Raw genomic sequence first — 52,115 nt, forward strand, 5'->3', positions numbered from 1 at the left:
GACACCTTCGAACGCATGGCTTTTCGCTTCAACGAGATCAGCACGTCCGCCATGGCGGCGTTCGCCGAGGACTATCGCGTGGTGCCGACATCGCGGGGGTGCCACCTGACCTGGATCATGGCGCTGCAGCCCGCGAACCTCGCCGGACGGGCCGGACTGACGCTGGGCGCGCCGGTGATGAACCGGATGTGCCAGCGCTTCCTGAACGAGCTGCGGCGCTACACCGACGAGCGGTTCGCCCGTCAGTAGATGCGGGCCCATGCGCTGCGGCGCACTCGATCCGGGTCTTCCTCGACCGCGTCCCGTCGCGTGGCGATCAGGCGGGTCCGACGATGCTCGACGTCGTAGAGAGGCCAGTTCGCCTCGTCGTGGACGCGATCGCTGCAGGCGAAGTCCAGCCAGGTGCGTTGCATGCGGACGCCCACCGACGGCGGGAAGCGCCGCCCGAGCGGATGCAGCTTGCGTCCGATGAAGGACGCGTAGCTGTGCTGTACGTGCACGATCTCGCTGCCGTGAGTGGCGCCGAGGCCGAGCAGGCGCAGGCTCAGCCCTGCGTGGTCGAACCGGTACATCCGGGCCGGCGCGCGTGAGCTGTAGGCGTCTGCGAATGCCCAGGCGGGCCCGCCGAACATCACGTCGGAGCCGATGGCGATGAGGGCGCTGCGCCGCGGATAGCGCGGATATGCTTGCAGCACAGAATTTTTGACGTCGGGGCCGACCCGGTCGAAGTAGGCGTGCACCGACTCCTTCGTGGTGGGCAGCATCGGCGGCCGGGTCCAGGCGAACATCGTGGCCTCGTGGCTGTTGGTGCCGATGATCAGCGGTACGCGGGCGATCTCGCCGGCGCGGGCCGCGTCAATCGGATGGCGGGGCAGCAGCTCGGTGCCGTGCGTGAGCCCGTAGGCCAACATGGGCGTCTGCGCCGCGCTCGCCAGCTGCACCTGACCGGCGGCGCGGCGCAGCTGCCGCTGCGGCAGTTCGGCCACCTCGGCCGCCGGCACACCGAGGTGGCCGAGGAAATCGCGGGCCCGCTCCGCACGTAACGCCCGGTCGGCGATCAGCGGCAAGGCGGGGCTCTGCGCGATCGCGCGGTGGAACAACCCGCTCGCCTGCGGACAGGCGAGCAGTGCCAGCACCGACGTCGCTCCGGCCGACTCCCCGAACACCGTGACGCGATCCGGATCTCCTCCGAACGACGCGATGTGCTCGCGCACCCAGCGCAGCGCAGCGAGTTGATCGCGCAGTGCCAGGTTGTCGTCGAAACCCGGACCCAGATCCCCGAGCTCGAGACCACCGAACACGCCGATCCGGTAGGTCACGTTGACGACGACGACGTTGCCGTTGGCCGCCAGGCGCGACCCGTTGTAGAGCTGGAACTGCCCGGCGCCGTAGACGAATGCCCCGCCGGGAATCCACACCATCACCGGCAGCGCGGCGGTGGTGTCCGGCGACCAGACCGTCACCGTCAGGCAGGCCTCGTCGCGGACCTTGGGATCGTCGCGGCCGCCCCCGACGAACGACGTGGTCTGCGGCGGCAGCGGCCCATGCTCGAGAGCATCGCGCACCCCGTCCCACGGCATCGGTGGCGCCGGAGCCAGGAACCGCCGCGGCCCGATCGGCTGCTGCGCGTACGGCACGCCGCGCCACACCCCGATGCCGCCCTCGATGTCGCCGCGCAGCTCACCCAGCGAGGTACGCACGACGGTGGATGGTCCGGCGACGACTGCCACAACGCGAATCGTAGTGTGCGATTCTTGACGGGCCCGGCATCCGGGCCCGGCGGCGAAGCGAGGTGGGGCCATGACCTTCAACGAGGGCATGCAGATCGATACCAGCACCACGTCGACCAGCGGGGGTGGTCGCGGTCCCGGCCGGGGTATCGCCGTCGGCGGCGGCCTGGGCGGCCTGCTGATCGTCGTCGTGGCGCTGTTCCTCGGGGTCGATCCCAGCTCGGTGGTACCGCAGCAGCAGGCCGGCCCGCAGACCGCCGACACCCCGGGCTTCGACACGAGCCAGTGCAAGACCGGCGCCGACGCGAACGCGATCGTGCAGTGCCGGGTGATCGCCACCGGCAACTCCGTCGACGGTGTGTGGGCCCAGCTGATGCCGGGCTACACCCGTCCGAAAGTGCGCCTGTTCACCGGACAGGTCGACACGGGGTGCGGTCCGGCCACCAGCGACGTGGGGCCGTTCTACTGCCCGGTGGATCAGACCGCGTACTTCGACACCGACTTCTTCGACGTGCTGACCACCCAATTCGGTTCCAGCGGAGGGCCGCTGGCCCAGGAGTACGTCGTCGCCCACGAATTCGGCCACCACGTCCAGAATCTCGAGGGCGTGCTGGGCCGGGCCCAGCAGGACCCGCAGGGCGCCACCGGCGCCGGGGTGCGCACCGAGTTGCAGGCCGACTGCTACGCGGGCGTCTGGGCGCACTTCGCGGCGATCACCAAGCAGGAGGGCACCGGGGTGCCGTTCTTGGAGCCGTTGAGCGACAAGGACATCGCCGATGCCCTCTCCGCGGCGGCATCCGTCGGTGACGACCGGATCCAGGAGTCCGCGACCGGGCGCGTCAACCCCGAATCCTGGACCCACGGCTCCTCCGAGCAGCGGCAGAAGTGGTTCACCACCGGCTACCAGACCGGTGACCCCGCCCAGTGCGACACGTTCGCGGCCCGCGACCTTGGGTAGGGCAGCCACGGCCGTCGACGCCGTCGCCGAACGCTATCTGGACACCTGGGCGCAATTGGACCCCTGCGGTGCAACGGAGGTCGGCATCGCCGGCTTCGACGACCAGGTCACCGACTACTCCCCCGACGGCTGCGCGGCCCGCGCCGACGCCGCGCGCGCCGGGCTGCGTGAGCTGGCCGGTACCGCACCGGCTGACGACGCCGACGTGGTGACCGCCGCCGCACTGACCGAACGCCTCACCGTGCTGGTCGACCTGCACGACGCGGGTCTCGATGTCGGCGAACTCAACGTGATCGCCTCACCGCTGCAGACGATGCGCGACGTGTTCGACCTGATGCCGACCGACACCGCCGACGACTGGGCCACGATCGCCCGGCGCCTGGCGCGGGTGCCCGAGCGCGTGTCGGGATACGCCGACGCGCTGCGCGCGGCGGTGTCGACGGGCCGCGCACCCGCGGCGCGCCAGATCCGCCGCGGCATCGCCCAGTCCGGCCAGATCCAGCGCCTCTACCTGGACATGGTCGCCGACGCGGTGCCCGACGATCTGACGCTGCACGCCGAGTTGCGCCGCTGCGCCGAGGACGCCGCCAACGCCTACGCCGCGCTGGTCGGAGTGTTCCGCGAGGAGATCGGCCCCCACGCCCGCGAGGTCGACGCCTGCGGTCGCGACGACTACGCGATGCTGTCCCGCTCGTTCCTCGGCGCCTCCGTGGACCTCGACGAGGCCTACGCCTGGGGCCTGGACCAGTTGAGCTCGATTGTCGCCGAACAGGATTCGATCGCCAACCGGCTGTATCCGGGGGCGAGCGCGAGCGAGGCGCTGCGGCGGCTCGATGACGAGGAACGGTATCTGGTGCACGGCACCGAGGCGCTGGCGCAGTGGATGCAGGACCTGTCCGACCGAGCCGTCGACGCACTGGCGGACACGCATTTCGAGATCGCGCCGCCGCTGCGCCGGCTGGAGTGCCGTATCGCGCCGACGAACACCGGCGGCATCTACTACACCGGCCCCTCCGAGGACCTGACCCGCCCGGGCCGGATGTGGTGGTCGGTGCCCGCCGGCGTGCGCACGTTCCACACCTGGCAGGAGATGACCACCGTTTTCCACGAGGGGGTTCCCGGTCATCATCTGCAGATCGGGCGCGCCGTCGTGTTGGCCGACGAACTCAACCGGTGGCGCCGGCTCGGCTGTTGGGTCTCCGGGCACGGCGAAGGCTGGGCGCTGTACGCCGAACGGTTGATGGCCGAACTGGGGTGGCTCGACGACGCAGGCAACCGGATGGGCATGCTCGACGCGCAACGCTTCCGAGCCGCGCGTGTGGTGATCGACATCGGTGTGCACTGCGGGCTGACCGCGCCGGACGGCGGCACCTGGGATGCCGCCCGGGCGTGGACGTTCCTGCAGTCCCACAGCGCGATGGCCGAGGAGAACCTGCGCTTCGAACTGGACCGCTACCTGGGGTGGCCGGGTCAGGCGCCGTCGTACGCGATCGGTCAGCGGATCTGGCAGGAACTGCGGGACACGGTGACGGAAAAGGGCGTGCCGCTCAAGGAGTTTCACCGGCGAGCGTTGGACCTGGGCGGGCTGCCGCTCGACGTCCTGCGCTCAGCGCTCCTCGACTGAGGATCAGAACAACGCCGGCTGGGCCGGGAGTGCCGGCGCTGGCGCGGGTCGGCGCGGGCCGGTTTGCCGAAACGAACGGCCCGGCCCCAAACCGTATTTCGCGACCAGCGGGGCGGCGCGCTGCGCGAGCATCGCCCGATAGTCGGCCGGCAGATAGGCGCCGCGCCGGTACAGCTGCCGATACTCGCCGACCAGATCCGGGTAGGTGGCCGCCAGCCAGTCCATGAACCAGCCGCGGGTGCTGCCGCGCAGATGCAGACCGAAGACCGTCACGCTCGTCGCACCCGCCGCCGCAATCCGGCCGAGCAGGTCGTCGAGATGAGCCACCGAATCGGTCAGCCGCGGCAGCACCGGGGCCACCATCACATGGCAGGGAAGGCCCGCCTCTCGAATCGCCGAGATCAACCCGAGCCGCGCCTGCGGCGTCGGCGTCCCGGGCTCGATCGCGCTGTGCAGCACCGGATCTCCGACCGCGAGGGACACCGCGACACTGACGTCGACGCGCCGCATCGCGTCGGTGAGCAGCGGCAGATCGCGGCGCAGCAGCGTGCCCTTGGTGAGGATGGAGAACGGGGTGCCCGAGTCGGTGAGCGCGCCGATGATGCCCGGCATCAGCGCATACCGCCCCTCCGCCCGCTGGTAGGGATCGGTGTTGGTGCCCAGCGCGACGGTCTCGTGCGTCCACGAGGGGCGGCGCAGTTCGCGCCGCAACACCTCGGCCACGTTGGTCTTGACGACGACCTGGGAGTCGAAGTCCTGGCCGCTGTCGAAATCCAGGTACTCGTGCGTCGGGCGTGCGAAGCAGTACCGGCAGGCATGCGAGCAGCCGCGGTAGCCGTTGACGGTGTATTGGAACGGCAGCATCGAGGCCGCGGGCACCTTGTTCAGCGCCGACTTGCACAGTACCTCGTGAAACGTGATGCCCTGGAACTCCGGTGTCCGCACGCTGCGGACCAGACCGAGCCGCTGCAGACCGGGAAGAGCTCCGTCGTCGACATCGATGCTCTGACCGGACCACCGCATACCACCATGCGAACACATGTTCGAACCAGTGTCAAGCAAGTAGCGTGGTTGGCACCATGTCGACTGACGGCTACAACACCGAACTCGCCTCCGAACAGCGCTATGTCGCCACGCTCTACGACCGCCTCGATGCCGAACGCATCCGGGTCAGGGACCGCTACCGCGGCGCCCTGCGGGGCACCGGCGGCACCCTCGTCGAACGCGATGCCGAGGTGCGCGCACTGGCGCGACAGATGGCCCGGCTCAACGTCGCCGACAGCGGCCTGTGCTTCGGCCGGCTCGACAGCATCGACGGGGAGACGATCTACGTCGGACGCATCGGCATCCTCGACGAGGCGGATGACTTCACCTCGCTGCTCGTCGACTGGCGGGCGCCGGCCGCCCGCGCGTTCTACGTCGCCACCGGTGCGTCGCCGGAGAACATGCGGCGTCGCCGCCAGTTCCACACCATGGGCCGCCGTGTGCTCGACTTCACCGACGAGATCCTCGGCCGCCCTGACGCCGCAGAAGATCTCGACGGCCGGGGCACCGGCGACGCGGCGCTCCTCGCCGCGGTCAACGCGCCGCGCGGTGAGGGCATGCGCGACATCGTCGCCACCATCCAGGCCGAGCAGGACGAGATCATCCGTCTCGACCACGCCGGGGTGCTGGTCATCGAAGGCGGCCCGGGCACCGGCAAGACCGTCGTCGCGCTGCACCGGGTGGCCTACCTGCTCTACACCCAGCGCAAACGCATGGAGAGCCACGGCGTTCTCGTCGTCGGCCCCAACGCGGCGTTCCTGGACCACGTCGGGCGTGTGCTGCCGTCCCTGGGTGAGACCAATGTCGTGTTCATGACCACCGGCGACCTGTATCCGGGACTGGGGGTCGCCGCCCGGGACACCCCCGATGTCACCCGGGTGAAGGGCGCCCTCGACATGCTGAAGGTGCTCACGGCGGCCGTCGCCGACCGGCAGCGCGTTCCGGCCGAGCCGATCCCGATCGACTTGGCCGATGTCTCCGTGCGCATCGACCCGGACATCGCGCAGTGGGCCGTCGACGAGGCCCGCGCCAGCGGAAAAACCCACAACGACGCCAGGGCGGTGTTCGCCGACGTGCTGACGTGGGCGCTGACCGAACGCGCGATCGCCAAGATCGGCAAGGGTTGGTTGACCCGAGAGGACCGCAACGCGTGGGAGCACCTGCGCTCGGAACTGGTCGAGGAACTCGACGATCACGCCGGCTTCGCCGCGGCGCTCGACCGGCTGTGGCCGATGCTGACACCCGAAATGCTTCTGGCCGAGCTGTATTCGTCCCCTGAGCGGCTGAGTGCTGCCGGCGCTGACCCGATCCTGCTGCGCACCGATGGGCAGGCGTGGACGGTGTCCGACGTGCCGCTGCTCGATGAACTGGTCGACCTGCTGGGTCGCGACAAGAAGGCCGAGGCGGCCGCGGAGAAGGATCGCCGCGAGGAAGCCGCCTACGCCGCCGGGGTGCTGGACCTGATGATCGGCCGCGAGGACCTCATGGACGACGAGGACCAGCTGCTGGCTTCCGACGTGATCGCGGCCGAAGAGCTCGCCGAGCGCTTCGAACAACGCGACACCCGCGACCTCGCCGAACGTGCTGCCGCAGATCGGGATTGGACGTACGGGCACGTCGTGGTCGACGAAGCCCAAGAGCTCTCCGCGATGGAGTGGCGGGTGCTGATGCGGCGTTGCCCGCGCCGGTCGTTCACGATCGTCGGGGATCTGGCCCAGCGCCGCTCCGCCGCCGGCGTGACGTCCTGGCAGTCGATGCTCGAGCCGTATGTCAACCAGCGGTGGCTGTACCGCCCGCTGCTGACGAACTACCGCACCCCGAGCGAGATCATGGCCGTCGCCGCCGCGGTGCTCGCCGAGTTCGCCCCGGATGTGACACCGCCCGAATCGGTCCGCTCGTGCGGGGTGGCGCCGTGGTCACGCCGCGTCACCGAGGACCAACTGACTTCTGCCATCGAAGAATTCGTGCGCACCGAGGCGGCAATGGAAGGCACCAGCGTGGTCATCGGTCCGCCCGGCACCCCGGGCGCGGTCGCACCCGCGGACACCAAGGGGCTGGAGTACGACGCGGTGCTCGTCGTCTCCCCGGAGACGATCATGGCCGACGGCCCGCGCGGGGCCGCTGACCTGTACGTGGCACTGACCCGCGCCACCCAGCGGCTCGGCGTGCTACACAGCGGAGCTCTGCCCGAGGCGCTGCGCGGACTGACCGAGCAGCGAACGGGTTAGCTCACCACTGGGCGCCCTGGCACAGCGGGCTGTAGGGGTGATCGCCCTGGATCACGATCTGCCCGTCGACGGCGACCTCGCAGTGCGCATTAGGCGCCGCCTGCCCGCCCTTGGTGGTGCTGCTCGCCCACACGTACGCCCACTGCGGATCGCTCAGCGTGGTCTCGAACGTCCACGGCTGTCCGGGTGCGATGGTGACGGAATCGCGCTTGATGTAGGCGTAGGCGTCGGCGTTGTAGGCCGCCTTGTCCGTCGGCTGGTTCACCAGATACGTCACGTCGAACTGGTACGGGCCGGCGGTGCTGATCGTGTAACGCACCTGATGACCGGCCGGCTGCGCACTGGCGACACCGGGACTCACCGCGGTGGACCCGAGCACGGACGCGGCCGCGACCATCAGGGACACCCCAACCTTGGCTGTAGCTGTTCGCATGTCGATCACATCGCCCGACGGTACCCAACCGTTACCGGCCTTCGCTCGGTGTGGCCCCATAGCCGGTGAACGGCAAACCAACTCCCGCGCCAGCCAACAGGTTAACCGTGCCGTCACACACAGACATTTGACAGAAACACGGGCGCTCTAACGTCCGGAATCGACACCGACCCGTGTCGACAATCCCGCGTTCACCCGTCGCCCACCCATGGCGACACTGCATGTTCTGCGCAGGTGAACCCGGGTAAACACTGTCGACCATCAGAAAGGCCCTCTATGGAGCATCCTCGGCGCCACCCGTCCCGGCGCACCGCGCTCGCCGCGGGGAGCATCGTCGCGGCGGTCAGCTTGCTGGTAGCAGGCTGTGGAAGCAAGGCGAGTGAGTCAGATTCAGCAAATGCGGCGTCGTGCGTGGACACCTCCGGGTCCACCATCAAGGTCGGATCGCTGAACTCACTGTCGGGCACGATGGCGATTTCCGAGGTCACGGTCCGTGACTCCATCAAGCTGGCCGTCGACGAGATCAACGCCGCCGGCGGGGTGATGGGCAAGCAGATCCAGCTCGTCGGCGAGGACGGCGCGTCCGAACCCACCGTGTTCGCCGAGAAGGCCGAAAAGCTCATCAGCAGCGACTGCGTGGCCGCGGTGTTCGGCGGGTGGACCTCCTCCAGCCGCAAGGCCATGCTGCCCGTCTTCGAGTCCAACAACTCGCTGCTCTACTACCCGGTGCAGTACGAGGGCCTGGAATCGTCGCCGAACATCTTCTACACCGGCGCCACCACCAACCAGCAGATCGTGCCTGCGCTGGACTACCTCAAGGAGAAGGGCGTCAAGTCGCTCTACCTGGTGGGCAGCGACTACGTGTTCCCCCAGACGGCCAACCGCATCATCAAGGCCTACGCGGGCGCCAACGGCATCGAGATCAAGGGCGAGGACTACACGCCGCTGGGTTCGACGGACTTCTCGACCATCGTCAACAAGGTCCGCACCGCTGACGCCGACGCCGTGTTCAACACCCTCAACGGCGATTCGAACGTCGCGTTCTTCCGCGAGTACAAGAACGTCGGCCTGACCCCGCAGCAGATGCCGGTCGTGTCGGTGTCCATCGCCGAGGAAGAGGTCGGCGGCATCGGCGTGCAGAACATCACGGGGCAGCTGACGGCCTGGAACTACTACCAGACCATCGACACCCCGGTGAACAAGAAGTTCGTCGACGCCTACAAGAAGGCCTACGGCGCGAACAAGCCGACGTCGGACCCGATGGAAGCCGCCTACACCTCGGTGTACCTGTGGAAGAACACCGTCGAGAAGGCGAAGTCGTTCGAGACCAAGGCGATTCAGGACAACGCCGGCGGCGTCACGTTCGACGCGCCCGAAGGCCTCGTGACGATCGACGGCGAGAACCACCACATCACCAAAACCGCCCGCATCGGCGAGATCCGGCCCGACGGACTCATCTACACCGTGTGGCAGTCCCCCGGCCCGATCGAGCCCGATCCGTTCCTGAAGTCCTACCCGTGGGCCGCCGGCCTCTCCGGCTGACCCGATGGATGTCCTGATCGGACAGCTGGCAACAGGATTGAGCCTCGGCTCGATCCTGTTGCTGGCCGCTCTGGGTCTGTCGCTGACGTTCGGCCAGATGGGCGTCATCAACATGGCGCACGGCGAGTTCATCATGGCCGGCTGCTACACCGCCTACGTGGTGCAGCAGGTGATCTCCAGTGCCGGTGTATCCCTGATCATTTCGCTGGTCATCGGGTTCTTCATCGGCGGTGCGATGGGCGTGGCGCTCGAGGTGGGACTGATCCAACGGATGTACGACCGGCCGCTGGACACCCTGTTGGTCACGTTCGGTGTCGGCCTGATCCTGCAGCAGGTGGCGCGCGACATCTTCGGCGCCCCCGCCGTCAACGTCGTCGCACCGGAATGGCTCTCGGGCGGCGTGGAGATCCTCGGCGCCGTGGTGCCAAAGACCCGCATCTTCATCCTGGTACTGGCCGTGGTGTGCGTCGCGGTGCTGGCCACAGTGCTCAAGGTCAGCCCCATGGGCCGGCGCATCCGCGCGGTCGTGCAGAACCGCGACCTCGCCGAGACCAGCGGCATCTCGTCCCGACGCACCGACATCACCACGTTCTTCATCGGCTCGGGCCTGGCTGCCGTGGCCGGTGTGGCGCTGACGCTCATCGGCTCCACCAGTCCGACGATCGGCCAGAGTTATCTGATCGACGCGTTCCTCGTGGTGGTGGTCGGCGGGCTCGGACAGATCAAGGGCACCGTGATCGCGGCGCTTGCGCTGGGCTTCTTGAACTCGTTCATCGAATACAACACGACCGCGTCTCTGGCCAAGGTCGTCGTGTTCGTGATCATCGTGATCTTCCTGCAGGTGCGTCCACAGGGGTTGTTCACCGTCCGGACAAGGAGTTTGGTGTGAGAACCCTCATCGGCCGCTGGCAGACGTGGGCCGGCTTCGGGATCGCCGCGCTGGTCCTGTTCGTCATCGCCCCCGCGCTGCTGTCGGACTTTCGGCTCAGCCTGCTCGGCAAGTTCCTGTGCTTCGCGATCGTCGCCGCCGGTATCGGACTGGCGTGGGGTCGCGGCGGCATGCTGGTGCTGGGCCAGGGCGTGTTCTTCGGGCTCGGCGGCTACCTGATGGCGATGCACCTCAAGATCGCCGACGCGCAGCTGCGCGGCGACGAGGTGCCCGACTTCATGCAGATCCAAGGCATCCGTGAATTGCCGTCGTACTGGCAGCCGTTCGCCTCACCCGCGGTCACGCTCGTGGCCATCGTCCTGCTTCCCACGGCGATCGCCGCCGCACTGGGCTTCGGTGTGTTCAAGCGCAGGGTCAAGGGCGCCTACTTCGCGATCCTGTCGCAGGCGCTGGCGGCTGCACTCGCCATCTTGCTGGTCGGCCAGACAGGCCTCGGCGGGTCCAACGGGCTCAACAGGTTTCGCACGTTCTTCGGGTTCACACTCAACGATCCGGTGAACCGCCGGATGCTGTACTTCATCGCCGCCGCGGTGCTGCTGCTCGTCGTCGCCGTCGTGCGCCAGCTCATGCAGAGCCGCTACGGCGAGCTGCTCGTGGCGGTGCGTGACGGCGAGGAGCGTGTGCGGTTCCTCGGTTACGACCCGGCCAACATCAAGGTGGTCGCCTACACCGTCGCCGCACTGTTCGCGAGCATCGCCGGTGCGCTGTTCGCGCCCATCGTCGGGTTCATCGCGCCGTCTCAGGTCGGCATCCTGCCCTCGATCGCGTTCCTGATCGGCGTCGCGATCGGCGGCCGCACCACATTGCTCGGCCCGGTGCTCGGGGCCATCGGCGTGGCGTGGGCGCAAACCCTGTTCTCCGAACGGTTCCCGTCGGAATGGACGTACGCCCAGGGCCTGCTGTTCATCGTCGTCGTCGGATTCTTCCCCGCGGGCCTCGCTGGCCTCGGTGTGGTGCTGCGCCGGCGGCGGAAGAAGGCCGCCGCGCCGGCCGAGGACACCGCTCCCGACGAGGAGAAAGTGGGGGTGAGTTCATGACCGAGGTCGATGCCGCGACGGCGGGCAAGGAGCCCGTCGAGGGCGGCAACGCCGGGATGGGCACGCAGTACCTCGAAGTGCGCGGCTTGACAGTCGATTTCGACGGCTTCAAGGCCGTCAGCGACGTCGACCTGACGCTGTTCCAGGGCGATCTGCGCTTCCTGATCGGGCCCAACGGCGCCGGCAAGACGACCGTGATCGACGCGATCACCGGGCTGGTGTCGGCGACCGGTTCGGTGAACAAGTCCGGGGTGGAGCTGCTCGGCAAGAAGGTGCACCAGATCGCCCGCAGCGGAGTGGGACGCACGTTCCAGACCGCGAGCGTCTTCGAACAGCTCACGGTTCTGCAGAACCTCGACATCGCCGCCGGCGCGGGGCGTTCGGCGTGGGCACTGCTGCGGCGACGCTCCGGCGTGCTGCCGATCATCGAGCAGACCCTGCACACCATCGGCCTGACCGAGCTCGCCGAGCGGCCCGCGGGTGTGCTGGCCCACGGGCAGAAGCAGTGGCTGGAGATCGGCATGCTGCTGGTGCAGAACTCCGACGTGCTGCTGCTCGACGAACCGGTGGCGGGAATGAGCACCGAGGAACGTGAAGAGACCGGAAACCTGTTGCGGCGCATCGGGGCCGAGCGCACGGTCGTCGTCGTCGAACACGACATGGACTTCATGCGGGCGTTCGCCACCTCGGTGACGGTGCTGGCGCGGGGACAGGTCATCGCCGAAGGCTCGGTGGCGGAGGTGCAGGCCGATCCCAAGGTCCAGGAGGTCTACCTCGGCACCGCTGCCGCAGGCGCGGAAGGAATCTCGTGACACTCGAACTCGTCGACGTCCGCACCGGCTACGGCCGCAGCACCGTGATCCACGGGGTGAGCCTGGAGGTGCCCTCCGATGGCGTCGCCGCCGTCATGGGGCACAACGGCGCCGGCAAGACCACGCTGCTGCGCGCGGCCGTCGGCCTGCTCAAATGCTCGGGCGGCACAGTGCGTTTCGACGGGGAGGACATCACCAAGCTGCGGCCCAGCGCCCGCGTGGCACGGGGATTGGCCTATGTGCCACAGGGGCAGCAGTCGTTCGGTCAGCTGACCACTGCGGAGAATCTTCAGGTGGTGGCCGACGGGCGCAAGAACGGCAAGGCGCTGATCGACGAGCAACTCGACCTGTTTCCTGCGCTCAAGGAGCTGCTGACCCGGCGCGCGGGCCTGCTCTCCGGCGGCCAGCGTCAACAGCTCGCGATCGCCCGCGCGCTGATCACGTCGCCGAAGTGCCTGATCCTCGACGAGCCCACCGAGGGCATCCAGCCGTCGGTGGTCGCCGAGATCGAGGCGGCCATCACCGCACTGACCGCGCGCGGGGATCTGGGCGTGCTGCTGGTCGAGCAGCACATCGGGTTCGCGCTCGAATCCTCTCAGCGCTACTACATCATCGAGGCCGGCCGGATCACCTCGAGCGGCACGGGCGGCTCGGCCTCCGAAGCCGACGTGCGCGCCGCAATGGCCATCTGACTTCTCCCTCGAGCGGGGAGAGTCAGGCCAGTTGCGACAGCACGTGGGCGACCACGTCCTCGACGGCGACGTCGACCTGCTCGCCCGTCGTCAACGCCTTCACCCCGACCGTGCCCGCCTCCAGGTCGCGGTCCCCCGCGACCAGCGCGATCGAGGCGCCCGACCGGTCAGCACCCTTCATCGCGCCCTTGAGGCTGCGATCCCCGTAAGCCACGTCGACCCGCACGCCCGCGGCACGCAGCTGCGCCGCCAGCACCGCGAGCCGCACCTTGGCGTCGACACCCATCGGCACCGCGTACACGTCGACACGCGCGGTCTCGCCGGCCGTCTTGCCCTCGGCACGCAACGCCAGCAGTGTGCGGTCCACACCCAACCCGAAGCCGATGCCCGACAGGTCACGGCCACCCAGCTGGCCCATCAACCCGTCGTAGCGGCCGCCGCCGCCGATCCCGGACTGCGCACCCAGGCCGTCGTGGACGAACTCGAACGTCGTCTTCGTGTAGTAATCCAGCCCGCGCACCATCCGCGGATTGATCACGTACGGCACCCCCAGCGCGTCCAGGTGCGCCAGCACCGTGTCGAAATGCGCCTTGGCCACCTCGGAGAGGTGATCGAGCATCAACGGCGCGTCGGCAGTCATCTCCTTGACGTGCGGGCGCTTGTCGTCGAGCACACGCAACGGGTTGATCTCCGCCCGGCGGCGCGTCTCCTCGTCGAGGTCCAGGCCGAACAGGAACTGCTGCAACAACTCTCGATACTGCGGTCGACAGGTGTCGTCACCGAGAGAGGTGATCTCGAGCCGGAAGCCGTCGAGCCCCAGCGAACGGAACCCCGCGTCGGCCACCGCGATCACCTCTGCGTCGAGCGCCGGATCGTCGACGCCGATCGCCTCCACCCCGACCTGCTGCAGCTGCCGGTAGCGGCCGGCCTGCGGCCGCTCGTACCGGAAGAACGGGCCCGAGTAGCACAGCTTCACCGGCAGCTGGCCCCGGTCGAGGCCGTGCTCGATCACCGCGCGCATGACGCCCGCCGTCCCCTCAGGACGCAGCGTCACCGAGCGCTCCCCGCGGTCGGCGAAGGTGTACATCTCTTTGGAGACGACGTCGGTGGACTCCCCCACGCCGCGGGCGAACAACGCCGTGTCCTCGAAGATCGGCAACTCGATGTCGCCGTACCCGGCGCGGCGAGCGGCACCGAGCAGCGCGGCGCGCACCGCGACGAACTCCGCGGAATCGGGTGGGAAGTAATCGGGGACGCCCTTGGGCGCCTTGAAATCGGTCACGTCGTCAAACCTTCGAGGAACGGGTTGGTGCGGCGCTCGGCGCCGATGGTGCTGCGCTCGCCGTGCCCTGGTAATACCAGCGTGTCGTCGTCGAGCACCAACAGTTTTGTCACGATCGAGGTCAGCAGATCACGACCGCTGCCACCGGGCAGATCGGTGCGGCCCACCGACTGTTTGAACAGGGTGTCGCCGGTGAAGGCCAGCTCACTGTGCGACGGGTCCTCGACGCGGAAGACCACCGAACCCTGGGTGTGGCCCGGGGTGTGGTCGACGACCACTGTGATTCCGCCGAGGTCGAGCTTGTCGCCGTCACGGTCGAGTTCGACGACCTGGCGCGGCTCGCGGAACAGCGGCGCGACCGCGAGTGACGCCAGCCCGACGACGAAGCCCTGCCCGAGCGCCTTCACGGGGTCTTTCAGCATGTACCGGTCGGCCGGGTGGATGTAGGTGGGGCAGCCGTAGGTGTCGGCGACCTTCTGCGCCGACCACATGTGGTCGATGTGCCCGTGGGTGAGGAGCACCGCCGCCGGAGTGAGGCGGTTCTCGTCGAGGATGCGCTGCAACGGCCCCATCGCGCGTTGGCCGGGGTCGACGACGATCGCATCGGCGTCCTGTTTGGGCGCCAGCACGTAGCAGTTGCACGCCAGGACCCCGGCGGGGAATCCGGTGATCAACACGCCGTCCAGCTTCCCATGCCGAGCCCGACGCGCAGTTCACGAGGGGTCACAGGAGCTGTCTCAGCTCGTCCTGGCACACTCGGTGCCGACCTGATCGACCCCGAGGAGGACCCGGCCCGTGCCGACGAACGAACAACGGCGAGCCGCCGCCAAGCGCAAGCTCGAGCGCCAACTCGAACGGCGTGCCGAGCGGGACCGCAAACGCCGCCTGTACACGATCATCGGGTCGGCCGCAGCGGCGGTCGTCGTGATCGCCGCCGTCGTGGCGACCATCGTGCTGACCAACCGCGACAGCGGCACCCCGACCGCCGCCCCGGCCAGCACGTCGACCTCTGAGGCGGCCTCGCCGCTCGACGCCCCGGAGCCGGGCAAGCCGGGCGCGCTGCCCCCGTTCGCCGCGCCCGAGGGACTGGGCAGCAACTGCCAGTACCCGAAGTCCCCCGAGCCCGCGAGCAAGCCCGTCGAGGCGCCCCGCTCGGGCAAGGTGCCGACGGACCCCGCCCAGGTCAGCGCCAGCATGGAGACCAACCAGGGCAACCTCGGCCTGCAGCTCGACAACGCGAAGTCGCCGTGCACGGTGAACAGCTTCGCCAGCCTGGCCAACAAGGGCTTCTTCGACAACACCCCCTGCCACCGGCTGACCACCAGCGAGGGTCTGGCTGTGCTGCAGTGCGGCGATCCGACCGGCCAGGGCACCGGCGGGCCGGGCTACCAGTTCGCCAACGAGTATCCGACCGACCAGTACCAGCCTGACGATCCGAAGCTGCAGCAGCCGGTGATCTACCCGCGCGGCACGCTCGCGATGGCCAACGCCGGACCGGGCACCAACGGCAGCCAGTTCTTCCTGGTCTACAAGGATTCGACGCTGCCGCCGAACTACACCGTGTTCGGCACCATCGACCAGACCGGTCTGGCGACGCTGGACAAGATCGCCGCGGCCGGCACCAAAGAGGGCGGCGAGGACGGCGCACCCAAGCTCGACGTCACGATCAAGAAGCTCCAGCTGGACTGAGACTCAGGCAGCTGAGGTGACGCGGTAGACGTCGTAGACGCCCTCCACGTTGCGGACCACATTGAGCACGTGGCCCAGATGCTTGGGGTCACCCATCTCGAAGGTGAACCGGCTGATCGCTACCCGGTCGTTGGACGTCGTCACCGACGCCGAGAGGATGTTCACCTTCTCGTCGGCGAGCACCCGCGTGACGTCGGACAGCAGCCGGTGCCGATCGAGCGCCTCGACCTGGATGGCGACCAGGAACACCGACGACGGCGACGGCGCCCACTGCACGTCGATGATCCGTTCGGACTGCTGCTCCAGCGACGAGGCGTTCGTGCAGTCGGTGCGGTGCACGCTCACCCCGCCGCCACGGGTGACGAACCCCATGATGATGTCGCCCGGCACCGGCGTGCAGCACTTGGCGAGCTTGCACAACACCCCGGGCGCGCCCGGAACCGCCACGCCGACGTCGTCGCTGGTGCGCTGCCGCACCGGCATGGTCGCCGGTGTCGAGCGCTCGGCCAGCTCGTCGGCCGCCTCGTCGTCGCCGCCGATCTGGGCGACCAACCGCTGCACGACGTGGCGGGCCGACACGTGGCCCTCACCGACCGCGGTGTAGAGCGCGGAGACGTCGAGGTAGCGCAGCTCACGAGCAAGCGCCGCCATGGTCTCGGCATTCATCAAGCGCTGCAACGGAAGTCCGCCGCGGCGCACCTCGCGCGCGATCGCGTCCTTGCCTGATTCCAGCGCCTCTTCACGACGCTCCTTGGCGAACCACTGCCGGATCTTGGCCTTGGCGCGCGGCGACACGACGAACGTCTGCCAGTCCCGCGACGGCCCGGCGTTGGCAGCCTTGGACGTGAAGACCTCGACCACTTCCCCGTTCTCGAGCTTGCGCTCCAGCGCAACGAGCCGACCGTTGACCCGGGCACCGATGCAGCGGTGCCCCACCTCGGTGTGCACGGCGTAGGCGAAGTCGACGGGCGTGGACCCGGTGGGCAGCGTGATGACGTCGCCCTTCGGGGTGAACACGAAGATCTCCTGCACCGCGAGGTCGTAACGCAGCGACTCCAGGAACTCGCCGGGGTCGGCGGCTTCCCGCTGCCAGTCGAGCAGCTGCCGCATCCACGCCATGTCGTCGAGCTCGGTGGCGGTGTGGCTGGGCGGAACTCCGTTGCGCCCCTTGGCTTCCTTGTAGCGCCAGTGCGCGGCGATGCCGTACTCGGCGGTCTTGTGCATGTCGGTGGTGCGGATCTGCACCTCCAGCGGCTTGCCCTCCGGACCGACGACCGTGGTGTGCAACGACTGGTACACCCCGAAGCGAGGCTGGGCGATGTAATCCTTGAACCGGCCCGCGATCGGCTGCCACAGCGAGTGCACCACACCGACGGCGGCGTAGCAGTCGCGCAGCTCGTCGCACAGAATCCGCACGCCGACCAGGTCGTGGATGTCGTCGAAGTCGCGACCCTTGACGATCATCTTCTGATAGATCGACCAGTAGTGCTTGGGCCTGCCCTCGACGACGGCGTTGATCTTCGACGCGTTCAGCGTGTTGGTGATCTCGGCACGCACCTTGGCCAGGTAGGTGTCGCGCGACGGCGCCCGATCGGCGACCAGCCGCACGATCTCCTCGTACTTCTTGGGGTGCAGGATCGCGAACGACAGGTCCTCGAGCTCCCACTTTACCGTCGCCATACCGAGCCGATGAGCAAGGGGCGCAATGACTTCCAGTGTTTCGCGAGCCTTGCGGGCCTGCTTCTCGGGCGGCAGGAAGCGCATCGTGCGCATGTTGTGCAGCCGGTCGGCGACCTTGATCACCAGCACGCGAGGATCGCGCGCCATCGCGATGATCATCTTGCGGATCGTCTCGCCCTCGGCCGCGGTGCCCAGCGCCACCTTGTCCAGCTTGGTCACGCCGTCGACGAGGTGGCCGACCTCCGGACCGAACTCGGCGGTCAACGCCTCCAGGGTGTAGCCGGTGTCCTCGACGGTGTCATGCAGCAGCGCCGCGATCAACGTGGTGGTGTCCATGCCGAGCTCGGCCAGGATGTTGGCCACCGCCAGCGGATGGGTGATGTAGGGGTCACCCGACTTGCGCAGCTGGTCGGCGTGCCGCTGCTCGGCGACCTCGTAGGCCTTCTGCAACAGGGTCAGGTCGGCTTTGGGGTAGATCTCCCGGTGCACCGACACCAGCGGTTCCAGCACCGGGTTGACGGCGCTGCGCTGGGAGGTCATCCGGCGGGCGAGGCGGGCCCGCACCCGCCGCGACGCGCTGGTCGCCTTGGCCGCTTCGGTCCGGGGCAGCTCCATCGGCTGGGTCTCGGGCCCGGCCGGTGGAGGCGGGGGCGTCTGCACGGCCTGGTTCGCGCGCGGATCTGCCTGGATCTCGTTGGCCATGCTCACCTCCGCTTATTGCTGCTCTTCGCAGGATATCCGGTCACACGGTGTGCAAGGCCGTGACCGGCAAGGGTTCGAGCACCGACCGGCCGCCCAAGGCCGACAGTTCGAGCATCACGATGGCGCCGCTGACCGTTGCCCCCGCTGCGGTGAGTAACTGATGGGTGGCCGCCAGTGTTCCCCCGGTCGCCAGCACGTCGTCGATCACCACGATGGTGCGGCCGGCCAACTCGACGCCGTCGGCGGGCACCTCCAGCGTGGCGGTGCCGTATTCGAGGGTGTAGGTCTCACTGATCACCGGCGGCGGCAGCTTGCCGCCCTTGCGGACCGCGAGCACGCCGATGCCGAGCGAGATCGCCACGGCGCCGCCGAGCAGGAATCCGCGGGCGTCGACTCCGGCCACGAGGTCGGCGCCGCGGGCGATGTCGGCCATCGCGGCGCTCACCTCGGCCAGACCCCTGGCATCGGCCAGCACCGGCGTCAGATCCTTGAACAGCACACCCGGCTCGGGAAAGTCGGGCACCTCGCGCAGCAGCGAGGAGATCACCTGGCCGACGTCACGCGTCTGACTCACTGGCTCAGCTTCCATCGGTCCATGTTCCATCCCGCGCCCCAGCGCGTCGGATTGGCGCTCACCGCGTACATCTTCGTCGACGCGAGCAGCGTGCGCTGCTGACGGTACAGCGGCAGGGTTGGCATGTCGCCCCACAGGATCGGACCGGCCTCGGCGAGCAACCGGGCGATCTCCTTGGGGTCCGAGGTCACCGCCAACGTCGAGATGATGCCGTCGATGCGTTCGTTGGCATACCGAGGGAGATTGTTGCCGTCCCCGCTGTGCAGGGTATAGGCGTCCATCGCCGAGGAGCCTGTCGATCCGCTGCCCGTTGCCCCGCCGGTGCTGGCGATCAACACGTCGATGCTGTTGTCGCGCAAAGACTGTGGGCCCACGTTCTCCCCCGCGGCGTCCTGCACCGTGATGCCCGCAGGCGCGCACGCTTTCGCCATCGCGCCGACGGCGGCGGCTAGCCGGGCGTTGGGCGACTGGTACCCGATGCGCACCGTCAGCGGCTGGTTGCCCAGCGAGGCGCGCGCGGCGTCGGGGTTGGCGACCGCGAAGTCGTTGACCTGGGGCGTGGCTTCCGCACCGGAGTAGGCGTCCTCGGCCGCGGCGTTGAGCCGCGAGTTGGCCGGCGGCACCGACGCATTGCGGGCGATGACGTCGCGCGGCGTGCACTGGGCGACGGCGCGGCGCGCAGGCACCGCGGCCAGAGGCCCCTGCGGGGCGAAGATCAGCTGCTCGACGCCCGCCGATGCCGAATCGGAACGGGTGTAGTCGTCGGGCAGGTTCAGGCTGCCCGCCGACCCGGCCGCGATGTCGACGACGTCGAAGGCGCCCTCGTTGACTCGGTCCTGCAGATCCGAGCGGCGCGGCCACACAGTGACCTTGACGGTGACGGGCTTGGTGCCCCACCACTTGTCGTTGGCCACCAGCACCACCGCGCCATCGCCGGTGACGGAGTCGATGCGGTACGGCCCCGACGACGGGAATCGCTTGAGGTCCAGATCCGGGGTCAGGTTCCAGGTCGTGTTCCACGCCTGGGCGATCCGCTCGACCGCGGGTCCGTCGCTGCCGAGCAGGGCCTTGGTCACGCCGCCGTCGCCGAGCCCGAGTTCGTCGGCGATGACGTGCGAGGGCATCATCGACGTCGCCGCGAACAGCTGCCCGTAGTCGGTGAACGCCCGATCCTGGGCGAAGCTGACACGGGCCTTCTTCTGGCCCGGAGTGCAGTCGATGGTCGCGATGTCGGTGTAGCCGGCCCTGCTGGCGGCATCGAAGGTCGGGAAGCGGCCCGACTGCGCCGCCCACGCCAGCACCATGTCGTCGCAGGTGATCGGCTTGCCGTCGGAGTAGACGGCCGCCGGCGTGATCTCGTAGTCCAGGACCAGCGGGCTGCGCCCCACGACCGCGATGGTGCCGAAGTCGTGGTCGCCGACGATCTGGCCGTCGGGACCGTGGTAGTTGAACCCGGTCAGCACCCGCGCGAACGCCTGCGAGCCGCCTGAGGCGGCGCCGGCCACGGTGTTGGTGTTGTACGTCGAGAGCGTGCCGTCGATCGCGTAGTCGATCGCGTCCGCGGCGCCCGACGAGCACGCCGAGAGACCGAACGTCCCCACCACGGCGAAGACCGCCGCTATGACACTGACACGGCACGCACGGGTGCGGTGGGCCATCGGACCTACCGCTCCCTAGCGCTTTCCGGTGCTTCGCTTACCCGACGGCCGGCCCGTCCGGCTCGAGGTCGGCCGGATCGGTCGAGCCCCAGGGGCGGGCTTGTCCGGCGGCGGTCCGGCCGGCGTGGTGACGACCCGCGCGGGCTCGGGTTCCGATGCCGCTGGTGCGTCGGCCTCGTCGTCGAACACCCCGTCCCCGGCACCAGCCTTGGCAGCGACGGTCTTGCGGCGGTTGAGCACCCGGCGCGTGTGCTTGCTGACGAGGTCGGTGCGCTCACGCAGGCTGACCAGCAGGGGCGTGGCGAAGAAGATCGACGAGTAGGTACCCACGATCACGCCGACGAGCTGGACCAGCGCCAGGTCCATCAGCGTGCCGACGCCCAGCAGCCACACCGCGATCACCATCAGCGCGATGATCGGCAGCACCGAGATCAAGCTCGTGTTGATCGATCGCATGAACGTCTGGTTGACGGCGAGGTTCGCCTGTTCGGCAAACGTCCGGCGGGTGGTGTGTTCGAAGCCCTCGGTGTTCTCCTCGACCTTGTCGAACACGATGACCGTGTCGTAGAGCGAGAAGCCGAGGATGGTCAGCAGACCGATCACGGTGGCAGGCGTGACCTCGAACCCGACGAGCGCGTACACCCCTGCCGTGACCACGAGGTCGAACACCAGCGTCAGCAACGCGGCGACGGCCATGTATCTCTCGTAGCGCACAGTGATGTAGATGGCCGCCAACACCAGGAACACCACGAGCGCGATCAGAGCCTTCTGCGTGATCTGACCGCCCCACGTCTCCGACACCGCCGAGTCGCTGATCACCTGCTTGCTCGGCTGGCCGTCGGCACCCTTGGGCTGGAATTCGTCGAAGAGTGCAGTGCGCAGTGCCTCGGTCTCGTCATTGCTCAGCGTTTCCGAGCGGATCTGGAACGTCGCCGACCCACCGCTACCGACGACGACCACCGACTCCGGCGGCTTGCCGATGGCGTTGTTGAACACCGTCTCGACTTGCGCTGAGGTGGCCTGCCCCTCTCCGCGCGGGAACGACACCTTGGTGCCGCCCTCGAAGTCGATGCCGAAAGTGAAGCCGCGCAACACGATCGCGCCGAGGGCGATCGCGACGATGATCCCGCTGACCGCGTACCACAGCTTGCGGCGCCCGATGACCTCGAAAGCGCCGGTGCCGGTGTAGAGGCGGACGAAGAAGCCGTGCTTGGGCGCGTCGGCGCCACTGGCTTCGAGGTCGGGCGCCTCCACCGCGGTCGACTCGACGGCGCCGTCGCGCCGATGTGAACTACTGCGTGCCATGCGTTATCCCCGTCCCGCCGCGTGTGCGGCCGCTCGGCGTTCGCGCGCGATCTGCTGGACGGCGCCGAGGCCGTTCAGCGACGGCTTGGCCATGGTCGGTGACTTGGACGCGAAGTACAGCAGCGGCCAGGTCACCAGGAACACGACGACCACGTCGAGGATGGTGGTCAGGCCCAGCGTGAACGCGAAGCCCTTCACCTGGCCGACCGCGAGGAAGTACAGCACCGCCGCGGCCAGGAACGTCACCGCGTTGCCCGACATGATCGTCTTGCGGGCACGCGTCCAGCCTCGTGGCACCGCCGACCGGAACGATCTGCCCTCGCGGATCTCGTCCTTGATGCGTTCGAAGAACACCACGAACGAGTCGGCCGTGGTGCCGATACCGATGATCAGACCGGCGATACCCGCCAGGTCGAGCGTGTAGTTGATGTAGCGCCCGAGCAGCACCAGGATCGCGAACACCATCGCGCCCGAGGCCACCAGTGACAGCGCCACCAGCAGGCCGAGCACCCGGTAGTAGAGCAGCGAGTACAGCAGCACCGCCACCAGCCCCACCGCGCCGGCGATCAGACCGGCGCGCAGCGACGACAAGCCCAGCGTGGCCGATACCGTTTCCGCCTCCGAGGACTCGAACGACAGCGGCAGCGAGCCGTACTTCAGCACGTTGGCGAGTTCGCGTGCCGAGTCGGCGGTGAACTGGCCGGTGATCTGGGTGCGTCCGCCGGGGATCGCCTCGTTGATGACGGGCGCGCTGACGACCTTGGAGTCCAGCACGAACGCCGTCTGCGTACCGACGTTGGCCGCGGTGAAGTCCGCCCACGTCTTGGCGGCATCGCTCTTGAACTCGACGTCGACGACGTACTCGCCGCGCTGCTGGTCCAAGCCGGAGGTGGCGTTGGCGATGCCCTCACCGCTGATGATCGACTTGTCCAGCAGGTAGACCTCTTTGCCGTCCTGCGAGCAGGTCACCAGCGGCAGGTTCGGGTCGTCGTTGCCGGCCAGCACGTCGTCGTCACCGCAGCGGGTGGCCTGGAACTGCAGGGCGAGGATCTGGATGGCCTGCTCGGAACTCTGCCGCAGCCGCTTCTCGTCCTGGATGCGCTGCGCCAGCGGCACGTTCTTGCCACCCGGCGCGGGCGGTGCCCCCGGTGCGGGCGACGTCGTCGGCCCCGGAGGTGCCGGATTCGGCGCGGGAGCCGGGCTCGGGCTGGGCGCGGGCTGCTGCGGGAACGGACGCGGCTGAGGTGCCGGCGCGGGCGCCTGCGGCTCCAACGGCGGCAGCCCGGGGATGTCGGCGTCGGGGCCACCGGGAGGCCCGCCTGCACCTGGCGGCAGGCCGGGCACGGCCGCACCCGGCGGCAGACCCGGAACAGCGCCGGGGGGCGCACCCGGTGCGCCGGCAGGAGCACCGCCCGGCCCCGCCTGCTCGGGCGGCCCCTGACCGGCGGCCGGGATCGCGTGGATCACGGGACGGATGTAGAGCCGTGCCGTCTGGCCCAGATTGCGCGCTTCGCTGGTGTCGTTACCCGGAACGGTGATCACGAGGTTCTGGCCGTCGATGATCACCTCGGACCCGGACACGCCCAGACCGTCGACGCGGGCACTGATGATCTGCTGCGCCTGGTTGAGCGCATCACGTGAGGGCGGTGAGCCGTCCGGGGTGCGGGCGGTCAGCGTCACGCGGGTGCCGCCCTGCAGGTCGATACCGAGCTTGGGCTCGGCCTTCTTGTCACCGGTGAGGAACACCAACAGGTAGGCACCGATCAGCAATGCCAGGAACAGGGCCAGGTAGCGGGCAGCATGCACCGGCGTCGAAGACGATGCCACGTCTCTACAGTCTCCTCGGGGTCAGGTCGTCAGGTACCGCGACGGCGCGGTGACCCGCAAAGGGTACGTGCCGCGGCTGATACGTCAGCTGTCAGTCTTCGTGTTGGGCCGGTCGCTCAGCTCGGTCGCCCCGGAGGCCGGCTCGACCGGGAAGTCCTCGTCGTCGTCCTCGAGCTCGTCGGCGTCCTCGGTGACGCGGTCGCGCACGGCGAGCTTCATCCAGGTGGTCACCACGCCCGGCGCGATCTCCAGGTCCACTTCGTCGTCGGAGATACCGGTGATCCGCCCGCGCAGGCCTGAGGTGGTGTGCACCTCGTCGCCGACGGTCAGCGAGTTGTGCAGGTCGATCGTGGCCTGCATGGCCTTCTTCTGACGCCGCGACGCGAAGTACATGAAGGCGCCCATGATGATGAGCAGGGGCAGGAAGACGAACAGGTCCATGGCAGCAGTGTCTCTTCTGTTTCGTTGCGGTCTGTTTCTCGGCGGCCCCTCCGAACCCGTCGGAGGGCCGCATTCATGAAGGAATTCGTTGACCAGTGTGCCATTGCGGCCGCCACGCCCGCCTTCCCCCGCCGAACGGCGGCTCGGACCGACGGATTTCGTCGTCGCGATCGACCTCTGCCACCGAACCCGGCGTATCGACCCCTGGTTCTCGACGGATCGGTAGGGGGACCGACTAGGCTCGGAAGGTCAGCGGCCCATCGTCACAGGAGGTCCTTGAGTTGAGCGTTCTCGAACAGAGCCGCCACCTCGCCACCGCTATCCCCGGCCCGCGCTCGCAGGAGCTGATCGCGCGCAAGACGGCGGCGGTGGCCAGCGGCATCGGCAACACCATGCCCGTCTACGCAGTTCGCGCCTTCGGCGGAATCGTCGAAGACGTCGACGGGAACCGCCTCATCGACATGGGCTCGGGCATCGCCGTCACCACCGTGGGCAATGCGTCGCCGCGGGTGGTCGACGCCGTACGCGACCAGGCCGCCCAGTTCACGCACACCTGTTTCATGGTGACCCCGTACGAGGGGTACGTGGCCGTCGCCGAGGCGCTGAACCGCCTCACCCCCGGGGATGGCGACAAGCGCTCGGCGCTGTTCAACTCCGGCTCCGAAGCCGTCGAGAACGCCGTCAAGATCGCCCGCACCTACACGGGCAGGCAGGCGGTCGTAGCGTTCGACCACGCCTACCACGGCCGGACCAACCTCACGATGGCGCTGACCGCCAAGTCGATGCCCTACAAGCACGGTTTCGGTCCGTTCGCCCCGGAGATCTACCGGGCGCCGCTGTCCTATCCGTTCCGCGACGCGGAGTTCGGCAAGGAGCTGGCCACCGACGGTGAGCTCGCCGCCCGGCGGGCCATCACGATGATGGACAAGCAGGTCGGCGCCGCCAACCTGGCCGCGGTGATCATCGAGCCGATCCAGGGCGAGGGCGGATTCATCGTGCCCGCCGAGGGCTTCCTGCCCACGCTGCTGCAGTGGTGCCGCGACAACGGTGTGGTGTTCATCGCCGACGAGGTGCAGACCGGCTTCGCGCGCACTGGCGCGATGTTCGCCTGCGAGCACGAGGGCATCGTGCCCGACCTGATCGTGACGGCCAAGGGCATCGCCGGTGGCATGCCGCTCTCGGCGGTGACGGGTCGCACCGAGATCATGGATGCTCCCCACGTCGGGGGCCTGGGCGGTACCTACGGTGGCAACCCGGTGGCATGCGCGGCCGCGTTGGCCACGATCGCGACGATCGAGGACGACGGGCTCGTGGGGCGCGCCAAGGAGATCGAATCGTTGATGAAGGACCGGCTCGGCCGTCTGCAGGCCGAGGACGACCGCATCGGCGACGTCCGCGGGCGCGGCGCCATGATCGCGGTCGAACTGGTCAAGGCCGGCACACTCGAGCCGGACGCAGAGCTGACCAAGAAGCTCAGCACGGCTGCCCACCAGGCCGGCGTGATCGTGCTGACGTGCGGCACCTTCGGCAACGTGCTGCGCTTCCTGCCGCCGCTGACGATCAGTGACGAGTTGCTCAACGAGGCCCTCGACGTCCTCGAGTTGCTGCTGCGCGACATGTGACCGGCCTCACTGGCTAACAGTCGGACCGCGCGAAACTGTGATCCGGACCACGGAATCAGCTGCAGCAGAGCCGTTTTGCGGTCCGCGGCAGCGATTCACAGCAACCTGACAGCCGCAAAAGGTCCTTTGTCGGAATACGCTTAGTTTTACTAACGTAGTTTTCTGGTGGACGCGCGAATGCGCCCCCACCGACAACGTGTTCTCAAAGGATTACTGATGCCGACTGATACCCGTGAAGAACGACTCGCCCGCCGCATCGACGACCTGCTGGCCACCGATCCCGAGTTCGCCGCGGCCGTGCCCGATGACACGATCGCCGAAAACCTCGATCACCCGGAGCTGCGTCTACCGGACATCATCGCCACCGCGCTCGACGGCTACGCCGAGCGCCCCGCTCTCGGCCAGCGCGCCGTCGACCTGGTCACCGACCCGCAGACCGGACGCACCGAGGCCAAGCTCCTCCCCCACTTCGACACCATCACCTACGCCGAACTGTCCACCCGCATCCACCAGCTGCTCGCCGCACTGACCGATGTGAATCCCGGCGACCGCGTCGCCGTCCTCGGCTTCACCAGCGTCGACTACGCCGTGATCGACACGACGCTCGCGCTGGCCGGCGCGGTGTCGGTGCCACTGCAGACCAGCGCACCCGAGGCGACCTTGCGGCCAATCGTCGCCGAGACCGAGCCCGTGGTGTTCGCCGCGTCCGTCGACCATCTCGCTGACGCCGTCGACCTCGTCCGCGACGCCGAGTCGGTGGGCCGCCTCATCGTGTTCGATCACCGCGCCGAGGTCGACGATCACCGCGACGCCGTCGCCGACGCACGTGCCCGCCTCGCTGACGCCGGCCGCTCCGTCGAGGTCGTCACGCTCGCCGAGGTGCTGGCCCACGGCGCGACTTTGCCTGCGGCACAGCCATTCACCTCACCCGAGAAGGATCCGCTTCTCCTGCTGATCTACACCTCCGGCAGCACCGGTGCCCCCAAGGGCGCGATGTACCCGGAGCGGTTGGTCGCCAACGCGTGGCGCCGGTCCGGTCGCTCGACGTGGGGCGGCGAGCAGTCGACGCCGTCGATCACGCTGAACTTCATGCCGATGAGCCACATGATGGGCCGCGGTCTGCTCTACGGCACGCTCGGCGCCGGCGGTACCGCGTATTTCGCTGCGCGCAGTGATCTCTCGACGTTCCTGGAAGACCTCGCACTGGTTCGCCCGACCCAGCTGACCTTCGTTCCGCGCATCTGGGACACCATCGCCGCCGAGGTCGCCAAGGAAGTGGACCGCCGACCCGACGGCCTCGACGACGTCTACGCCGATCTGCGCCAGAGCCTCATCGGCGGCCGCTACGTGATGGCGATGACCGGCTCGGCGCCGCTGTCACCCGAGATGCGGACCTTCGTCGAAGACCTCCTCGACCTGCACCTGACCGACGGCTACGGCTCGACCGAGGCCGGAGCGGTGTTCGTCGACGGACAGATCCAGCGTCCGCCGGTGACCGACTACAAGCTCGTCGACGTCCCGGACCTCGGCTATTTCACCACCGACCGTCCGCACCCGCGCGGCGAATTGCTGGTCAAGTCCGAGACCCTGTTCCCCGGCTACTACAAGCGGCCCGAGGTCACCGCCGAGATGTTCGACCCCGACGGCTACTACCGCACCGGCGACGTGGTCGCCGAGACCGGCCCTGATCAGGTCGTCTACCTCGACCGTCGCAACAACGTGCAGAAGCTCTCCCAGGGTGAGTTCGTCGCCGTCTCGAAGCTCGAAGCGGTGTTCGGCGACAGCCCGCGAATCCGTCAGATCTACGTGTACGGCAACAGTGCCCGGTCCTACCTGCTGGCCGTGGTCGTGCCGACCGAAGACGTGCTGGCCCGCGACGACGCGAAAGCCCTGATCGCCGAGTCGCTGCAGGACGTCGCCCGCGCGGCCGATCTGCAGTCCTACGAGATCCCCCGCGACTTCCTGATCGAGGAGACCCCGTTCACGCTGGAGAACGGTCTGCTCACCGGCATCCGCAAGCTGGCCCGGCCGAGGCTCAAGGAGCGCTACGGCGACCAACTCGAAGCCCTGTACGCCGAATTGGCCGAGGGGCAGGCCGACGAGATGCGCACGCTGCGCGCCGAGGGCGCGAACCGGCCGGTGCTCGAGACAGTCGGCCGCGCGGCGGCCGCCCTGCTCGGCACCGCGGCCACCGATGTGCAGCCCGACGCCCACTTCACCGATCTCGGTGGAGATTCGTTGTCGGCGTTGACATTCGGCAACCTGCTGCGTGACATCTTCGACGTCGAGGTGCCGGTCGGTGTGATCGTCAGCCCTGCCACCGATCTCGCCTCGCTGGCGGCCTACATCGAGACGCAGCGTCAGCCCGGCGCGAAGCGGCCCACCTTCACCGGCGTGCACGGCGCGGGTGCCACCGAAGCCCGCGCCAGCGATCTGACGCTCGACAAGTTCATCGACGCCGAAACCCTCTCTGCGGCAACCTCGTTGCCCGGACCGAGCGCCGAGGTTCGCACGGTGCTGCTGACCGGCGCCACCGGATTCCTGGGCCGCTACCTGGCCCTGGACTGGCTGGAGCGGATGGACCTCGTCGACGGAAAGGTGATCTGCCTGGTCCGCGCCAAGGACGACGACGCCGCGCGGGCCCGCCTCGACGCGACGTTCGACAGCGGCGATCAGCAGCTGTTGGAGCACTACCGCTCCCTGGCCGCCGACCATCTCGAGGTGCTGGCCGGCGACAAGGGTGAAGCCGATCTGGGCCTCGACCCGCAGGTGTGGCAGCGCCTCGCCGACACCGTCGACCTGATCGTCGACCCGGCCGCGCTGGTCAACCACGTCCTGCCCTACAGCGAGCTGTTCGGCCCCAACGCTGTCGGCACCGTCGAACTGATCCGTCTCGCCCTGACCACCCGCCAGAAGCCGTTCGCCTACGTCTCGACGATCGGGGTGGGCGCCGGGATCGAGCCGGGCAGGTTCATCGAGGACGGCGACATCCGTGAGATCAGCGCGGTGCGCAAGGTCGACGACAGCTACGCCAACGGCTACTCGAACAGCAAGTGGGCCGGCGAGGTTCTGCTGCGCGAGGCTCACGACCTGTGCGGATTGCCGGTCTCGGTGTTCCGCTGCGACATGATCCTGGCCGACACCACCTACGCCGGTCAGCTGAACCTGCCGGACATGTTCACCCGGTTGATGTTCAGCCTCGTCGCCACGGGCGTGGCTCCGGAGTCGTTCTACCAGCTCGACGCCGACGGTCAGCGGCCGCGCGCCCACTACGACGGGCTGCCGGTCGAGTTCATCGCCGAAGCGATTTCCACGCTGGGTGCCGCGGTGGCTCGCGAGTCGGAGAGCGGGTTCGAGACCTACCATGTGATGAACCCGTACGACGACGGCATCGGCCTCGACGAGTTCGTCGACTGGTTGATCGAGGCGGGCTACCCGGTGCGCCGGGTGGGTGACTACGCCACCTGGCTCGCCCGGTTCACCTCGGCGATCAACGCCCTGCCCGAGCGCAAGCGTCAGGCGTCGCTACTGCCGCTGCTGCACAACTACCAGCGGCCGGAGACCCCGATCCCGGGCTCCATCGCACCCACCGACCGGTTCCGGACGGCGGTGCAGGAGGCCAAGATCGGGCCCGACAAGGACATCCCCCACGTCACCCGAGAGGTGATCGTCAAGTACGTCACCGATCTGGAGCTGTTGGGACTGCTCTGAGTCAGTGGTGCACCAGGTTGCGGTCGCGCCGTCCGCCGAAGAGGCGGCCGCGCAGACCGCGCCGCGGTGCCCGCTCCTGTGGATCGACCACCTCGGTGGGCTGCGCGCCCACCGGGGTGGCTGCCGTCCGGTCCGTGACAGGCATCGGGCCGGTGTGGGCGGGAGCGTCGACAGCAACGGGGCGGCTGGCGTACTCGACGTCGCGGACGCTACGTACCGACACCCGGCCCAGAGCCAGCGCGCCGAGGAAGATGATCACCGCGCCGAGGCCGTAGAAGTAGCTGAGGTCGAGCCAGACCCGCTTGGTTTCGGTGTCGGCGACCGGTGCGCCGGCATCGCCGAGGCCGAGCGGGCCGGCCAGGGCCCGGCCGATCACGAACCATGCGCCCCCGGCCACACTCAGCCAGCTGCCGAGCACGGCGGTGGCACGGTTTCGCGAGGTCAGCAGTACCAGACCGCCGAGCACCGTGATCAGTCCGGGAAGCACCTCGAGCCAGCCTCGGCCCGTGGTCCAGGTCCATGCTTGATCCGGGGTGAAGGCGAAGTCGAAGTTCGGCCCGATGAACGGGACGAGGGCGCCCCACAGGCCGAGCAGAACGAGCAGGAGACCGCTGGCGGCGCCGCGGCTGCGTGGAATGGTCATGCGACCGCCGCGTGGTCGATCTGGGCGCTGAGTTCCGATCATGATGCCTCCTTGTGACGTGCCCGACGTGCGCACAGGAGTACCCCCGCCCCACCGGCGGTAACCGAGGCGGGAATCGATCGTTACAGGGTTGAGGCCAGCAACAGGAGCACGATCGCGACCAGCGGCAAGGTCCCCTGCATCACCGCGGCGCGGGCCTTCTCCCGCGCGGAGGCGACCAGGACGACCGCCGCGGCGAGCATCGACCCCAGCCCGGCATAGAGCAGCGCCGCACCGACGGCGTCGGCGCCCGTCGCCGTAGCCATAGCCGTAGCCACGATGCCCGCCACCGTGACGATCGCCAGGAACAGGTTGTAGAAGCCCTGATTCAGCGCGAGCAGGCGCGTGGTCTGCGCCTCCTCCTCGCTCATCCCGAACACCGCCCGGGTGCGCGCCGAGGTCCACGTCACCGACTCCATCACGAAGATGTAGACATGCAGGATCGCGGCGAGCGCCGCGACGACGAGCGCTGCGGCGGTCACTCGAACAACCCCGCCTGGCCGAGCGCACCGGCCCCGCTGGGCGGTGTCATCCCCAGGTGGGTCCACGCCAATCGCGTGGCGACGCGACCTCGCGGAGTGCGCGCGATCATGCCCGCCCGCACCAGAAATGGCTCACACACTTCTTCCACAGTCGTAGCTTCCTCCCCCACCGCCACCGCGAGAGTCGACACGCCGACCGGCCCACCCCCGAAGCTTCGGGTCAGCGCGGAGAGCACGGCGCGGTCGAGCCGATCCAGCCCGAGCTCGTCGACGTCGTAGACCTCGAGGGCGTACTTGGCAATGTCGCGGGTGATGACGCCGTCGGCGCGGACCTCGGCGTAGTCGCGAACACGACGCAGCAGCCGGTTGGCGATGCGCGGCGTACCGCGGGAACGGCGCGCGATCTCGGCGCCGGCATCGGCTCCCAGCTCGATGCCGAGGATGCCGGCCGAGCGGGCCAGCACCCGTTCGAGTTCCGCTGGCTCGTAGAAGTCCATGTGGGCGGTGAAGCCGAACCGATCACGCAGCGGCCCGGTCAGCGCACCGGAACGGGTGGTGGCGCCGACGAGGGTGAAGGGTGCCACCTCCAACGGAATCGACGTCGCGCCAGGCCCTTTGCCGACGACGACGTCGACGCGGAAGTCCTCCATCGCGAGGTAGAGCATCTCTTCGGCGGGGCGGGCGATGCGGTGGATCTCGTCGATGAAGAGCACGTCGTGCTCGACGAGATTGGACAGCATCGCCGCCAGGTCACCGGCGCGCTCCAACGCCGGACCCGATGTGAGGCGCAACGACGAGCCCAACTCGGCCGCGATGATCATCGCCAGCGATGTCTTCCCCAGCCCCGGCGGCCCGGACAGCAGGATGTGGTCGGGCGTCCCGCCGCGATTCTTCGCGCCCTCCAGAACCAGCTGCAGCTGCTCACGCACCCGGGGCTGGCCGATGAACTCGCCGAGCGACCGCGGCCGCAGGCTCGCATCGATGTCTCCCTCGCCGACCGTCAGTGCCGGGGAGACCTCCCGCTCGTCGGCGTCGTCGGGCGACCCGTCCTGATCTCCAGCGAACCGACCCATCACTTCTTCCCGAGCATCGACAGGGCTGCTCGCAGCGCACCGGAGGTGGTGGCCTCGGGGTCGTTGGCGAGCACTTTGTCGGTGGCCTCCTCGGCCTGCTTCTGCGCGAAGCCGAGACCGACGAGCGCCTCGACGACCGGTCCGCGGATACCGTGTCCGCCCGCAGCGGTGAGCCCGGACGAGGTGGACGCGCCGACTTTGTCGCGTAGCGTGAGCACCAGCAGCTCGGCAGTCTTCTTGCCCACCTTGGGGATTCGCACCAGCGCGGTGAGGTCACCGTCACCGATGGCAGCCCGCAGCGTCGGGCCGTCGTACATCGCGAGCGCACCCAGCGCGATGCTCGGTCCGATACCGGAGACGCCCAGCAGCGTCAGGAACAGGTCGCGCGCATCGGAGTCGGCGAAACCGTAGAGGGTCTGGGAGTCCTCGCGCACGATCATCGCGGTGATCAGCCGTGCCTCGGTGCCGCGCCGCAACGTCGCCAGGGTCGACGGCGTCGCCATCACCTTGTACCCGACGCCGGCCGCCTCGATCACCACGTGATCGAGCGCGATGTCGAGGACCTCGCCGCGTACCGACGCGATCATCGCGCGCTCCGCGACATCTTGGCGGACTTGAGGGTGGCCTGATACTTGCGGCGCTGCTCGGCCGCCATCGCCTCCGCCTCGGCCATTCGGGCGATCATCGGTGCGCGCCAGCAGTGACAGATCGCGAGCGCCAGCGCGTCGGCCGCGTCCGCCGGGGTCGGCTTCTGTTGCAGCGCAAGGATTCTCGTCACCATCTCGGTGACCTGCGCCTTGTCGGCCCGGCCGTTGCCGGTGACGGCGGCCTTCACCTCGCTGGGCGTGTGGAAGTGCACGTCGATGTCCCGCCGGGCGGCCGCCAGAGCGACCACCCCGCCTGCCTGCGCGGTGCCCATCGCGGTGTTGGCGTTCTGATTGGAGAACACTCGCTCGATCGCGATGACGTCGGGGGTGTGGGTGTCCAGCCAGTGCTCGACGGCGTCGCTGATTGCGAGCAGGCGGTGCGCCAGCGGATGATCAGCCGGGGTGCGCACCACGTCCACGTCGAGCGCGATGACCTGGCGGCCGCGCCCGCTCTGGATCACCGACAACCCGCACCGGGTCAGCCCGGGGTCGACACCCATCACGCGCACGCCAGCCTCCTACAGAACATTTGTTCGAGAGCTTAGCGCCGGGGACCGACCGTCAGCGGGAGGGACACGCGTCAGATCGTGTAGTTGCCCGAGCGCCAACCCTGCCGGATCTGCAGGGCGAGTTCGGCGCAGCGCCCGCCTGCGCGCCGCCACCCGCGCACCAGCTCCCGCTGCACCTCGACATGGTCGCGTTCGACGACGACCACCCAGCGCACCCCGCAGAGCTTCGCCAGCAGCCACAGCGGCCACACCACGAGGAACGGCAGGATCAGCACCAGGCCGATCACCCAGCCGAAGAAGTCGAAATTGTCGAGCAGATCACCGAGGTCCGGGAACGGCCACAGCACGCGGTACACCGACCACTGCACGCCCTGGGAGTCCGCGACGACGGCCATCGCCAGAGCATACGCACTGATCAGCCGGGTGCGAGGCGAGCCGCGCGCGGCGCCTCGAGGGTGATGCCGCGATACTGCGGAGCCAGGACCCGCCCCGCCGCGAGCAGCGGCTCGCTCGAGCGCAGCGTCCGGGCCAGGACGAACGCCCCCTCCAGGGCGACGATCAGCGCGATCGTGGCGTCCCGGGCCTTCGCCTGGTCGAGTCCGCGCTGCTCGAAGTACGCGGCGCCGCCGACGATCCAGCCGTCGAAGATCTCCCCGGTGGCCTGGCGCAGCGGCTCGACCGTGTCGGCGATCTCGGCCGCGACACTGGCCACCGGGCACATGTTCGCGAAGCCAGTGGCCGCCATGTCCTCGGCGGCCTGCCGGAACACCCCGTCGACGGCGTCGCCGAGATCGGTGTAGGCGTCGACGACCGTCGGTATCAGCAGCCCGTAGGCCGCCCCGGCATTCAGTAGCGCCTCCCGCGCGATCTGCACCTTGCCGTCGCGGAAGTGGTGGTACAGCGATCCGATCGGCGCTCCCGACGCCTCGGCGATGTCTTTCATCGCGACCCCGGCATAGCCGCGGTGGCGCATCAGTTCAGCCGCGGCGGTCAGGATCGACTCCCGTGTGGACCTTGCCATCGTCACCTCCCGATGCCATGCTAGAGCACACGTTCTAGAACGATGGTTCTAATGGAGGAATGATGCTGACGGTCACCACCCACGCAGGTCCCATCCAGATCCGGGAGGAAGGCGACCCGCACGGCGCACCCGTCGTGCTGCTGCACGGACTGCTGATGAACGACGCGCAGTGGGACCTGGCCATCCCCCATCTGCCGCCGCACTGCCGCTACCTCCTGCCGGTCCTGCCAATGGGCGGCCACCGCATCCCGATGCGTCCCGACGCCGACCTGACCATGCCGGGCATGGTCGGCATCGTCGCCGACGTCCTCGATGCTCTCGACCTGACCGATGTCACCCTCGTCGTCAGCGACTGGGGCGGTCCACTGTTCCTCACCGCCGCCGGGCGCGATCGGCGGATCGGCCGACTGGTCATCTGCCCATCGGAGGCCTTCGACAACTTCCCACCGGGGTGGCCAGGCAAGGTGGCGTGGCTGGCCAGCCGCACGCCCGGCACGGTGGCGCTGGCGATGCGGCAGCTGCGCATCGGATGGCTCCGCAGGCAGTACCTGATGTTCGGCATGATGGCCAAACACCCACTGCCGCAGTCGATCGTGGATGCGTGGACAGCACATGGATTGGCGGACAAGGCGATTCGCCGCGATCTGGTCAAGTACTGCCGAACCCGTTTCGACAAGCCTGCGCTGATCGAGGAGACCAATCAGCTGGCAGCCTTCGACCGGCCCGCGCTGGTGCTGTGGTCGGACAACCCGGTGATGCCCGTCGAGCACGCGCATCGGCTCACCGAGCTGTTACCCGATGGACGGCTACAGATGATCGAGGACGCCTACGTGCTGGTGATGCTCGATCAACCGCAGCAGACCGCGGCAGCGCTCGCAGGATTCCTGGCCGCTACCGCGCCTCGGTGAGGGCGGTCAGTCCTCGTCGAGGGCGGCCGCGACGTCGTCGGGGATGTCGACGTTGGTGTAGACGTCCTGCACGTCGTCGCTGTCTTCGAGAGCGTCGACGAGCTTGAGCACCTTGCGTGCCCCCTCGAGGTCGACCGGCACGCTCACCGACGGCTGGAACGTGGCCTCGGCGGACTCGTAGTCGATGCCGGCGTCCTGCAGCGCGGTGCGCACGGCGACCAGATCGGTGGGCTCAGAAATAATCTCGAAGCTCTCACCCAGGTCGTTGACGTCCTCTGCGCCGGCGTCGAGCACGGCAGCCAACACGTCGTCCTCGGTCAGCGAGTTCTTCTCCAGCGTGACCACACCCTTGCGGGTGAACAGGTAGGACACCGAACCCGGGTCGGCCATGTTGCCGCCGTTGCGGGTCATCGCGACGCGCACTTCGCCTGCGGCCCGGTTGCGGTTGTCGGTCAGACACTCGACCAATACGGCGACGCCGTTGGGGCCGTAGCCCTCGTAGGTGATGGTCTGCCAGTCGGCGCCGCCGGCTTCCTCGCCCGCGCCGCGCTTGCGGGCGCGCTCGATGTTGTCGTTGGGCACCGAGTTCTTCTTGGCCTTCTGGATGGCGTCATAGAGGGTGGGGTTGCCGGCGGGATCGCCCCCGCCGGTACGCGCCGCGACCTCGATGTTCTTGATCAGCTTGGCGAAGTTCTTGCCGCGACGTGCATCGATCACGGCCTTCTTGTGCTTCGTGGTGGCCCACTTGGAATGGCCGCTCATCTGCTCGCTACCTCTTTCACCGACTACGTCGAAGTCCGATTGACCAGTCTACGTGCCCCTCACCCCAGGTCCTGCCCGATGCCGCTGCGGGATCTCCGGGCGGCCGAGAGTGGGCCCTACGCGCGGGAGCCGGCCGACAATTGTGCAGATGCCCCACGTTCGATCAGATCGCGCGTACGCGCGCCGCCTGTTAGCTGGACCACAGTCTCTGGATGCCGATCTTACTCCGGAGTAAGGTGCTGTTGCATGACGTTCTCCCTGGAGCTGTCCTCGGACCTGATCGACGTGCAGAAGTGGGTCCACGAGTTTGCCAACGACGTCGTCCGCCCCGCCGCCGCGGAGTGGGACGAGCGCGAGGAAACCCCGTGGCCGATCATCCAAGAGGCGGCCAAGGTGGGCCTCTACTCGATGGAGTTCTTCGCCGAGCAGGCCGCCGAACCGACCGGCCTCGGCATGATCGTTGCGTTCGAGGAGATGTTCTGGGGTGACGCCGGCATCGCGCTGGCGATCCTGGGCACCGGCCTGGCCGCGGCGTCCGTCGCCGCCAACGGGACTCCCGAACAGGTCGGCGAATGGGTGCCGCAGATGTTCGGCAGCGTCGACGATCCCAAGGTCGCGGCATTCTGTTCCTCAGAACCCAACGCAGGCTCCGACGTCGGCTCGATCCTGACCCGCGCCCGCTACGACGAGGCCACCGACGAATGGGTGCTCAACGGCACCAAGACGTGGGCCACCAACGGCGGCATCGCCAACGTGCACGTCGTCGTCGCGTCGGTGCACCCGGACCTCGGCACCCGCGGGCAGGCCTCGTTCATCATCCCGCCCGGCACCAAGGGACTGAGCCAGGGCCAGAAGTTCCTCAAGCACGGCATCCGCGCCTCGCACACCGCCGAAGTGGTTCTCGACGACGTACGCATCCCCGGTCGGCTGATCCTGGGCGGCAAGGAGAAGTTCGACGCCCGCATCGCCAAGGTCCGCGAGGGAAAGAAGGCCGCCGGCCAGGCCGCCATGGCGACCTTCGAACGCACCCGCCCGACGGTGGGCGCGATGGCTGTCGGAGTCGCCCGGGCCGCATATGAGTACGCCCGCGACTACGCCACCGAGCGTGAGCAGTTCGGCCGCAAGATCGGCGAATTCCAGGCTGTCGCCTTCAAACTCGCCGACATGAAGGCCCGAATCGACGCCGCCCGGCTGCTGGTCTACCGCGCCGGCTGGATGGCCCGCAACGGCAAGACGTTCGATTCCGCAGAGGGCTCCATGGCCAAGCTGGTCGCCAGCGAGACCGCCGTCTACGTCACCGACGAGGCGATCCAGATCCTCGGCGGCAACGGCTACACCCGCGAATACCCGGTGGAGCGGATGCACCGCGACGCCAAGATCTTCACGATCTTCGAGGGCACCAGCGAGATCCAGCGGCTGGTGATGGCCCGCGCGATCACCGGGCTGCCCATCCGCTGACGTGATTTCGGCGTGATGGTCGTCGGTCAGCGACGACGATCACGTCGAAATCGCTAACATGAGCGCAACGGCGCCGAAACACCGCGGCCCTAGCTTTGCCGAATGACTCAGGAAATCGGCGATGATGTGCGCTCCGGCGCACCGGATGCCGACCTCGACCGTCTGACCGCCACCAAGGAAACCCTCGAGGACTACACGCTGCGCTTCGCTCCGCGCAGCTACCGCAAGTGGTCCACGGGTGTCGTCGGCATCTCGGCCCTCGGCGGCATCGCCTATCTGGCCGATTTCGCGATCGGCGCCAACATCGGCATCTCCTACGGCACGACGAACGCGCTGTGGGGCATCCTCATCTTCGCCGTCGTGATCTTCCTGACGGGCTTTCCGCTCGCGTACTACGCAGCGCGCTACAACATGGACCTCGACCTGATCACGCGCGGAAGCGGATTCGGCTACTACGGGTCCGTCGTCACCAACGTCATCATGGCGACGTTCACGTTCATCTTCTTCGCCCTCGAAGGCTCGATCATGGCCCAGGGCCTCGAACTCGGCCTGGGCATACCGCTGTGGCTCGGGTACGCGGCCTCGACCCTGATCATCTTCCCGCTCGTCATCTACGGGATGAAAGTGCTGTCCACACTTCAGGTCTGGACGACACCGCTGTGGCTCGTCCTGATGGTCGCACCGTTCGTGTACCTCGTGGTCAGCCATCCCGAGTCCGTCAGCCAGTTCTTCGCCTATCAAGGTGAAGAGGGCAACGGCGGCTTCGACCTCGGCTCCACGCTGCTGGCCGCGGGCGTCTGCCTGTCGCTGATCGCGCAGATCGCCGAGCAGATCGACTACCTGCGCTTCATGCCGCCGAAAACGCCGGAGAACAAGCGCAGTTGGTGGACGTGGATGATTCTCGCCGGCCCGGGCTGGGTCTTCTTCGGCGCGATCAAGCAGATCGTCGGGCTGTTCCTGGCGGTGTACCTGATCGCCAACGTCGCCGACAGCGCCGGGGTGGCCAACCAGCCGGTGCACCAGTTCCTCGAGATCTACGAGAACTTCCTGCCCGGCTGGCTGGCCATGACGTTGGCCGTCGTGCTCGTGGTGATCAGCCAGATCAAGATCAACGTGACGAACGCCTACTCCGGATCACTGGCGTGGACCAACTCGTTCACCCGCGTCACCAAGCACTACCCCGGCCGGCTGGTGTTCTTGGGCTTCAACCTGCTCATCGCACTGATCCTGATGGAAGCCAACATGTTCGACTTCCTCAACACCATCCTCGGGTTCTACGCCAACTGCGGTATGGCGTGGGTCGTGGTGGTGGCCTCGGACATCGTGATCAACAAGTACCTGCTCAAGATCTCCCCGCAAGCGCCCGAGTTCCGCCGAGGCATGCTGTACGCGATCAATCCGGTCGGGTTCGGATCGATGCTGATCGCCGCGGGCGTTTCGATCCTGGCGTTTTTCGGCGGTCTGGGCGAAGCGATCCGGCCGTACTCGCCGCTGGTGGCGATCGGGCTCGGGTTGGTGCTGCCGCCGATCTTCGCGGTGGCGACCAAGGGCAAGTACTACCTGCGCCGCACCGACGACGGCATCGACCTCCCCATGTACGACGAGCTCGGCAATCCGTCCGGCGAGCACCTCAAATGCCATGTGTGCCATCACGATTTCGAGCGGCCGGACATGGCGAAGTGCGAGACGCACGATGCGTTCGTCTGCTCGCTGTGCCTGTCCACCGACAAGGTCGCCGACCACGTCCTGCCGGCTCAAGCGTGATTTCGGCGTGGTTGTCGTCGCTCAGCGACGACAACCACGCCGAAGTCGCTAGGACAGGGAGTCGACGAAGAGTTTGTGGACGCGCCGGTCGCCGGTGACCTCCGGGTGGAACGCCGTCGCGAGCGTGCGACCCTGCCGCACCGCGACCGGATGACCCGCCGCGGTGGCGAGCACTTCCACCCCGTCGCCGACCCGCTCCACCCAGGGAGCCCGGATGAACACCGCGTGCACCGTGCCGTCGAGGCCCGTGAACGCGATGTCCTCCTCGAAGGAATCGACCTGACGACCGAAGGCGTTGCGCCGCACGGTGATATCAATGCCGTATAGCGGCAGCGCCTCACGTCCGGGTACGCCCGCGTCGGCGATCTCGGTGGCGAGCAGGATCATGCCGGCGCAGGATCCATAGGCCGGCATACCGTCCGACAGGCGGGTCCGCAGCGGCTCGAGCAGGTCGAACTCGCGCAAGAGATGACTCATCGCCGTCGACTCGCCGCCGGGGATCACCAAACCGTCGACCCGGGCCAACTCGTCGGCCCGGCGCACCGTGCACGCATCGGCCCCCGCTTCGCGCAACGCCGCGAGGTGTTCGCGGGTGTCCCCCTGCAGCGCCAGCACCCCGACCCGAGGGGCGCTCACGTCGTCGAGCGGGAGAAACCGCGAGCGAAACGGGTCAGGCCCTCCTGCATGACCGCGGCCACCATCTCGCCGTACTGATTGAAGATCTTGCCCTGGGTGAGCGAGCGCCCACCGCACGCCGAGGGCGAGGACTGGTCATAGAGCAACCACTCGTCGGCACGGAACGGGCGCATGAACCACATCGCGTGGTCGAGCGAGGCGACCTGCAGATGCGGGCGTTCGTCGGGGTAGTTGACCTGCGCCGAACCCAGCAGCGTGAGATCGCTCATGTAGGCGAGCGCGCAGATGTGCAACACCGAATCATCGGGCAGCGGGTCCCGATGCCGGAACCACACCTGCTGCTGAGATGCCTTGTTGGGCAACAACTTCAGCTGATCGCGCGGGACGATCCGCACGTCCCATTCATCGAACTGGCGGAAGCTGGCATCGTCGAACACCTTGCTCGCCGACTTGAAGTCGGGGATGTTGTCCGGCGGCGGGGCGGCCGGCATCGCGTCCTGGTGCTCGATGCCACTCTGGTCGGTCTGGAAGGACGCCGACATCGAGAAGATCGTCTCGCCGTGCTGGATCGCGGCGACCCGGCGCGTGCAGAACGAGCCGCCGTCACGCAGCCGCTCGACCGTGTACACCGTGGGTGACCGGGCGTCGCCCGCGCGCAGGAAGTAGCCGTGCAGCGAGTGCACCTGGAACTTCGGGTCCACGGTGCGCACCGCCGAAACCAACGATTGGCCGGCGACATGGCCGCCGAACGTGCGCTGCAGGAAGCCCGACTCGGGGCTGAACACACCGCCGCGGTAGATGTTGACCTCGATCTGCTCCAGGTCGAGGATCTCTTCGATCGCCATTACTGTTGGTTCTTTGCGCGAGCGCTCATCACAGGTGCCGTTTTTACCAGCCCCGCTCGGCGAGCCGATGCGGCACCGGGATGTCGTCGACGTTGATGCCGACCATCGCCTCGCCGAGACCGCGGGACACCTTGGCCAGCACGTCGGGATCGTCATAGAACGTGGTCGCCTTGACGATCGCCGCGCCCCGCTCCTCGGGGTTGCCGGACTTGAAGATGCCCGAGCCGACGAACACGCCCTCGGCACCGAGCTGCATCATCATCGCCGCATCGGCAGGGGTGGCGATGCCGCCGGCGGTGAACAACGTCACCGGCAGCTTTCCGGCCCGCGCCACCTCGACCACCAGATCGTAGGGCGCCTGCAATTCCTTTGCCGCGACATACAATTCGTCTTCCGACAACGACGTCAGCCGGCGGATCTCGCCGCCGATCTTGCGCATGTGGGTGGTGGCGTTGGACACGTCGCCCGTGCCGGCTTCCCCCTTCGACCGGATCATCGCCGCGCCCTCGGTGATCCGCCGCAGCGCCTCGCCCAGGTTGGTGGCACCGCACACGAACGGAACGGTGAACTTCCACTTGTCGATGTGGTTGGCGTAGTCGGCGGGCGTCAGCACCTCCGACTCGTCGACGTAGTCCACGCCGAGGCTCTGCAGGATCTGCGCCTCGACGAAGTGGCCGATACGGGCCTTGGCCATCACCGGGATCGTGACCGCAGAGATGATGCCCTCGATCATGTCGGGGTCGCTCATCCGCGACACCCCGCCTTGGGCGCGGATATCGGCCGGCACCCGCTCGAGCGCCATCACCGCGACGGCGCCGGCACCCTCGGCGATGCGAGCCTGCTCCGGGGTGACGACATCCATGATCACGCCGCCCTTGAGCATCTCCGCCATGCCCCGCTTCACCCGCGCGGTTCCGCGAGTCGGACTGCCGTTGCTCTGGGCGCCTTCGGTTTCCACTGTCAACTCCTTCAATCGCTACCGATTCAGTGTAAATGCGGCGGCAAACCAATTCGATCCGCAGTCAGCGGATGAGGCGCACCGGCTGCCGGTCGTGCATTTCAGGCCGGTCGGCCAGCGCTGTCGCCTCGTCGAGCAGGTCGGCGAGCTGACGCGGATAGACCGCCTCACCACCGGCAACCAGTTCGCGGATGATTGTCGCATCGCACCATCGGTGGCCGTGGATGTAGGTCTGTTCCAGCCCGGATCGGCCGCCGTCGGCCGGCTCGAAGCGCGCGGTGCGGTGCACGAAATACATCTCCTCGCTGCGCATCACCGCTCCGTTGAACTCGATGGTCGCGTCGCGACGCCACGCCGGCCCGATCAAGTCCTCGGGGCTCACCCGCAGCCCCGTCTCCTCCTCGAGTTCCCGCGCGGCTGTCTGCGCCAGCGACTCGCCCGCCTGCGCCGCGCCACCGATGGTGAACCACCAGCGCGGCGCGGGTTGGACCGGGCTCTGCGGATCCGATCCGCACAGCAGCAGCACGGCGCCGTCGTCGTCGAGCAGCAGGACCCGCGCCGACCTGCGCGCCGTCGGCGGGGCGGCCTCGCGAGTCGACACCTCCCCGCCCTCGGAGATCTCGAAGTACCCCGGCATCGCCGCGGTGCCACCCAGCCGCAGCGCACGCACCGCGGGGCGCTCCCGCAGGGCCAACGTGTCGCGGACCGCGTCGTTGTGGAACCGCCGGGCCAGCAGCACTCGCGCTTCGGCGTCGGCGAGTTCGGCCACCAGGGCGCGCGGCAGCGAGGCGGGATCGACGCGGGCCAGCGCAGCAGACAGCTCGTTCTCGGCGGCCTCTCGGGCAGACCGCGGGGCCCGCTCGGCGGCGTCGGCCAAAGCGGCCAGCCTTTTGCCGTCGGGCCCGACGCCGTACGCGTCGAGCGCGACCGCGCGCGCCACCACCGCACGACGCGCCAGCGCCCCATCGAGTGCCTGCCAGGACAGGTCGTACCGCACGTGCAGACGGTCGAGGCGGTGGGCGGTCTGATAAGCCCACAGACCGATCAGTGCGACGACCGCGACCAGCAGCGCGATCACCACTGCGGTCACCCACGGGATCACGAGGCGACCCGCACTTTCACGCCGGAGCCGGCCACCGTCTCGTACACCCGCATGATCTGCTGCGCCACGACCGACCAGTCGTAGCGCTGCACGAGCTCGGCCGCGCACTCGATGTAGTGGGCGCGACGGGCGTCGTCGGTGAGGACCTCGATCAAGCCGGTAGCCAAATCGGCGGAGTCGTCGACGGCCACCAGCCGGCCGCCGCGGCCGTCGTCGAGCACCCGGCGGAACGCGTCGAGGTCACTGGCCACCACCGCGGTGCCTGCGGCCATCGCCTCGACCAGCACGATGCCGAAACTCTCGCCGCCCGTGTTGGGTGCGCAGTACACGTCGGCGCTGCGCATCGCCGCGGCCTTCTGCGCGTCGTCGACCTGGCCGAGGAACCGCAGGTGACCGGCCAGCGGGCCGGCCGTCTCGCGCAGCTCCGCCTCGTCACCGCGCCCCACCACGAGCACCTCGATGTCACCGAAGCGGTCGACGACAGCGGGCAGCGCACCCATCAGCACCGACATGCCCTTGCGCGGCTCGTCGAAGCGACCGAGGAACAGGATCGAACGGCCCGGGCGCGGGTAGCCGGCGAGCAACGGCGCGGTGGCGAACGAGGCGACGTCGACGCCGTTGGGGATCTCGACCGCGTCGCTGCCCAGCGCCTCCATCTGCCAGCGGCGAGCCAGGTCTGAGACCGCGATGCGGCCGACGATCTTCTCGTGCATCGGCCGCAGAATCGGCTCGAACACCGACAGCGTGAGCGACTTCGTCGTCGACGTGTGGAACGTCGCGACGATCGGACCCTCGGCTATGTTGAGCGCCAGCATCGACAGGCTCGGCGCATTGGGCTCGTGCAGGTGCAGCACGTCGAATTCGCCCTGCTGCAGCCACTTTTTCACCCTGCGATGCGTCGCGGGCCCGAAACGCAACCGTGCGACCGACCCGTTGTACGGGATGGGGATGGCCTTGCCGCCGGAGACGACGTAGTCGGGCAGCGACGTCTCAGCGTCGGGCGAGGCCGGCGCGAGCACGCTGACCTCGTGACCGGCCGCGTGCATCACCTCCGCGAGCTGCAGCACGTGGGACTGCACGCCGCCGGGCACGTCGAAGCTGTACGGGCAGACCATCCCGATGCGCATCAGGGCGCCTCCAGCCTCGCCCTGCGCTCATCGGAGAGATCGGCCAGCCACTGCGGTTGCATCATGTGCCAGTCGGCGGGATAGGTGGCGATGTTGTCGGCGAAGCGGTCCGCCAACGCCTGGGTGATCGCGGTGACGTCGCCCGACGAGGTGTCGATCTGAGGGTAGATCTTCGTGCCCCAGCCGTCGCCGTCGAACCAGCAGTGCGCCGGGAACAGCGCGGCTCCGGTGGTGAGCGCGAGTTTGGCCGGCCCGGCGGGCAGCCGTGTTGGCTCGCCGAAAAAGTCCACTTCGACGCCGCGCCGACTGAGGTCACGGTCGGACATCAAGCAGACGATGCCGTTGTCGTTCAGCCAGTCCGACAGCACGTCGAACGGTGGACGCTCCCCGCCCGAGGACGGCACCACGGTGAAACCGAGGCTCTCCCGGTAGGCCAGGAATCGGCGGTAGAGCGACTCCGGCTTCAGACGTTCGGCGACGGTGGCGAAGGTGCCGAAATTCTGCGCAAGCCACACCCCGGCCATGTCCCAGTTGCCGCTGTGCGGCAACGCGAGGATCGCGCCGCGGCCCTTCTCCTTCAGCGCATCGAAGGCCATGCCGATGTCGAGGACGTCCAGCTGGCGCCCCAACTCGTCGTGGTCCATCGACGGCAGCCGGAACGCCTCTCGCCAATACCGAGCGTAGGACGCCAGCGAGGCCTGCATCAGGTCGTCGGGCACGTCGCGCGGCGCGGTGCCGATCACCCGTGCGAGGTTCTTGCGCAGCTGATCGGGTCCGCCGCCACGGGCGGCATACCGAGCGCCCGCACCAAAGGCGTTGCGGGCCACGATCTCCGGTGCGGCGCGCACCAGCCGCCACCCCGCCGCATAACCCCAGTCACTGAGGTGGTCTCCGAAGGGGATCATCATGGTTCGGGGGTCTCGGGCTTCTCGGCCGGGGTGAGAGGATCTGTCGCTCCCGGGGAGACGCGCACGCTGTGCAGCCGCTGCCCGACGGTGAGCACACTGGTCACGGCCAGCACCCACATGGCCACCGGCAGCAGCCACTGCAGCGGCAGGAACGGCAGACCGGACAGGCCGGCACCCATGAGGACGATCACGAGCCGCTCCGGACGCTCGATCAGCCCGCCGTCGCCGGTGAGGCCGCTCGCCTCCGCCCTTGCCTTGATGTACGAGATCACCTGGGAGGACACCAGACAGATCATGGTCGCGACCGCGAGCCCGGTGCTCTGCAACCCGAAAGCCGCCCACCACAGCAACCCGCAGAAGATCGCGCCGTCGCTGATGCGGTCACAAGTGGCGTCGAGCACCGCGCCGAAGCGCCTGCCACCGCCGCTCTCCCGGGCCATCGCCCCGTCGAGCATGTCGGCGAGCACGAACACGAACACCGTGAACGCGCCCCACCACAGTTGGCCCATCGGGAACAGCGTCAACGCGCCGAGCACCGACCCGGCCGTCCCGAGAATGGTCACGCTGTCGGGCGTGAGTCCCAGGCGTAGTGCACCTTTGGCCGCGGGCCGCGACAGCTTGGCATACGCCGCCCGGGTCATCAGGTAGAAATCGCTCACGACTGGCGATCCCACTCGCCCGCCAGCAACTGACGCGTGTCGCGAAGCAGCTGCGGGATGATCTTCGAATCCCCGATGACCGTGATGAAGTTCGCGTCACCGCCCCAGCGGGGCACCACGTGCATGTGCAGGTGCTCCGACAACGAGCCACCCGCCGACGTGCCGAGGTTGAGGCCGACGTTGAACCCGTGTGGCCGCGACACCGCCTTCATCACTCGAATCGCCTTCTGCGTGAACGCCATCAGCTCGGCGCTCTCGTCGACGGTCAGGTTCTCCAGTTCCGCGACCCGCCGATACGGCACCACCATCAGGTGCCCGGGGTTGTACGGGTAGAGGTTGAGCACCGCATAGACCAGCTCGCCGCGCGCGACCACCAGGCCGTCCTCGTCGGACATGTTGGGGATGTCGGTGAACGGCTCGGACGACGCCGCCGATCCCTGCTTCACGGCGTCGACGATGTAGTTCATCCGGTGGGGTGTCCACAACCGCTGCAAACGGTCGGGTTCACCTACCCCGCGGTCTACGATCGTGTCGTCCGAGTCCACGTCACCCCTCGCCTGCCTGCGCCTCGACGGTTACGAGATCTGCTGTCGGAGCACTGTTCTCGCGCCGCTTCACCCAGTCGACGATGGTCTGGACAGCCGCCTCACGTCCGACACCGTTGATCTGCGTGCGGTCACCGAACCGGAAGCTCACTGCGCCGGCCTCCACGTCGCGGTCCCCCGCGAGCAGCATGAACGGCACCCGCTGGTTGGTGTGGTTGACGATCTTCTTGGCCATCCGGTCGTCGCTCGTGTCGACCTCGGCACGAATCCCGCGCTTCCTCAGGTCGGCAGCCACCTCGAGCAGGTAGTCGACATGCCCGTCGGCGACGGGAATCCCGACCACCTGTACCGGCGCCAGCCACGCCGGGAACGCACCGGCGAAATGCTCGGTGAGGATGCCGAAGAACCGCTCGATCGAGCCGAACAGAGCGCGGTGGATCAACACCGGCCGCTTGCGGGTGCCGTCGGCGGCGGTGTACTCGAGCTCGAAGCGGTCCGGCATGTTGAAGTCGAGCTGAATGGTCGACATCTGCCAGCTCCGGCCAAGCGCGTCGCGCACCTGCACCGAGATCTTCGGGCCGTAGAACGCGGCACCGCCGGGATCCGGAACCAGTTCCAGGCCTGAGGATTCCGCCACCTCGCGCAGCGTATCGGTGGCCTCCTCCCAGATCTCGTCGGAGCCGACGAACTTCTCGGGGTCCTTCGTCGACAGCTCCAGATAGAAGTCGTCGAGGCCGTAGTCGGCGAGCAGGTCCAGCACGAACTGCAGCAGCCGGGCCAGCTCGTCGCGCATCTCTTCGCGGGTGCAATAGATGTGCGCGTCGTCCTGCGTCATCCCCCGCACCCGGGTCAGCCCGTGGATCACACCCGACTTCTCGTAGCGGTAGACACTTCCGAATTCGAAGAGCCGCAACGGAAGTTCCCGGTAGGACCGTCCCCGCGCCCGATAGATCAGATGGTGCATCGGGCAGTTCATCGGTTTGAGGTAGTAGTTCTGGCCCGGTTTGCGGACCGTCCCGTCCTCGTTGAACTCCGCGTCGATGTGCATCGGTGGGAACATGCCGTCGGCGTACCACTCCAGGTGACCGGAGGTTATGTAGAGCTGTTCCTTGGTGATGTGCGGGGTGTTGACGAACTCGTAGCCGGCCTCGATGTGCTTACGCCGCGAGTACTCCTCCAGTTCGCGCCGCACGATGCCGCCCTTGGGGTGGAAAACCGGCAAGCCGGAACCCAATTCGTCAGGAAAGCTGAAGAGGTCCAGCTCGATGCCGAGCTTGCGGTGGTCGCGCCGCTGCGCCTCTTCGATCAGCTCGAGATGCCGGTCGAGCGCCTCCTGCGACTCCCACGCGGTGCCGTAGATGCGCTGCAGGCTGGCGTTGGCCTGGTCGCCGCGCCAGTACGCCGCGGAGCTGCGGGTCAGCTTGAACGCGGGAATGTAGCGGGTCGTCGGAATGTGCGGACCGCGGCACAGATCTCCCCAGACACGTTCGCGGGTGCGGGGATTGAGGTTGTCGTAGGCAGTCAGCTCGTCGCCGCCCACTTCCATGACCTCGGGGTCGTCCGCGCCGGACTTGTCGTCGATCAACTCGAGCTTGTAGGGCTCGCCGGCCAGCTCAGCGCGGGCCTGGTCCTTGGACTCGTAGACGCGGCGCTCGAAGAGCTGACCGTCTTTGACGATCTTGCGCATCTTCTTCTCGAGTGCGTCGAGGTCCTCGGGGGTGAACGGTTCGGCGACGTCGAAGTCGTAGTAGAAGCCGTCGGTGATCGGCGGACCGATGCCCAGCTTGGCGTCGGGGAACATGTCCTGGACCGCCTGCGCCAACACGTGCGCGGCCGAGTGCCGGATGACGCTGCGCCCGTCCTCGGTGTCTGCCGCCACCGGGGTGACCTCGGCGTCGACGTCGGGAATCCAGGACAGGTCACGCAGGCGCCCGTCGGCGTCGCGGACCACGACGACGGCGTCGGGCGCACCCCGGGACGGGAGCCCAGCCTCACGCACCGCCGCAGCGGCGGTCGTCCCGGCAGCGACCCGGATCGGGGCTGCTGGTGCGGGGCGAGCGGGCGCGGTCATGAGGGGTTCTCCCAACGTTGGTGCAGTTCTGCAGCGTGGTCGACCGAACGGGCTCGGCGACCGCGACCATGCTATCGGTGCGCGACCTCAGGACCCGATACCAATAGGGCTTTGCAGCCAGGGCCACTCGATTCCGACCAGCCGGGCCGCGAAGTTGAGCGCCCCGAGCAGCCACAGCGTGCCGACGACGACGGCGGCGGTGAAGACGACGCCGAGGATCTTGACCCACAGGCCCTGGTTCTTGAACCACTCCATGACCTTGTCGTAGCGCTCGCGCACCCAGGTCAAGAGGCGGCGGGCCCAGTCGAACTCGGTGGCCAGGATGCCGAGCCCGATGAACACGATGGCCCAGCCCGGTCCGGGATACGGGATCGCGATGATGCCGACCGCGAACACGGCCAGGCCGACAACGCCAACCACGATGCGGTACGCCAGATCCGCAGCGGGTCGTTCCCGCAGCCGGTCACGCCACCGGGCCCAGCGCCGCGTGAAGGCGTTGCGTTTGCCGTCGGTCATGGCTGCCCCGGCTTGAGCTTCACGAACAGCGAATGCGCCTCGGCGAGCAGCTGGTCACCGTCGAGCAGGCGGCCCGAGACGAAGATCTTGCGGTCCACGATCTCGTCGATGCCGGCATCGACCTGCAACACCTTGTCGACCGGCACGACCTTGCGGTAGTCGACGTGCAGGAACGCGGTGCGCTGGGCCCGGCTACGTCCCAATTTGGCGGCGGTGAACCCGAGCACCGAATCGAAGAGGTGGGCGATCGTGCCGCCGTGGGCAGCCCGGTTGCGGCCCAGGTGGTAGCGCCGGAACAGGGCGGTGCCGCCGATGCGCTCGTCATCGGTGACGTGCAGGTCGACAGGCACGTTCAGGATGTTCCCTCGGTTGGGCAGATCCATCCGTCGTCCCGACGGTGACGCCCACTCGTCGGCGTCGAACGGCGCGAGTAGTTCGGAGGCCTGCTCGATCAGGTCGGCTGCGGCGGTGACGACGTCATCAGGTGCGTCGGCCGCCCGCGCGTGGTCTTGAAGCGTGCGTACCGCCTCGACGAACCGCCCGTAGTCGGGGCCGCCGCGGGTCGTGGGCCGCGGCGGGTTGAAGCCGCCGCCGGACTGGTCGTCGGCGGATTCGGGGGCGCTCACCCGCTCACCGTATTGGTTGTGTCAGCTCTGGGCGGCACCGGCTTTGCTCAGCGTTTCGAACTCGTCGTCACTGAGCTCGATCTCACCGGCCGCCACGTTCTCCTCCAGGTGCGCCACCTTCGACGTCCCGGGAATGGGCAGCATCACCGGCGACCGCTTGAGAAGCCATGCCAACGCAAGCTGGGAGGCCGTCGCACTGTGCTCGGCGGCGATACGTTGCAGTGGACCGTCCGCAGCTGCCAGCGGTCCTGCTGCCAGCGGGAACCACGGGATGAACGCGATGCCCTGGGCTTCGCACGCGTCGACGAGAGGTTCGGCGCCTCGGGTCGTCAGGTTGTACATGTTCTGCACCGAGACGACCGGCGCCACCTTCTGCGCAGCCTGGAGTTGTTCGATGCTGACCTCCGAGAGCCCGATGTGGCGGATCTTGCCCTCCTGCTGCAGCGCCAACAGCTCCCCCACCTGGTCCTCGGCTGGGAACTTGTCGTCGATGCGGTGCAGCTGGAACAGGTCGATGGTGTCCACGCCGAGGCGACGCAAACTCATCTCGCACTCCTGGCGCAGGTACGCCGGATACCCGAGCACGGGCCACTGATCGGGACCGGTGCGCAGCAGCCCCGCCTTGGTGGCCACGACGACCCCGTCGTAGGGATGCAGCGCCTCGCGGATCAGCTCCTCGGAGATGTAGGGGCCGTAGGAGTTCGCGGTGTCGATGAAGTTCACGCCGAGTTGTACGGCTCGACGCAACACGCGCAGGCATTCGTCTCGGTCTGCGGGCGGACCCCAAACGCCCTTGCCGGTCAGGCGCATCGCCCCGAAGGCCAGGCGATTCACGGTCAGATCGGTGCCCAGGGTCAGCGTCGTCGTAGTCACCGCACCGACGGTACGCGCGCGATGCGAAGCTCAACCGGTGAAATTGAGCGATCTGGCCGATCTGCCGCTGACCTATCCCGATGTGGGCGCAACCGCGGGCACACCGCCGCCGGGATACCGCTTCCTGCGGAGGACCTCGGTCATCGGTATCGGCCGTCAACGCTTCGACGAGGCAGCCGCAGCAGGTATGCGTTTCGGGATGTTGCGTGGAGCCGGGCTGCGCATAGAGGCGACGACGCCGACAGCCCAAGTGGGCACCGACGTGCTCGGGCACCTGGGCCCGGTGGCCGCCCCCTGCCGGGTCGTGTACGTCCTCGACGAACCGGACCGCCGCGGATTCGCCTACGGCACGCTGCCCGGACACGCAGTCCGCGGCGAGGAGCTGTTCCTGGTGCGCTACGACAGCACCACAGACCAGGTGATCGCCGAGGTCGCCGCCTTCTCCCAGCCCGCGACGTGGTGGAGCCGTCTCGGGGCTCCCATGACCTCCCTCATGCAGAAACTGATCGCGACCCGGTATCTCAAGGCGCTCTGAACAAGCCCGCGAGAAACGGTCACAGAGGTGGCAGCGACATGCCCAGGTGATTTCCAAAGGTCAGCGGTAGATTGATGCCGAATTGACGTGAGAGTTTGGACGGTGGCGGTGGAAACTCAGGCTGACGTGGACGCAGCGCATCTGCGTGTGGCGGAATTGGTGCGCGGTCTGCACAACAGACCCGATACCGACGCGGACACAGTGGTCGCCGAGTTGGCCGAACATGCGGCCGCCGAAATTCCGGGCGCGCAGTACGCAGGCATCACTCTGACCCGCAACGCTCGCCAGATCGAGACGCCCGCAGCGACGTCACACTGGCCGCTGCTGCTCGACAAGATCCAGCAGCGCTATCACGAGGGACCGTGCCTGACGGCTGCCTGGGACGAGCAGACGGTCCACGTACCCGACCTGGAGACAGAGACGCGGTTTCCGAACTATCGACGCGACGCGCTGGCGGAAACCCCCATCAGGTCGATCATGGCGTTTCAGCTGTTCATCGCCGACGAGACCCTGGGGGCGCTCAACGTCTACTCCGAAGAGCCCAATGTCTTCACGGCGGATTCGCGAACCATCGGGATGATCTTCGCTGCGCACTCGTCGGTTGCCTGGAATTCGGCACGCCGCGAGGAACAGTTCAAGAAGGCGCTGTCGAGCCGAGACATGATCGGACAGGCCAAAGGCATGATCATGGAGCGCTATCGGGTGGATGCGGTGCAGGCCTTCGACGTCCTGCGCAAGCTGTCCCAGGATTCCAACGTGCCGCTGATCCAGGTCGCAACCGATTTGGTCGCCGGCGCGCTGGCTGAAAACGAGAAGAAGGATCGCGAGTCGTAACGACTCATGCGTTGACCGCCACCAGCACCATGTACGCCGTCGACGCCAGGGCGAGCAGCAGATACAGGGCTGGAAACCGATGTTGTGGAAGACCCTGGCTCGAACGAAGAACACGACCAGGCCGACTCCGGCAGCGACACCCAACCAGGGCAGGGACGTCATGCCGACCACGGGTCCGACCGCACCCGCGAGTTTCAGGGTCGCGAGCCACGGCACGGCCTTCTCGGGACGTGCACCGCTGCAGAGTTCTTCATGACCCCTGCGAATGCTCTGTTCGAGATGCTGTCACCGACGCTCTGATCCGGCTACTGGCGATCCGGCCTGGCTGAGCCTCGACTCAGCCAGGCCGCAGCGATCTACCGACCTTCCCAACGGTCCCGGCGGTCACCGCCGGCGACAGGTGCCCGCGTCACATCGGCATCGGCGGCGGGAGCGTGTGCAACCGCGCCACCCTGCGATGCCGACCAGTCCGTGCCTGCGCAGAGCAGATCAGACGGCACCGGGACCTCGTTCGGCAGCGGCACCGGCAGACCCGGGATGGACGGGAGATTCAACGGGGACGGCGAAATCAGGTTGGAGACGCCCGTGGCCAGCAGCGGGGTGAAGCCATCCGGCACGGGAGGTCCCGAAATCGACACGGCGGCAGGCATTCCCGGTGCAGGCGCCGGCGGCGGAGGCAGAACCCCGGCCACCGATGAAGCGGCGTCCTGCACAGTGCGCAGCACTCCGGGCGGAGTCAGCAGGTCGCGAACCGTCAGCGCGTTGCCCGGGGTGCCCGGGGTCGGAGACGACGGACCACCGCTGTTGACGCTCACTGACGAGGGCGGGGTCGGCGGCGCCGGCGGTGTTGCAGCAGCGGCAGGAACCGTGACCGCGCCGCCGGGGCCACCGGGAACTGGAGGCGCCACCCCACCAGCAGGAACCGTGACCGCACCACCCGGACCACCCGGAACCGGAGGCGCCACCCCACCAGCAGGAACCGTGACCGCACCACCCGGACCACCCGGAACCGGAGGCGCCACCCCACCAGCAGG

50 protein-coding genes and 1 pseudogene (1 of these 51 only partly in view) are annotated in these 52,115 nt (G+C 68.2%); 17 read left to right on the forward strand and 34 right to left on the reverse strand.

The genetic code is table 11. The features are described from left to right. Positions 1–249: the 3' end of an SRPBCC family protein gene (locus ACZY1G_RS27345; protein ID WP_463816577.1), read on the forward strand. It extends 249 nt beyond the left edge of the window; only the last 249 of its 498 coding nucleotides appear in the window; the start codon falls outside the window, past its left edge; the stop codon is at positions 247–249. Here the strand turns inward: ACZY1G_RS27345 and ACZY1G_RS27350 are convergent. Continuing rightward, complete coding sequence (locus ACZY1G_RS27350; protein ID WP_463824113.1) at positions 243–1,820, reverse strand: carboxylesterase/lipase family protein; 1,578 nt, start codon at positions 1,818–1,820, stop codon at positions 243–245. The genes ACZY1G_RS27345 and ACZY1G_RS27350 overlap by 7 nt on opposite strands. On the opposite strand from ACZY1G_RS27350, the gene ypfJ reads away from it, so the two are divergent. Together ypfJ and ACZY1G_RS27360 are read left to right on the forward strand one after the other, a co-directional pair. After that, the gene (ypfJ, locus tag ACZY1G_RS27355; protein WP_463816579.1) at positions 1,801–2,688 is read left to right on the forward strand and encodes a KPN_02809 family neutral zinc metallopeptidase; all 888 of its coding nucleotides are present in this window, start codon (positions 1,801–1,803) and stop codon (positions 2,686–2,688) included. The genes ACZY1G_RS27350 and ypfJ overlap by 20 nt on opposite strands. After that, positions 2,681–4,312 (forward strand): DUF885 domain-containing protein, encoded by a 1,632-nt coding sequence (locus ACZY1G_RS27360; RefSeq protein ID WP_463816580.1) that lies wholly within the window; start codon positions 2,681–2,683, stop codon positions 4,310–4,312. The genes ypfJ and ACZY1G_RS27360 overlap by 8 nt, the downstream gene beginning before the upstream one ends. A gap of 3 nt (positions 4,313–4,315) precedes the next feature. Here ACZY1G_RS27360 and ACZY1G_RS27365 read toward each other — a convergent pair whose 3' ends face one another. After that, positions 4,316–5,335, reverse strand: coding sequence for an Rv2578c family radical SAM protein (locus ACZY1G_RS27365; protein WP_463824114.1), 1,020 nt, complete (start codon positions 5,333–5,335; stop codon positions 4,316–4,318). Between the two features lie 56 nt (positions 5,336–5,391). On the opposite strand from ACZY1G_RS27365, the gene helR reads away from it, so the two are divergent. After that, complete coding sequence (helR, locus tag ACZY1G_RS27370; protein ID WP_463824115.1) at positions 5,392–7,584, forward strand: RNA polymerase recycling motor ATPase HelR; 2,193 nt, start codon at positions 5,392–5,394, stop codon at positions 7,582–7,584. 1 nt (position 7,585) lies between these two features. Here the strand turns inward: helR and ACZY1G_RS27375 are convergent, their stop codons facing one another. Beyond that, positions 7,586–8,017: a hypothetical protein gene (locus ACZY1G_RS27375; RefSeq protein WP_463816583.1), complete on the reverse strand. Its 432-nt coding sequence runs from the start codon at positions 8,015–8,017 to the stop codon at positions 7,586–7,588. A 276-nt stretch (positions 8,018–8,293) separates the two neighbouring features. Here ACZY1G_RS27375 and urtA point away from each other — a divergent pair, with 276 nt between their 5' ends. The 5 genes from urtA to urtE are packed head-to-tail and all read left to right on the forward strand — an operon-like array spanning position 8,294 to position 13,049. Further along, on the forward strand, positions 8,294–9,559 hold the full coding sequence (gene urtA, locus ACZY1G_RS27380) for an urea ABC transporter substrate-binding protein (RefSeq protein ID WP_463816584.1): 1,266 nt from the start codon (positions 8,294–8,296) through the stop codon (positions 9,557–9,559). Positions 9,560–9,563: 4 nt separating this feature from the next. Further along, on the forward strand, positions 9,564–10,448 hold the full coding sequence (gene urtB, locus ACZY1G_RS27385) for an urea ABC transporter permease subunit UrtB (RefSeq protein ID WP_463816585.1): 885 nt from the start codon (positions 9,564–9,566) through the stop codon (positions 10,446–10,448). Further along, positions 10,445–11,545 (forward strand): urea ABC transporter permease subunit UrtC, encoded by a 1,101-nt coding sequence (urtC, locus tag ACZY1G_RS27390; RefSeq protein ID WP_463816586.1) that lies wholly within the window; start codon positions 10,445–10,447, stop codon positions 11,543–11,545. The genes urtB and urtC overlap by 4 nt, the downstream gene beginning before the upstream one ends. Beyond that, positions 11,542–12,357 (forward strand): urea ABC transporter ATP-binding protein UrtD, encoded by an 816-nt coding sequence (gene urtD, locus ACZY1G_RS27395; protein ID WP_463824117.1) that lies wholly within the window; start codon positions 11,542–11,544, stop codon positions 12,355–12,357. The genes urtC and urtD overlap by 4 nt, the downstream gene beginning before the upstream one ends. Further along, complete coding sequence (gene urtE, locus ACZY1G_RS27400) at positions 12,354–13,049, forward strand: urea ABC transporter ATP-binding subunit UrtE (protein ID WP_463816588.1); 696 nt, start codon at positions 12,354–12,356, stop codon at positions 13,047–13,049. Before urtD ends, urtE begins: the two co-directional genes overlap by 4 nt. 22 nt (positions 13,050–13,071) lie before the next feature. On the opposite strand, the gene hisS is transcribed toward urtE, so the two are convergent. Continuing rightward, positions 13,072–14,331: a histidine--tRNA ligase gene (gene hisS / locus ACZY1G_RS27405; protein ID WP_463816590.1), complete on the reverse strand. Its 1,260-nt coding sequence runs from the start codon at positions 14,329–14,331 to the stop codon at positions 13,072–13,074. Next, the gene (locus tag ACZY1G_RS27410) at positions 14,328–15,008 is read right to left on the reverse strand and encodes an MBL fold metallo-hydrolase (RefSeq protein ID WP_463824119.1); all 681 of its coding nucleotides are present in this window, start codon (positions 15,006–15,008) and stop codon (positions 14,328–14,330) included. The genes hisS and ACZY1G_RS27410 overlap by 4 nt, the downstream gene beginning before the upstream one ends. Before the next feature lie 118 nt (positions 15,009–15,126). Here ACZY1G_RS27410 and ACZY1G_RS27415 point away from each other — a divergent pair, with 118 nt between their 5' ends. Continuing rightward, on the forward strand, positions 15,127–16,020 hold the full coding sequence (locus tag ACZY1G_RS27415) for a peptidylprolyl isomerase (RefSeq protein WP_463816592.1): 894 nt from the start codon (positions 15,127–15,129) through the stop codon (positions 16,018–16,020). A gap of 3 nt (positions 16,021–16,023) precedes the next feature. On the opposite strand, the gene ACZY1G_RS27420 is transcribed toward ACZY1G_RS27415, so the two are convergent. The 6 genes from ACZY1G_RS27420 to yajC form a co-directional block, all read right to left on the reverse strand. Beyond that, positions 16,024–18,402 (reverse strand): RelA/SpoT family protein, encoded by a 2,379-nt coding sequence (locus ACZY1G_RS27420; RefSeq protein ID WP_463816593.1) that lies wholly within the window; start codon positions 18,400–18,402, stop codon positions 16,024–16,026. Between the two features lie 40 nt (positions 18,403–18,442). Beyond that, on the reverse strand, positions 18,443–18,991 hold the full coding sequence (locus tag ACZY1G_RS27425; RefSeq protein ID WP_463824120.1) for an adenine phosphoribosyltransferase: 549 nt from the start codon (positions 18,989–18,991) through the stop codon (positions 18,443–18,445). Beyond that, positions 18,973–20,634 (reverse strand): ABC transporter substrate-binding protein, encoded by a 1,662-nt coding sequence (locus ACZY1G_RS27430; RefSeq protein WP_463816595.1) that lies wholly within the window; start codon positions 20,632–20,634, stop codon positions 18,973–18,975. Before ACZY1G_RS27430 ends, ACZY1G_RS27425 begins: the two co-directional genes overlap by 19 nt. A 15-nt stretch (positions 20,635–20,649) precedes the next feature. Beyond that, entirely contained in the window at positions 20,650–21,939 is a 1,290-nt protein-coding gene (secF, locus tag ACZY1G_RS27435) for a protein translocase subunit SecF (RefSeq protein WP_463816596.1), read from the reverse strand. Between the two features lie 3 nt (positions 21,940–21,942). Beyond that, a complete protein-coding gene (gene secD / locus ACZY1G_RS27440; RefSeq protein ID WP_463824121.1) occupies positions 21,943–23,766 on the reverse strand; it encodes a protein translocase subunit SecD in 1,824 nt (607 codons plus the stop codon). Positions 23,767–23,850: 84 nt separating this feature from the next. Then, positions 23,851–24,207, reverse strand: a complete 357-nt coding sequence (yajC, locus tag ACZY1G_RS27445; protein ID WP_463816599.1) for a preprotein translocase subunit YajC — start codon at positions 24,205–24,207, stop codon at positions 23,851–23,853. Positions 24,208–24,488: 281 nt separating this feature from the next. On the opposite strand from yajC, the gene gabT reads away from it, so the two are divergent. Then, on the forward strand, positions 24,489–25,829 hold the full coding sequence (gene gabT, locus ACZY1G_RS27450) for a 4-aminobutyrate--2-oxoglutarate transaminase (RefSeq protein ID WP_463824122.1): 1,341 nt from the start codon (positions 24,489–24,491) through the stop codon (positions 25,827–25,829). Positions 25,830–26,045: 216 nt separating this feature from the next. Continuing rightward, complete coding sequence (car, locus tag ACZY1G_RS27455) at positions 26,046–29,540, forward strand: carboxylic acid reductase (RefSeq protein ID WP_463824123.1); 3,495 nt, start codon at positions 26,046–26,048, stop codon at positions 29,538–29,540. 1 nt (position 29,541) lies between these two features. Here the strand turns inward: car and ACZY1G_RS27460 are convergent, their stop codons facing one another. From ACZY1G_RS27460 to ACZY1G_RS27490, 7 genes are all read right to left on the reverse strand, one after another. Next, a complete protein-coding gene (locus ACZY1G_RS27460; RefSeq protein WP_463824124.1) occupies positions 29,542–30,225 on the reverse strand; it encodes a hypothetical protein in 684 nt (227 codons plus the stop codon). Positions 30,226–30,305: 80 nt separating this feature from the next. Continuing rightward, positions 30,306–30,704, reverse strand: a complete 399-nt coding sequence (locus ACZY1G_RS27465; protein WP_463824125.1) for a DUF1304 domain-containing protein — start codon at positions 30,702–30,704, stop codon at positions 30,306–30,308. Beyond that, on the reverse strand, positions 30,701–31,777 hold the full coding sequence (gene ruvB, locus ACZY1G_RS27470) for a Holliday junction branch migration DNA helicase RuvB (protein ID WP_463816604.1): 1,077 nt from the start codon (positions 31,775–31,777) through the stop codon (positions 30,701–30,703). The genes ACZY1G_RS27465 and ruvB overlap by 4 nt, the downstream gene beginning before the upstream one ends. After that, the gene (gene ruvA / locus ACZY1G_RS27475) at positions 31,777–32,364 is read right to left on the reverse strand and encodes a Holliday junction branch migration protein RuvA (RefSeq protein ID WP_463816605.1); all 588 of its coding nucleotides are present in this window, start codon (positions 32,362–32,364) and stop codon (positions 31,777–31,779) included. Before ruvA ends, ruvB begins: the two co-directional genes overlap by 1 nt. Continuing rightward, complete coding sequence (gene ruvC, locus ACZY1G_RS27480) at positions 32,361–32,933, reverse strand: crossover junction endodeoxyribonuclease RuvC (RefSeq protein WP_463816606.1); 573 nt, start codon at positions 32,931–32,933, stop codon at positions 32,361–32,363. Before ruvC ends, ruvA begins: the two co-directional genes overlap by 4 nt. 71 nt (positions 32,934–33,004) lie before the next feature. Further along, a complete protein-coding gene (locus ACZY1G_RS27485) occupies positions 33,005–33,328 on the reverse strand; it encodes a hypothetical protein (RefSeq protein ID WP_463824126.1) in 324 nt (107 codons plus the stop codon). A gap of 20 nt (positions 33,329–33,348) precedes the next feature. Beyond that, the gene (locus ACZY1G_RS27490; RefSeq protein ID WP_463824127.1) at positions 33,349–33,954 is read right to left on the reverse strand and encodes a TetR/AcrR family transcriptional regulator; all 606 of its coding nucleotides are present in this window, start codon (positions 33,952–33,954) and stop codon (positions 33,349–33,351) included. Positions 33,955–34,016: 62 nt separating this feature from the next. Between ACZY1G_RS27490 and ACZY1G_RS27495 the strand changes: the two genes are divergently transcribed. After that, a complete protein-coding gene (locus ACZY1G_RS27495; RefSeq protein WP_463824128.1) occupies positions 34,017–34,862 on the forward strand; it encodes an alpha/beta fold hydrolase in 846 nt (281 codons plus the stop codon). Positions 34,863–34,868: 6 nt separating this feature from the next. Here ACZY1G_RS27495 and ACZY1G_RS27500 read toward each other — a convergent pair whose 3' ends face one another. Continuing rightward, the gene (locus tag ACZY1G_RS27500; protein ID WP_463816610.1) at positions 34,869–35,624 is read right to left on the reverse strand and encodes a YebC/PmpR family DNA-binding transcriptional regulator; all 756 of its coding nucleotides are present in this window, start codon (positions 35,622–35,624) and stop codon (positions 34,869–34,871) included. Between the two features lie 246 nt (positions 35,625–35,870). On the opposite strand from ACZY1G_RS27500, the gene ACZY1G_RS27505 reads away from it, so the two are divergent. Next, positions 35,871–37,082, forward strand: coding sequence for an acyl-CoA dehydrogenase family protein (locus ACZY1G_RS27505; protein WP_463824129.1), 1,212 nt, complete (start codon positions 35,871–35,873; stop codon positions 37,080–37,082). Positions 37,083–37,184: 102 nt separating this feature from the next. Next, the gene (locus ACZY1G_RS27510) at positions 37,185–38,846 is read left to right on the forward strand and encodes a purine-cytosine permease family protein (protein ID WP_463824130.1); all 1,662 of its coding nucleotides are present in this window, start codon (positions 37,185–37,187) and stop codon (positions 38,844–38,846) included. Positions 38,847–38,894: 48 nt separating this feature from the next. Here ACZY1G_RS27510 and pdxT read toward each other — a convergent pair whose 3' ends face one another. The 12 genes from pdxT to ACZY1G_RS27570 all read right to left on the reverse strand — a co-directional run bounded on the left by pdxT (position 38,895) and on the right by ACZY1G_RS27570 (position 49,712). Beyond that, entirely contained in the window at positions 38,895–39,482 is a 588-nt protein-coding gene (gene pdxT, locus ACZY1G_RS27515) for a pyridoxal 5'-phosphate synthase glutaminase subunit PdxT (protein ID WP_463816613.1), read from the reverse strand. Continuing rightward, complete coding sequence (tesB, locus tag ACZY1G_RS27520; protein ID WP_463816614.1) at positions 39,479–40,327, reverse strand: acyl-CoA thioesterase II; 849 nt, start codon at positions 40,325–40,327, stop codon at positions 39,479–39,481. Before tesB ends, pdxT begins: the two co-directional genes overlap by 4 nt. Positions 40,328–40,370: 43 nt before the next feature. Further along, a complete protein-coding gene (pdxS, locus tag ACZY1G_RS27525) occupies positions 40,371–41,285 on the reverse strand; it encodes a pyridoxal 5'-phosphate synthase lyase subunit PdxS (protein WP_463824131.1) in 915 nt (304 codons plus the stop codon). A gap of 64 nt (positions 41,286–41,349) precedes the next feature. Continuing rightward, positions 41,350–42,387, reverse strand: coding sequence for an NUDIX hydrolase (locus ACZY1G_RS27530; RefSeq protein WP_463824132.1), 1,038 nt, complete (start codon positions 42,385–42,387; stop codon positions 41,350–41,352). Further along, positions 42,384–43,514: a glycosyltransferase family 4 protein gene (locus tag ACZY1G_RS27535; RefSeq protein ID WP_463824133.1), complete on the reverse strand. Its 1,131-nt coding sequence runs from the start codon at positions 43,512–43,514 to the stop codon at positions 42,384–42,386. The genes ACZY1G_RS27530 and ACZY1G_RS27535 overlap by 4 nt, the downstream gene beginning before the upstream one ends. Further along, positions 43,514–44,422, reverse strand: a complete 909-nt coding sequence (locus tag ACZY1G_RS27540; protein WP_463816618.1) for a phosphatidylinositol mannoside acyltransferase — start codon at positions 44,420–44,422, stop codon at positions 43,514–43,516. The genes ACZY1G_RS27535 and ACZY1G_RS27540 overlap by 1 nt, the downstream gene beginning before the upstream one ends. Further along, positions 44,419–45,081 carry a phosphatidylinositol phosphate synthase gene (gene pgsA, locus ACZY1G_RS27545; protein ID WP_463816619.1) on the reverse strand — a complete coding sequence of 221 codons (663 nt, stop codon included), beginning with the start codon at positions 45,079–45,081 and terminating at the stop codon, positions 44,419–44,421. The genes ACZY1G_RS27540 and pgsA overlap by 4 nt, the downstream gene beginning before the upstream one ends. Next, positions 45,078–45,626, reverse strand: coding sequence for an ATP adenylyltransferase (locus ACZY1G_RS27550; protein ID WP_463824134.1), 549 nt, complete (start codon positions 45,624–45,626; stop codon positions 45,078–45,080). The genes pgsA and ACZY1G_RS27550 overlap by 4 nt, the downstream gene beginning before the upstream one ends. Position 45,627: 1 nt before the next feature. After that, positions 45,628–47,697 (reverse strand): threonine--tRNA ligase, encoded by a 2,070-nt coding sequence (gene thrS / locus ACZY1G_RS27555; RefSeq protein WP_463824135.1) that lies wholly within the window; start codon positions 47,695–47,697, stop codon positions 45,628–45,630. Positions 47,698–47,784: 87 nt separating this feature from the next. Beyond that, on the reverse strand, positions 47,785–48,213 hold the full coding sequence (locus tag ACZY1G_RS27560) for a TIGR02611 family protein (protein ID WP_463816622.1): 429 nt from the start codon (positions 48,211–48,213) through the stop codon (positions 47,785–47,787). After that, entirely contained in the window at positions 48,210–48,839 is a 630-nt protein-coding gene (locus ACZY1G_RS27565; RefSeq protein ID WP_463816623.1) for a PaaI family thioesterase, read from the reverse strand. Before ACZY1G_RS27565 ends, ACZY1G_RS27560 begins: the two co-directional genes overlap by 4 nt. A 21-nt stretch (positions 48,840–48,860) precedes the next feature. After that, positions 48,861–49,712 (reverse strand): aldo/keto reductase, encoded by an 852-nt coding sequence (locus ACZY1G_RS27570; RefSeq protein ID WP_463824136.1) that lies wholly within the window; start codon positions 49,710–49,712, stop codon positions 48,861–48,863. Positions 49,713–49,749: 37 nt separating this feature from the next. On the opposite strand from ACZY1G_RS27570, the gene ACZY1G_RS27575 reads away from it, so the two are divergent. Both ACZY1G_RS27575 and ACZY1G_RS27580 read left to right on the forward strand, forming a co-directional pair. After that, on the forward strand, positions 49,750–50,247 hold the full coding sequence (locus ACZY1G_RS27575) for a DUF1990 family protein (protein ID WP_463824137.1): 498 nt from the start codon (positions 49,750–49,752) through the stop codon (positions 50,245–50,247). 108 nt (positions 50,248–50,355) lie between these two features. Continuing rightward, a complete protein-coding gene (locus tag ACZY1G_RS27580; protein WP_463817167.1) occupies positions 50,356–51,081 on the forward strand; it encodes a GAF and ANTAR domain-containing protein in 726 nt (241 codons plus the stop codon). Positions 51,082–51,225: 144 nt separating this feature from the next. Here the strand turns inward: ACZY1G_RS27580 and ACZY1G_RS27585 are convergent. From ACZY1G_RS27585 to ACZY1G_RS27595, 3 genes and pseudogenes are all read right to left on the reverse strand, one after another. Continuing rightward, positions 51,226–51,297: pseudogene (locus ACZY1G_RS27585) on the reverse strand (DoxX family protein); the annotation flags it as partial. A 140-nt stretch (positions 51,298–51,437) separates the two neighbouring features. Then, a complete protein-coding gene (locus tag ACZY1G_RS27590; protein ID WP_463816626.1) occupies positions 51,438–51,896 on the reverse strand; it encodes a hypothetical protein in 459 nt (152 codons plus the stop codon). Next, the coding region (locus ACZY1G_RS27595; RefSeq protein WP_463824138.1) for a hypothetical protein at positions 51,893–52,115 on the reverse strand (223 nt) is incomplete at its 5' end. The genes ACZY1G_RS27590 and ACZY1G_RS27595, both read right to left, overlap by 4 nt.

The sequence above is a fragment of the Mycobacterium sp. IDUB_5 genome, assembly GCF_055419565.1.

What these genes read in the sequence shown, in the direction of transcription:
- ACZY1G_RS27350 (WP_463824113.1), bottom strand. Translation starts at nt 1,820, where the DNA reads ATGCCCTCGTTGAAGGTCATGGCCCCACCTCGCTTCGCCGCCGGGCCC.
- ruvB (WP_463816604.1), bottom strand. Translation starts at nt 31,777, where the DNA reads ATGGGTCGGTTCGCTGGAGATCAGGACGGGTCGCCCGACGACGCCGAC.
- helR (WP_463824115.1), top strand. Translation starts at nt 5,392, where the DNA reads ATGTCGACTGACGGCTACAACACCGAACTCGCCTCCGAACAGCGCTAT.
- ACZY1G_RS27430 (WP_463816595.1), bottom strand. Translation starts at nt 20,634, where the DNA reads ATGGCCCACCGCACCCGTGCGTGCCGTGTCAGTGTCATAGCGGCGGTC.
- ACZY1G_RS27540 (WP_463816618.1), bottom strand. Translation starts at nt 44,422, where the DNA reads ATGATGATCCCCTTCGGAGACCACCTCAGTGACTGGGGTTATGCGGCG.
- secF (WP_463816596.1), bottom strand. Translation starts at nt 21,939, where the DNA reads ATGGCACGCAGTAGTTCACATCGGCGCGACGGCGCCGTCGAGTCGACC.
- thrS (WP_463824135.1), bottom strand. Translation starts at nt 47,697, where the DNA reads ATGACCGCGCCCGCTCGCCCCGCACCAGCAGCCCCGATCCGGGTCGCT.
- yajC (WP_463816599.1), bottom strand. Translation starts at nt 24,207, where the DNA reads ATGGACCTGTTCGTCTTCCTGCCCCTGCTCATCATCATGGGCGCCTTC.
- ACZY1G_RS27560 (WP_463816622.1), bottom strand. Translation starts at nt 48,213, where the DNA reads ATGACCGACGGCAAACGCAACGCCTTCACGCGGCGCTGGGCCCGGTGG.
- ACZY1G_RS27510 (WP_463824130.1), top strand. Translation starts at nt 37,185, where the DNA reads ATGACTCAGGAAATCGGCGATGATGTGCGCTCCGGCGCACCGGATGCC.
- car (WP_463824123.1), top strand. Translation starts at nt 26,046, where the DNA reads ATGCCGACTGATACCCGTGAAGAACGACTCGCCCGCCGCATCGACGAC.
- ACZY1G_RS27460 (WP_463824124.1), bottom strand. Translation starts at nt 30,225, where the DNA reads ATGATCGGAACTCAGCGCCCAGATCGACCACGCGGCGGTCGCATGACC.
- ACZY1G_RS27365 (WP_463824114.1), bottom strand. Translation starts at nt 5,335, where the DNA reads ATGCGGTGGTCCGGTCAGAGCATCGATGTCGACGACGGAGCTCTTCCC.
- ACZY1G_RS27535 (WP_463824133.1), bottom strand. Translation starts at nt 43,514, where the DNA reads ATGCGCATCGGGATGGTCTGCCCGTACAGCTTCGACGTGCCCGGCGGC.
- urtB (WP_463816585.1), top strand. Translation starts at nt 9,564, where the DNA reads ATGGATGTCCTGATCGGACAGCTGGCAACAGGATTGAGCCTCGGCTCG.
- ACZY1G_RS27495 (WP_463824128.1), top strand. Translation starts at nt 34,017, where the DNA reads ATGCTGACGGTCACCACCCACGCAGGTCCCATCCAGATCCGGGAGGAA.
- ACZY1G_RS27500 (WP_463816610.1), bottom strand. Translation starts at nt 35,624, where the DNA reads ATGAGCGGCCATTCCAAGTGGGCCACCACGAAGCACAAGAAGGCCGTG.
- urtA (WP_463816584.1), top strand. Translation starts at nt 8,294, where the DNA reads ATGGAGCATCCTCGGCGCCACCCGTCCCGGCGCACCGCGCTCGCCGCG.
- ACZY1G_RS27485 (WP_463824126.1), bottom strand. Translation starts at nt 33,328, where the DNA reads ATGGCCGTCGTCGCGGACTCCCAGGGCGTGCAGTGGTCGGTGTACCGC.
- ruvA (WP_463816605.1), bottom strand. Translation starts at nt 32,364, where the DNA reads ATGATCGCGTCGGTACGCGGCGAGGTCCTCGACATCGCGCTCGATCAC.
- tesB (WP_463816614.1), bottom strand. Translation starts at nt 40,327, where the DNA reads ATGGCGATCGAAGAGATCCTCGACCTGGAGCAGATCGAGGTCAACATC.
- ACZY1G_RS27490 (WP_463824127.1), bottom strand. Translation starts at nt 33,954, where the DNA reads ATGGCAAGGTCCACACGGGAGTCGATCCTGACCGCCGCGGCTGAACTG.
- ypfJ (WP_463816579.1), top strand. Translation starts at nt 1,801, where the DNA reads ATGACCTTCAACGAGGGCATGCAGATCGATACCAGCACCACGTCGACC.
- ACZY1G_RS27420 (WP_463816593.1), bottom strand. Translation starts at nt 18,402, where the DNA reads ATGGCCAACGAGATCCAGGCAGATCCGCGCGCGAACCAGGCCGTGCAG.
- ACZY1G_RS27505 (WP_463824129.1), top strand. Translation starts at nt 35,871, where the DNA reads ATGACGTTCTCCCTGGAGCTGTCCTCGGACCTGATCGACGTGCAGAAG.
- ACZY1G_RS27425 (WP_463824120.1), bottom strand. Translation starts at nt 18,991, where the DNA reads ATGGAAGCTGAGCCAGTGAGTCAGACGCGTGACGTCGGCCAGGTGATC.
- ACZY1G_RS27375 (WP_463816583.1), bottom strand. Translation starts at nt 8,017, where the DNA reads ATGCGAACAGCTACAGCCAAGGTTGGGGTGTCCCTGATGGTCGCGGCC.
- urtD (WP_463824117.1), top strand. Translation starts at nt 11,542, where the DNA reads ATGACCGAGGTCGATGCCGCGACGGCGGGCAAGGAGCCCGTCGAGGGC.